The sequence below is a fragment of the Massilia consociata genome, assembly GCF_042432755.1.
Taxonomy (GTDB): Bacteria; Pseudomonadota; Gammaproteobacteria; order Burkholderiales; family Burkholderiaceae_D; genus Telluria; species Telluria consociata.
In genome coordinates this window covers 278,678-336,348 of sequence record NZ_JBHLWP010000003.1, presented here as the reverse complement: position 1 = coordinate 336,348, position 57,671 = coordinate 278,678, and the positions used below count along the sequence as shown (strand labels likewise).

Genomic DNA, 57,671 nt, shown 5'->3' with positions numbered 1-57,671 from the left:
TTCGGTATAGGTGCGGGTCGCGCCGCTTGGACGGTATTCCTCGACGGTGCCGGTCACGCGCACCAGGTCGCCCGGCTGCACGTTGCTGGCCGGCGGATTGAACACGTAGATGCCGTCCGAGGTCGTCGGGTCGCCGTCGCCGTCCGGATCCTGCAGGAAGAAGCTGTTGCCGAGCTTGTGGGTGACCACGCCTTGCGTGGTCTGGACCGTGCCGACGTACGGGCTGGTCGGGCCGCTGCCCTGGATCTGCGGAATGCCGACCTGGCCGGCCAGGCCGACGTTGACGGTGCAACTGGCTTCCTGGCCGTCGCCGTTGGTGAAGCGGACGCGGACCGGATAGTTGCCGCTAGGGACACCGGCATCGACCTGCAGCGTGACCTGCGCCGCGCCGCCGACGGTGGTCGCCGGCGCCAGGCCGACCAGGCTGATGCCTGCGACGGCGCCGCTGACAATGCTGGCGCCGTTGACGATGCTGTCCTTGTCGCTGGCCGACAGCGCCGCCGTCGCCATGGCGCCCTGGCGCGCCTGCAGGGTGGCCGGGCAGCTGGTCACGATCGGCGCGGCCACCGGGCCGGTGTCCATGTCGCAGGTCGTGCGCGGCGAATCGAGGCGGCGCGGCGAGGTCGCCGGGCCGGTGCCGAAATCTTGCGCATTATTGTCGGTGTCGATGCAGCCCGCACCCTTGCGCTGGACGCTGGTGGTGCTCGACGCCGCCGGCGCCGGCAAGCCCTCGGACACGTTGGCGTTGCCGTAACCGACCATCTCGACGATCGACGCGTGCCGCGAACCGGCCGGGATCGAGGTTCCCTGGGTCGAGAGCGAGACGCGGCCGGCGGTGCCGGACATGTTGATGTTGGTGGCGACATGGTCGCCGTCGGCGAGGTCGGCGCCGTTGCTGCCGCCGGCCGCCGTCACCAGGAAATACTGGCCCGGCTCAAGGATGACGTCCGGCAGCGCGGTCAGGCTGCTGGCGCCGGTGCCGGTCGCCGAATGGTAGTGCAGGTACAGGCCTTTCAGGCTGGCCGGCGCGGCGCTGCGGTTGAACAACTCGATGTAGTCCTTCTTCAGGACAGCGCCGGAATTGCCGCCGGCGCCATAGACCTGGCTGATGACGATATTGTTCGGGGCAGCGAAGGCCGAGGCCGCGAAGCCTGCCAGCAGCGTGGCCAGCAGGGTACGGCGAGGAATGATCGATACGACGGTGTTTTTCATGGATTTCCCGAGGGGTGGTCGCTATTGTTGGCAAAACTACATTGCAAAATGGATAGTAAATGCGCAAATTGACAACATGATGACCAGGGATTGATCCGTTCGGATTAATCCATGCGGGATGGGTAAAGGGGGCCGCGGGACGACGGATTCCGGCGCTGCCGGCAGCGGCTGCGCTCAGCGGCTGTGCTCAGCGGGGACGATAAGGCGCGGCGAGCGGTTCGCCGATGAACAGTCCCTGGGCGGGCCAGGCGACGCTTTTCCAGTAGGCTTCGATGGCGCTGTCGCCGGAGAGGTAACGGCGCAGCAGGACGGAGGGATTCGGAAATTTCTGCCAGTGATTGCACGGTTCGCTGACCGTGCCGTAGCTGGCGGTCGCGCCGGCCTCCAGCCAGCGCAGGCTGCTCATCTGGGCCGTGCCGAGCAGGTCGCCGCCGAGCGAGGTCAGGTGGTCGGCCAGGGCGCCGGGGACGAACTTGAGGGTGTCCAGCTTGGCGACATGGGCCATGCCGGTCTGGTAGATCAGCACGTCCTGCGCGCCTTCCAGCACGTCGGCCTGCATGACGCGGGTGGTCAGGCGGCGCCCGGGCACCCGGCCTGGCTGCGGGAAGAAACCGGCGCGCGAATTGCGTGCCTTTTCCGAGGTCGCCAGGTAGTAGGCGCTGGCGGGTACCGTGCGAAAACCCGCGGCGATACCGCGGTCGACCAGGTCCTTCGCGCCCTGCACGGACTCGACCGGCAGCAACATCGAAGGTCGCAGCTTGTGGTCGGTGAAGGGCTGGGCCGACTTGCTGTTGAAGTAAGGGCTCGGCTCCCCGGCCCGGCAGGTCACGGCGCACTGGCTGCCGTCGAAGCCGAGGGTGTACGCGCCGGTGATGGAATTGCAGTCCACCGCATAGGGTGCGGTCCAGATCATGAGCACGGCCTGCACCTGCGGGCCGAGCTTGCTGTCGATGTCTTCCTTCAGCAGGCGGAACTGCGCAGGGCTGATCTGGCGCGGCTTGCCCGGGATACGCACGTGCACGACGTTGGCGGCCGGGATGGCGCGGCGCTTGCGGTAATACTCGCCCACCGCGACGCTGTTCGGGTCCTCGTCGTTGATGACGATCGCCAGTTGCTCCGGCTTGAGCGCGGCGGCCGCATCGGGAGCGTTGATCGCGCCGGCAGCGCACAGCAGGGCCAGGCACGGCACATGAACACGTTGGAAAAAACGTCGCAGGAAAGCACGCAGGCTTGGTCGCATGGATCGATCGATGGGTGGACGGTAGGCCGTGCCATGATGCCACAAGCGGCCGCGCAGGCCGCTCACGGCTGGGCAGGACTTCCCTCTCGACCTTCCTGCCCGTCAGTGCCGGCGGCCCTGCCCTGCCCGGCGCCTTGCCGCCCAGCCGACCATGCCGAGGCCGGCGACGAGCATCACCGTGGTGGCCGGCTCGGGCACCAGCGATATCGAATAGGTTTCGAGCGCATCGACCCGGAACAGCTGGCCGCCGGTGCTGCCGTCGATGATGCTGATGCCTTCGGCGTCGCCGCCGTAGCTCACCTGCCAGCTCAAGGCCGCGTTGAGCCGGTCGTTGACGAACAGGTCGGGGCCGGCGCCGAAGGTCGGGCCGTGGTTGGGCTCGTTGAAGGTCTGGCGCACCCCGCGGCTCGGCAGGATGTTGCCGGTGCCGACCTGGCGCCAGAGCTGCGCGTCGGTGTAATTGAAGATGAAGGCGGTGCGCTGCCAGTCGTAGGGCGTTTCGTGCCAGCCGCCGGTGGACGACCAGCTCCGGGGATTGTACCCGCCGACGACCCAGCTGTTGCCGAGGTCGTCGCTGACCTGGAGCAGCGTGAAGGTCATGCCGGCGCCGTCGGCCGCAGCGTGGAAATCGCGCGAATTGTGCCCCAGCTGCCGCGTGTAGATGTTGCGCAGGTCCAGCGGACCGGCGCCGAGCCAGCGTTCGAGCTGGCCGTAGAGGGTGAGGTCCAACAATGGCGCGTTTGCCTGCGCCTGGACGGGCGGCGCCGAGGCCGCAAGGATGACTGCCAGGGTGCCTGCCGCAATGATTGGTTTCATGCTGTTCTCCCTCGGTTTTTCTCGTCAGTCCATTCTAAGCCGCGTCAAATCATGACGGCCGCACGGTTCTGCGACGCAAACAAAACAAAGGGCCTGCCCCGTCATGGCGGCAGGCCCTCCCGGCGCTATCCTTGCGGACTCAGGCGCGCTGGTAGATGTCCTCGAAGCGGACGATGTCGTCCTCGCCGAGGTAGCTGCCGGACTGCACTTCGATGATGTGCAGCGGCAGTTTGCCCGGATTTTCCAGGCGGTGGTTCATGCCGATCGGAATGTAGGTCGACTCGTTCTCGGACAGCAGGCTCACCTTCTCGCCGCAGGTCACGCGCGCCGTGCCCGATACCACGACCCAGTGCTCGGCGCGGTGGTGGTGCATCTGCAGCGACAGCTTCTCGCCCGGCTTGACGGTGATGCGCTTGACCTGGAAGCGCTCGCCCGCATCGATGCCCTCGTAGTGGCCCCACGGGCGATAGACCCGGGTGTGGTGCAGGTGCTCGGTGCGCGCCTTGGACTTGAGGTGGTCGACCACCTGCTTGACGCGCTGCACCTGGTCCTTGTGGGTGACCAGCACCGCGTCCTGGGTCTCGACCACGACCAGGTCCTCCACGCCGACCACGGCCACGATGCGCGATTCCGCGCGCACCAGCGAGTTCTTCACGCCGTCCAGGTAGACGTCGCCACGCTGGGCGTTGCCATGGGCGTCCTTCGGCTGCACTTCCCACAGCGCCGACCACGAGCCGACGTCGTTCCAGCCGATATCGGCCGGGACCACGGCGGCGTCGCGGGTCTTTTCCATGACCGCATAGTCGATCGAATCGGACGGGCTGTCCGTGAAAGCCTTCTCTTCCAGGCGGCAGAAGTCGAGGTCGCGGTAGCCGGTCGTCACGGCTTTCTCGGCGGCGGCGGCGATGCCCGGGGCATGCTCCTGCAGCTCGTCGAGGAAGCGCTGGGCGTGGAACATGAACATGCCGCTGTTCCAGTAGTAGCCGCCTTCGTCCAGGAAGCCCTGGGCGGTGGCGGCGTCCGGCTTCTCGACGAAGCGCGCCACCCGGTAGCAGTCGCCGCAGTTGGCCACCTGCTCGCCGCGGCGGATGTAGCCGTAGCCCGTTTCCGGGCTCTTCGGCACGATGCCGAAGGTGGCCAGGGCGCCCTGCGACACCAGGGTCACGGCGCGCTCGACCGCATCGCGGAAGGCGGCGCCGTTCTCGATGACGTGGTCGGCCGGCAGCACCAGCATCAGCGCTTCCGGATCGATCGCTTTCAGGTAGTGCGCGGCCGCCGCGACCGCCGGAGCGGTGTTGCGGCCGACCGGCTCGAGCAGGATGCCGAGCGGGGTGATGCCGATCTCACGCAGTTGTTCGGCCACCATGAAACGGTGGTCGTTGCCGCACACGACCAGCGGCGCCATCACTCCCGGCCACCCGGCCACCCGTTGCGCAGTTTCCTGCAGCATGGTCTTGTCGGCAACCAGCGGCAGCAGCTGCTTGGGCAGCACGGCGCGCGACAAGGGCCACAGACGGGTACCGGCACCGCCGGAGAGGATGACTGGATAAATTTTCATGCGCTTACTTTCTCTTTGATTTTCTCTATTGCGTGGTCGACCGCGTTGTCGATTTCCTTGCGGCGGGAGCGTCGGCGGTCGCGCGCGTTCAGCCACTCTTCCGAGGAATACTCGGAGGCATGCTTCATCTCGCCCTTGCGGTCGACACTGTAATCTTTGAAAACTATCATTTCATGCAATGTTACATCATGCAACACGCGTGTGTATTCGAACAACACGCTGCGCACGATCTCGGCGCCTTCGCAGATGTGGCTGCCGTGACCGATCCAGGTCGGGCCGACGATGCGGGCGCCGGCCTCGATCTTGACGTTGGAACCGATGTAGACCGGGCCTTCGATGACCGTGCCGTTCCAGTCGATGCTGGTGTTCAGGCCGGTCCAGACGCCCGGCTCGATCTGGATGCCCGGCACGTCCATGTGGTTGACTTCGCCGGTGAGGACGGTCTGCAGCACTTCCCAGTAGTCGCTCATGGTGCCGATGTCGAGCCAGTTGAACGGACGGCCCTGGGCGTAGAAAGGCAGGCCGCGCTCGGCCAGCAGCGGGAACAGTTCGGAACCGATGTCGAACGGCACGCCCGACGGGATCAGGTCGATGACTTCCGGCTCGAAGATGTAGATGCCGGTGGAGATGAAGTTCGACTTCGCCTCGGCTTCGCTCGGCTTTTCCTGGAACTCGGTAATGCGTCCCTCGGCGTCGGTGACGACCACGCCATACGACGAAACCTTGTCCCACGGCACTTCCTTGGTGATGACCGTGGCCATCGCGCCCTTGCGGCGGTGCTCGAGCAGGGCCGCCTTCAGGTCGAGGTCGATCAGCGCGTCGCCGCACAGCACAATGGTGGTGTCATCGAAGAAGCCGCCGAATTCCTGGATCTTCTTCATGCCGCCGGCCGACCCGATTGGCTCGGGCACGACTTCGCCGTTGTCCTTGATGTAGCCCTCGAACGAGTAGCCGATCTGGACACCGAACTGTTCGCCTTCGCCGAAGTACTCCTCGATCTTCTCGTGGAGCCAGCTGACGTTGACCATGATTTCGGTCACGCCGTGCTTCTTCAGATGTTCGACGAGGTAAGCCATCACGGGCTTGCCCAGCAGGGGAATCATGGGTTTTGGCAGGTCATAGGTCAGCGGGCGTACACGCGTGCCCTTGCCTGCAGCGAGAATCATGGCTTTCATCAGACCGTCCTTTACGTAACTAAGTTTATTTGGCTGTGGTTTGATAGCGCCATACATCGGCGCACATTTGAGCGACATCACGCTCCGCAGTCCAGCCCAATTCTTCGCGGGCCTTGGCCGGGTCGGCGTAGCATTTGGCGACGTCACCGGGACGCCGGTCGACGATCTGGTAGGGAATCGGGCGGCCGCAGGCCGCTTCGAAGGCACGCACCATCTCGAGCACGCTGTTGCCGCGGCCGGTGCCGAGGTTGTAGGTCACGAGGCCCGGCCCCTTGGCCAGGCGGTCGAGGGTTTTCACATGGCCGATCGCCAGGTCGACCACGTGGATGTAGTCGCGCAGGCCGGTGCCGTCCGGGGTCGGGTAATCGCCGCCGAAGACGGACAGTTTCTCGCGCTGACCGTTGGCGACCTGGGCGATGTAGGGGACGAGGTTGTTTGGAATGCCGTTCGGTTCCTCGCCGATCAGTCCGCTTTCATGGGCGCCGACCGGGTTGAAGTAGCGCAACAGCGCGATGCGCCAGTCGGGCTCGGCCTTGGACAGGTCGCGCAGGATGTCCTCGATCATGAGCTTGCTGCGGCCGTAGGGATTGGTCGCCTGCAGGGGGAAGTCTTCGCGGATCGGCACCGAGGCCGGATCGCCATAGACCGTCGCCGAGGACGAGAACACGAGCGACTTGACGCCGAACTTGGCCATCGTCTCGAACAGGATGACACTGCCGTTGACGTTGTTGTCGTAGTAGCGCAGCGGCTGGGCCACCGATTCTCCCACCGCCTTCAGGCCGGCGAAGTGGATCACGGCATCGACCTTGTGGGCGCCGAAGATGCGCTCCATGGCGCCGCGGTCGCGGATATCGGCCTCTTCGAACTGGAAAGCCTTGCGGGTGATGCGCTGCACGCGTTCCTGCACCGACGCCACGGCGTTGGACAGGTTGTCGACCACGACCACGTCATGGCCTGCGTTCTGCAGTTCGACGACGGTGTGCGAGCCGATGTAACCCATTCCGCCAGTAACCAGAATCTTCATGTCGTTTCGCTCTCTGTGATATGTAATATGTATTAATGATGGCGCAAGCTCTGCTTGAATGAATCACTGCTGGAATTACCGGAGCAGAGCGGCAATGCACGGCCATGCGGCGGCCACGCCAAGGCGGGCAGTCGCGGGGGGGCATGCGTTTTTGTACAGGCGGCTTCTACGGCCGCCCTTATCCCTGTTTGACCTGCTTGCCCCTGGAGGCAAAGGCTTCCTTGATGAACAGCCCAATGAAAGCCATGTCCTCGATGAAGTAGCGCCGGAACATACGGCGCGGCTCCTGCAGGAAGCGGTAGAACCACTCGAGGCCCGATTTCTGCATCCAGACCGGCGCCCGCTTGACCTTGCCGATGGCAACATCGAAGGTCCCGCCCACGCCCATCGCGAACGGAATGCGCATGTGGGCCTGGTATTTACCGAGGAACTGTTCCTTCTTCGGCGAGCTGATCGCAACGAACAGCAGGTCGGCACGGCTGGCGCGGATCTGCTCGGCAACCTGCTGCTCTTCTTCCTCGCCCTTCCAGTAGCCGTTGCGGTAGCCGGCCAGTACCAGGCGCGGGTACTTGCGCTGGTAGGTCTCGGCGACCTTGCTGACGACTTCCTCGCGCGCCCCGAGCAGGAACACGCGCCAGCCCTTCTCGCCGGCGCGCCGCATCAGCGCTTCGAACAGGTCGACGCCGGCGACCCGTTCCTTCAGCGGCTTGCCGAGCAGGCGCGAAGCCCACACCACCGGCATGCCGTCCACGTTGACGAGCGCGCAGTCGTTGATGATCTGGCGCAGCTCGGGGTCACGGCTGGCCTTGACCAGCTTGTCCACATTGACCACCACGTGCTGATGGGGCAAGCCGGTCTGGATGAATCCCTCGACTTTTCCCAGCGTCTCTTCCATTGTCAGGTTATCGACCTGGCAACCCATCAACGTGATGCGATCATTCATGCGGATGTCCTTTAGCGTGATTGCGCCTCGTGATGCGCCTGCTTGGCGAGCTCGGTCGCCAGCACGGCCACGATGCGTTCGGCCGCCTTGCCGTCCCACAGGTGCGGGCGGCGGCCCTGTTTGCCCTCGCCGCGCAGCACCTTGCGGGCTTCGCGGACGATGACTTCCGGATCGGTGCCGGCCAGGACATTGGAGCCCTCCTCGACCGTCACCGGACGTTCGGTGTTTTCGCGGATCGTTACGCACGGCACGCCCAGCGCCGTGGTTTCCTCCTGCAGCCCGCCGCTGTCGGTCAGCACCACGGCCGCGTCCTTCCACAGGTTGAGGAAGGCCATGTAGGCCTGCGGGCCGGCCAGCGTGATGTTCGGGCCGAGGTCGATGCCGAATTTCTCGATGTTGGCGCGGGTACGCGGGTGCACCGGGAAGATCAGCGGCAGCTCGCCGGCGATGTCCTTGAGCGCGCCGGCGATACGGGCAAACGTCACCGGATCGTCGACGTTGCTCGGGCGGTGCAGCGTGACCACGCCGTAGCGCTTGCCGGATGCCTGCTGCCCGGCCTTGAAGCCGCTGGTCTCGAAGGCGGAGGTATCGGCGCGGCCCAGCTTGTCGGCCTGGTACAGCACGTTGTCGACCATCACGTGGCCGACGTAATGCACGGCCGTATCCGGCTTGCCTTCGCGGCGCAGGTGCTCGACGGCGGCCGGCTCGGTGGCGAAGAACCAGTCCGAGATGCTGTCGGTGACGAGGCGGTTGATTTCCTCCGGCATGCTGATATCGCCGCTGCGCAGGCCGGCCTCGACGTGGGCGACCGGGATCACCAGTTTCTTGGCCACGATCGAGCAGGCCAGCGTGGAATTGACGTCGCCCACCACCAGCACCGCGGCTGGGCGCTCGGCCTGGCACAGCTCCTCGAACGCGACCATGATCTTGGCGGTCTGCTGCGCGTGGCTGCCGCCGCCGGCGGCCATGAACACGTCGGGCTGGGGAATGCCCAGTTCTTCGAAGAACACATCGTTCATCTCGCGGTCGTAGTGCTGCCCGGTGTGGATGATCTTGAACGACAACGCGTCCTGCGCCTGCAGCGCACGCACGATCGGCGCGATCTTCATGAAGTTGGGACGGGCACCGGCGACGAGGTAAATCAGCATAAGGACATTTCCCTTTATTAATTAAAAACTAATAATTATTTTTTAATGCAAAAACGTTATTGTAAACCTGCATTCGACTGGAACGGCGGACGATACGGTGGTGATACGCAGCACCTCGCACGGGCGCTTCGATTCGTAGGTGCGCGAGCACCAGCCGAGCGGCGGGTTTTCGGCCCCGCGCACCAGCTCCAGCTGCAGGTCGGCGCCGCTGGCGGCAAGTTGCAGCACGAAGCGCTTGCCCCGTACCGACAGGCCATGGCTGGTCAGGCGCACGTCGAGTTCGGGCGCGAAGTGCCAGAACAGCTCGACCTTGTGCTGCTTGCGCGCCGAGACCTCGTCGCGCACCACCAGGGTGTTGCTGGCGCCGTCGAAGCGCACGCTGCGCATGTGGCGCACCGGGTCCGACAGGCGGGTGTAGCCGTCGTGCGAACCGCGGAAATCGAATTCATGCGGCGAGCTCGGCATGCGGTCGATGTGGGCCTGCGCCTTGCGCAGCCACATGAAGCGCCCGCCGCTCACCGATTGGTCGAGCCCGTCGATGCGCACGGTGTTGTGGGCCGAGGTCCCGCGGAAGTAGTCGCGCCACTTCTGGTCCTGCCAGTACGAGTAGGTGCCGGGATCGATCAGGCATTCCTCGCCGGCCACCGACAAGGTCATCGCCAGCGCGTCGGCATGGCCATGGGCGGCGATGCCCAGGTAGCCGAGCGGGCCGCAATCGAGCATGCCCTTGATCTCGCTCGCTTCGCCGAAGTGGTTGCCGAACAACAGGTAGCCGCCGTCCGGGAAGGCCCAGCCGGTATCGACCTCGTGCGGGTCGCAGTCCGGGCGGCGGCCGGGCAGCGCGTGCAGCAGCCAGCGCACGCCCGGGTGGCTGTCGGCGCCCTTGCCCGCCGCGCCCCCGAGCACGGTGTCGCCCAGCGCCAGCAATTGCGCGGCGCGGTCGCCGCCAAGCGCATCGAGGCGGAACACGCAGCCGTCGTCGGCGTCGCCGACCGCCGGCACGTTGCCGCCGACATCGCGCACCGAACGCAGGAAACGCAGCGCGCGCTGCAGCGAGGCCCAGTAGTTGCGCGAGAACGGCTGGCCGCAGGCCTGGCCGACCAGGCCGGCGACGAACAGGAACTCGCTCGAGAAGATGTGATAGGCAAAGGCCTGCTCGCGGTTGACGCCGTCGCGCGAGAACTGGGCGACGGCTTCATGTTCGAGTTCGCGGCGCGCCTGCGCCAGCCAGTCGCCCGACTCCTTCCAGCACGGCCAGGTGCTGGCGGCCACGTACAGGCCGGCCAGTTCGCCGATCAGGTGGTTGTTGGCAGAGGAGTGGCGCGACAGGTGGCGCGCGATGCTGCGGCAGTGGGCGTGGATGCTGTCGAACCAGTCGGCGCGCAGCTTCTGGCCGGTTTCGCCGGCGAACAGGCTGCTGGACTCGCCGCCGACGAGCTGCCACACCAGGCTCCAGTTGATCAGGCGGATGCCCAGTTCGAGCGAGCTGGTCCAGTTGGGGCCGGTGAGCGGCGGGCACTGGTCGAGCCAGCTGCGCAATTGCTGTTCGAGCGCGTGCAGCCAGCGCACGTCGCGGCTGAGGGCCCAGGCCTGCGCCAGGCGCACCAGGTGCAGGTGGCGGTTCAGCTCCCACACGTGCTTGATGTCGCCGACCTGGTCGCGGTTGGTGATGGCGATGTCGCCGGCATAGACGGCGGGACCGGTGACGCCGGTTTCCGGGTCGCGGTTCCAGACGGTGGGCACGCCGACGTCGAAGCGGCGCTCGGCAAACAGGACCACGTGGCCGGCACAGATGCGGTCGGCGTCGAGCAACAGGGCCTCGATCTCGGCAGCGTCGAGCCGGGGCGCGCCGTCGACGGCCAGCGTCAGGGCGCGCGGCAAGGGCGCGGGAGCAGTGCGGCCGGCCATGCGCCGCGCCATCCTGGTGGCCGCGGCCTGGCGCATACGGTACCCCACTTCCGCAACCGACATGCAGCGCAGTCGATTGACCAGCCATCCGATCCTCACTGTTGCGTTCATTGCCCCCCCAGTTCACGAAGTTGTCGCGCGCTCCTGCACGCTTGTTTCACACTTGTTTCACGTCGATTGCACCGCTTCTAGTCCGCTTTGTTCCTGTCGCCTGATTCCTGGTCCTGCTTCCTGATTCCTGTTTCTCTCCCGCTTTTTCCGACCTGCCACGCCGCTCAGCGGGCTGTTCCACCCTCGCCGCGCAATTGCGCGTACACCGCCGATATCTGTCCGATCACCACGCCGGACTCGAAGCGCTGCTCGATGGTCGCACGGGCGCGGGCGCCCAGGCGCTGGCGCTCGCCGTCGTCGCGCAGCAGCTTGCCGAGCGCCGCCGCCAGCGCACTCGCATCGCCCGGTTCGATCATCAATCCGTTGTCGCCGTCCATGACCGCGTCCGGAATGCCCCCAACGCCGCTCACCACGACCGCCTTGCCGGCAGCCATGGCCTCAAGCATCGCCATCGGCAATCCCTCCGCATGCGACGGCAGGCAGAAGATGGCGGCACGTGCCAGTTCCTCCTGCTTCTGCTCGGCCTTCACCCAGCCCAGCATCACGATGCGGTCGGCCACGCCCAGTTCGGCGGCGCGGCGGCGCACCTGTTCCAGCTCGCCCTGCCCGCCGATGGCCAGCTCGGCGTGCGGGAATTCGTCCTTCAGTTGCGCCAGCGCTTCCACCAGCTCGTAGATGCCTTTGCGCGGCTCGACCTGTCCCAGGAACAGGATGCGGCCCGGCTGGACGGCGACGCCGCTTGCCGGCGGCAGCGGCACCGAATTCGGGATCACGACCACGTGCGCGCCGGGCGCGAATCCGCGCAGGAAGCCGGCCCAGCGGCTCGACAGGGCGATCACCACCGAACTCGCCTCCAGGGTGTGGCGGATCCAGCGCCGCATCCACGGGCCGGATTTGTCGATGAAACTGTCGAAGCAGGCGCCGTGCAGGTGGAACACCGTCTTGCAGCCCGCGGCCCGCGCCAGCGCCAGCAGCAGCGACTTGCGCACGAAACTGCCGTTCGAGGCGGCGTGCGCATGCACCAGCTGCGGACGGCGCATCAGGCAGGCCAGCGTGCCGAACAGGCCTTTGGCGGCAGCGCGCAGCTTGTCCGCGCGGCTGCCCTCGGTATGGGTCGGCACGTAGCACACGCCCTCGCGCTCGAACAGGCCGTCCTGCTGGAGCAGGGACACCACGGTCGCGACACCGCCGCGCCCGGCCGGCGCGGTACCGAGCATCAGCACCCGGGGTGCGTGTGCTGCAGGACTCGATGTCTGGTTCATGCCGCCCTGTTCTCCCACAGGAGTTTGCAAGAAAGAAATTGTTTAAAATAATATAACAATGTTTCTCCCGAGATGCGCACGATTCAGTGCTCGACTGTAATAAATTCAAATTTGCCGTTCGGACCGCGGGCGATCGCCGCCACCCGCTCGACCTGCACGTCCACGCCGGGCACCCGCAACAGGAACTTCCGGACCAGTGCGGCTTCGTCCACCGGACCGAAGCGCGCGGTCGCCACCACCCGCAGGATGAAGCGGGCGCCGCCCCGGTACAGCACCTGGCCTTCCACCAGCTTGCCCTCGTGCCCCTGGAAAATGCGGTCGAGGCGCGTGATCATGCGGCCGTCCGGCAGCGTGATGCATTGCTCCTGCCGGCCGAGCACCCGCTTGACGGTCGGGAACACCCGGCCGCAGGGGCACGGGTCGCCGTCGCCGAGCACGACCAGGTCGCCGGTCCGGTAGCGCACCAGCGGCATCGCGGCGTTGTTCAGGCTGGTGCCGACGATCTCGGCCGTCCTGTTTTCGCGCGCCAGCAGCTCGACGCCGCCGTAGTCGGTCAGCACATGGTATTGGCCATGCTCGCAGGTGCCGATCGCCGCCACCCGCTCCGCCTGGCCGTACCAGTCGAACACGCCCACGCCGAAGGCGCGGGTGATGGCGGCGCGCACATCGGGCTCGAGCGTTTCGGAGGAGGTCATCACGCCGCGCAGGGCCTTGCCCCGGTACGTGCGGCCGGCCGCGTTCAGCCAGTTCGCCAGCACGGCGATCGAGGACGGATAGGCCTGGATCACGACCGGATCGAAGCGCTCGAGCGCGTCGATGTAGGCGCCGATGGTGGCGTTCGACAGGTGGTAGGACGACATCATGAGGGCGTTGCCGACCCAGTCGCGGCACCAGTAGCGCCCATCCCGGGGGGTGTCGCCGCATACGATGTCGCCGCGGATCCAGGCGCGGCGCTGGCCGTGGCGGTAGCCGATCCAGCGCAGCTGGCGGTAGACGAAGGCTTCCTCGCGGATGGCGGCGCCGAGCGTCTGCACCAGCGCCAGCGGCGAGCCGGAGGTGCCGCTGGTGCGGATCGTGTTGCGCACCAGGGAACCTGGCCGGCGCGGGCGGACGAAGCGTTCCGGATGCTGCCTGAGCTCGGCCTTGTCCAGCAGCGGCTGCGCCGGGTCGGCACGGCGCAGCGTGGCGCCGTCGGGGCTGACCGGCACGGCGAGGCGGCGCGCGCGGCGCGCCACATGGTCGTTCAGCACCGGGGCCGCGTATTCGTTGGCGGCCAGTGCCGGATAGACCAGCAGGCGGCCCCACAGGTTGCGGACCAGCTCACGCGCCAGCGAACGCAGCGATAATTTCAGCGAGTAGGTCCACATCGGTATCGGAAGAAAGACAGGATCGGTACAAGCGCTCGAAACAAGAGATCAGTACAGGGATCGGTACAGGGATCAGGTCCGCTCCGGCAGGCGTTCAGGCAGCCGCTCAGGCAGGATTCTTGTGTACGTTTCTGCAACTATCCGACCCAGAATAGCATAGGTCCTGTGGCTTCTTACGTACGCTGGACCACGTTTCGCGAACTCTGCGGCAAGCGCCGGATCGTCCAGCAGGCGGCGCACGGCGGCGGCAAACGGCGCCGGCTCCATCGGTGCGCACAGGCCCGAACCGCTCTGCTCGATGACGAGCCGCTGGTCCGGGATATCGTTGGCCACGCTGGGAATACCCAGCGCCAGGTACTCGACCAGCTTAGTCGGCGACGATACGTCGAACAGGGTACCGCGTGGAATCGGTGACAGGCCGACCTCGGCGCGCACCGCATAGCCGAGCGCCGTGCGCTGGGGCAGCCAGCCGGTCAGCAACACGTGCGCGTCCAGGCCGCGGCGGGCGATCTCGGCGCGCATCCAGTCCATCTCGTCGTTCGAGGCGGCGTCCCCCGCGATCACCATCAGCACGTCGGGCACGTCCTTGCGCAGCGCTTCGGTCACGTCGAGCAGGAAGTCGGAGCGGCGCGACTGCGCGATCCGGCCCAGGTAGAGCACGACGCGGCGCCCGTCCAGGCGCGGATCGTGGACGGGTTCCACGGTGCCGCGGTCGAACAGCGCGGCATCCACGCCCATCGGCACCGCCGTCATGCGCGCGCGGTCGAAGCCCTGGCGTGCAAGCCAGTCGGCCATCGCGTCGCTCTGGACGAAGATGTGGCGCGCGCCGGGCAGCACCAGTTTATAGATGACGAAGCGCGAAGCGGCGGCCCGAAGCGCATGGGCGAACCAAGTCAGTCCCGCTTTCGCCCCCCTCCTCCTGCGCTTGAATTCGTCGCGCCGCACCTCGAAGCCTTCGACGATGGGAAAGGACATCCAATAGAGGAAAGGCACGCCCAGCACGGCGGCGGCCATGCGGCCGACCAGGCCGGATGCGATCTTGTCGCGCACCTGGATGCAGTCCGGGCGCACGCGGCGGCGCGCGCGCAGCAGGCCGCGCAGGTCCCAGAACGGCGACAGGATGCTGGCGAAACGGCTGCGCAGGCTGCCCACCGCATGCATGCCGCCGGCAGGCCAGGGCGCCGGGGCTTCGCTGCCGGACTGGCCGACCAGGTCGGCATGGATGCCGTAGCGCGGCATCTCGGCGCCGAACAGGGTCAGCACGTCGGCGCGCAGCGGCGGGAGCGGATCACGGACGATGAAAGCAATGGACAGGGTTTTGCGCATGCGGCTCGTATCGTTGGGTCAGGCCAGCCGATTCTAGCGCAGCGCATCGAGCGCACGTTTCAGCAATAACAGGCTTGTGTGCGGTGCAGCACACAAGGCGCCATCCAACACGGCAAACAAGGCGGCAAATGCGCGCCGCTTTTACGGTCGGTCCGGCCGCTCAGGCGGCGGCGCGGCTTTCCTTCCACTGCACCAGTTGCGGCAGCAGGCCGGCGCTGGCCTGGCTGTCGAGCTTGCGGCAGAAGTGCGCATTCGAGGCGCGGATGCGTTCGAAATCGGCGGCGTCGAGCACCTTGGGATTGCGCGCGCCGTGCTCGGGCCATTGGACGTAGCGGTAGTTATCGTTCAGCACACGGTCGGCGAAACGCGAATGCATGACGAGGGTCTGGAACACCATTTCATCCGGACACTGAACCGTATGGAAGAAGCGCACCAGGCGCGGATGGGCGTCGAGCAGGCGCAGCACCTCGCGCAGGCAATCGCGCGACAGCGCCCACCACGAGGAGCCGCCGTGCGGCACGAAGCCATCCGGCATGCGGCGCGTGCGCCTGACCAGGCGCAGCACGCGGTTGGCCGCGCCGCAGGCAAGACGCTCGACGCGGCTGCCGCTCTCCCGGTAAAAATACTGGTAGCGGAAGGCGACGTTCCAGCCGCCGGGACGGATCGGCGCCGTCTCGAGCAGTTCACGGTTCCTTACCCGCTCCAGCTCGCGCTTGAGCAGCGCATTGGGCAGCAGCGGGAAGTCCTGGGCCGACAGGAAGATCACCTTGTCGAAGGCCGGCTGCTCGGCCAGGATCTGGCGCACCGAGCCCAGCGTGGCCTGCACCTGGGACCAGCCGCCCCAGCGCACGTCGACGCGCGGCGTCACCACGCGGGCGGCGGGATGGAGCGCGGCGGGATCGATCGTGCTCTTGCGGTCGAGGTGGACGTAGACGAGGAAGTCGGGGTCGTGCAACTGGGCGACCAGTGCGTTGAGCTGGTCGACATCCTTGTGTGCATGGATCAGGAACACCTGTTTCATCGCTCTCCCCGCCGCCGGTCGCGCAAACGGCCTCCAAAAGAAAAATCCCCCGCAGCGCGAGCCGCGGGGGACTGTCGTTGCGCGCCGAGTCTAGCACGGCGCGCGGCAGGGATAGCGCCCGGTTCAGCGCATGGTCCGGGCTTAGTTCAGGGTCACCGACTGGCCGCCGACGGTGACGGTACGGACCGTGCCCGACGTGGTGATGTTCACCGCCGGACGCCGGCAGCCGACGTCGAGCAGCACCAGGTATTCCGCGGTCGTGTTGGCATTGGCCTTCAGGTAGAAGGCGCCGTGGTCTTCCACCACGCCGGCCTTCGGCGCCGGACCGGTCCACTTGGCGAAGGTCGCCGACGTGTTGAGCGAGCGCACGCACACCGACTGGTTGCCCGCGGCGACCTTGACGTTCAGCGCATTCTCGACCGTCATGATGACCGGGGTGTGCATGTTCCACTCGTAGGTGCGGGCCACGGTGCTGGACAAGCGGTCGCGCACCAGGATCGCGTTGTTGGCGTTGCGCAGGTGCCAGACCTGGCGCTTGGCCATCGACAGCTGGCCGCCGTACGACGGGGTGGCGTCGCCTTCCGCGTAGTCGTAGGTCGGCTGGGCGGTGAAGGCCGTGATCTTGCCGTTGCGCAGCAGCTGTTCGCGGTAGCCGTCCACCAGCTGGCCCTTGCCGCCGTCGAAGGTGATCGCGTTCTGCGAACGCGTCTGGTGGTACCAGTCGCTCCAGTATGGCGAGCCGTACCAGTCGTACCAGCCGGCCTTGACCAGCAGCGGCTGGCCCGCCACCGACAGCAGCAGGCCGTTCTGGTCGCCGTGGCTGTGGTTGAAGGAACCGTAGGGGCTGGACTTGAAGAACAGCGAGGTGCGCAGGTTCGACGCCAGGTCGCTGTGCATCGCGACCCAGCCGATGCTCGGGTAGTAGGCGGAGTTCGACGGCGCCGCCAGGAAGGTGGTGTGCTTCACCGGCAGCGGATACTCGGCCGACAGCAGCGACATGGCATCTTCCATGCCGGTGGTGTTCTTCACGTACCAGGCGGCGCGCGGCGACCACATGCGCGAAGCGAAGGCGCGGAACACGCGCGGGTCGGGCTTGGTTTCGCCCGCGTCGCCGAAGGCGTGGGTACGCGCACCCGGCGGCGTGAAGTTCATCGCAAAATCGAGGAAGCCCAGGGTCCACGGCTTGCCGAAGAAGTTCACGCCGCTGGCATGGTGCAGCGGATCCCACAGGGCCAGCAGGTAGCCGGCCGCGTATTCCGCGTAGGCGGTGCCGTTGGCGTAGCCGCCTTCCGGGCCGCTCCACGGGTTCGGGCTCAGGGCATAGGCACGGAAGGAGAAATCGAACCACTTCTCGGCCTCGGGGATGTCGCCCAGGTTCAGGGTCGAGATCAGCACCAGGAACACCAGGCTGGTGTTGCCGTGCGAGTCGAACGGATACTGGTCGAGGCGGCCGTTGTCGCCCGCCAGGTTGTTGTAGATCTCGGTGGTACGGGTCTTGATCGAGGCCAGCCAGCGGGCCTTGCGGGTGCTGTCGAGCGCACCGGGCAGGAGGTCGATTGCCTTGGACAGGCCCCAGGCAATCTGACGCGTGGCCTGGTCCTGGTTGGCGTAGCTGGTCGGGCCGGCCGGATTCAGGGCTGCCAGCTGGTCGCCGCGCAGCAGCGCTTCGTTCAGGTAGATCTGCTCGCCCCTCAGGCGGTACATCAGCGCGGCGGCCTCGAGCTGGCGGGTCGCTTCGTTGATGCGCTGGCGCACGTCGGTCTGCTGGGCAGCCATGGCGGCGGTCAGCGGCGAGCTGATGACGACGGTCCAGCGCGAATCCGTCAGCGCCGGCACCGCGGTGATCTGGGCCTTGACTTCATTGCCCAGGCGGCTGAGGTAGGATTCCAGGTCCACCTTCTTGGCGTAGTTCCAGGTCGAGAACGGCGTCACCGACGCCGGCAGCGAACGCGGACGCGCCTTGGACAGGATGCGGTTGCGCAGCGTTTGATTGTCCGGCACTTCGAACTTGTTCGACAGGCTGGTGACCGAGAAGGTACGCGGGTTCGACCACTCGCTCGAACCGACCGGGCGCACCCGCCAGGTGTAGTTACCCAGGGCCATGGCCTTGGTCGGCAGGTACCAGTTCCGCTCCACCACGACCTTGGTTGGCGTGCCGCCAACCGGCGTGATCTCGAGCTCGTAGCTGGCAGGGCCGGTAGGATGGCGCGCCCAGGTAAAGCCCGGCGGGTTCTGCGCCTGCACCTGATTCATTTCAGGCTTTGCCTTGACGATCAGGGGGTCGTTGGACTGGACCCAGTCGGCGCGGGCGGAAACGCTCGCGAACAGCGCGGCGAATGCAGCGGCCCAGACCAGGGCTTTCCGTTGAAATTGCATGTGGGTGCTCCGAGAAAAAAATCTTGACTACGATGCGCCGCACCGGGTCGCGGCGGGCTCGAGATGTCTTGCCTGCGCTGGCGGCGACTTACTTGTTTACGGGGTTTATGCTACCCCAAAGTAAGTTGAGCACAGGCAAATTCCCCAAAGAAATCAAAGATTTTTCTATTGCTTCGCAGAAAACCCACGACAAAATTTCAACTTTTACCGAACAATATTTGCAGCCTTGTAATGGTCATAAATGGCCTGGAAAGACAAAAAAGCAAAGCTGTCGGATTGCTATCGGCCTTCCCCTCATGCCGGCACCGCGCGCGCCTCGGCCTGCAGTTCGCGCACCCGCTTCATGTAACGCAAACAATAAATGCCGAAGGCGAGCGGGGCCTTGTCCATGTGGCGCCGGCGCACGGTGAATTCTTCCTGGCGCGCCTTGAGCTTGTTGGCCGAGGACACGCTGCCGGCGTGGTCACGGAACACCGTCAGGGGCTGGTCGATCATCACCGGGGCCGACACGGCGCCGAGGCGCAGCCACAGGTCGATGTCCATGGCGTACTTGAGCTTTTCGTCGAACATGCCCACCCGTTCGAAGGCCGACTTGCGCACGAAGACGGCCGGATGGGGCACCGAGGCGCGGCCCGCCACGAACGAACGGTAGGACCAGGCCGGCATGGCGTAGGGCGGCACCATGCGGCCGTCCTTGAGCACCTGGATGTTCCCGTACACCCAGTCGACCTGCCTGCCGGCGCCCTTCCCCTGCTGCCCTTCCTCGAAGCAGCGCTTGACGGTCGCCAGCACGTCGGGACCGTTGTAGTAGTCGTCCGAATGCAGGTGCGCGATGTACTCGCCCTGGGCCGCTTCGATACCCTGGTTCATGGCGCGGCTGATGCCGCCGCCGACATCGCGCAGCACCCGCTTGTTGCCGGGCCTGTCACGCAAGTACGCGGCAATCATCTCCAGGGTGCCGTCGGTCGAGCCGCCGTCAACGAAGATGTGTTCGAAGTCCTGGCAGGTCTGCGACTGCACCGATGCCAGGGTGTCAGCCAGCGTGGCGGCGCTGTTCCACGTGCACGTAACGATCGAGAAGGTTGGTTTGTTCGGCATACAACTCCAGTAAGCGAGGTAGGAGGCGCCCGGCATCGGCGCCGAAGGAAGGCGGCGGCACGATCTGGCGCGGTGGTTCGGCAAGCTGGCGGCGCACGCGCTCGACCAGTTCGTCCATGGTGGCGGCCAGCTGCAACTGGCCGTCGTATTGCTGGTAGGCCGCCAGTTCGGGCGTGCCACCGCGCGCCAGCGCGACGCACTGCCTGCCCAGCGCCAGCGCTTCGAGCACGGTCGTGCTGCAGGCCTCCTCGCACACCGACGGCACCACGCACAGGTGGGCGCGCGCGCTCAAGGCCAGCGTCGAGGCGTAATCCTGCCAACCGAGGAAACGCACGCCGCCGCCCCCGTAGCGCGCCTCGAGCGCGGCCCGCTGCGGCCCGTCGCCGGCGATTGTCAGGCGCGTGCCCGGCGGCAGCCGCCCTTGGCTGGCGGCCAGGAATTCGCCGAAGCCCTTGCCGGCATCGACCCGCCCGACCAGCACCACGTCGCCGTGCTCGGGCGCCGGTGCGGCACGGCTTGTCGCCAGCAGTCGCGGATAATCCACGAAGTTGTGGATCACCCGGCAGCGCGACAGGTCGGCATCGGGCACCGCGCGCAGGAACTGGCGGCGCAGGAAGTCGGAGACGAACACCGTCTTGTGGCGCGCAAAGGCGCGCGCGGTCTGGCTGCGGTAGCCGTTGACGGCGAGCGCCGTGACCGTGCGGCGCATCGGGCCGACCGACTTGTCGTTCCGGGCGATGCAGGCCGAGCAGTCGCCGGGCACCAGGTTGTCGCACACGGCGTCGTCGCGAAAGCGCAGGTGGGTCAGGCATTCGCTGCCCTGGTCGTGGCGGGTCTGGACGTAGTTGATCGACTCGTCCACGTGCAGGCCGACCATCGGCACGTGGCCGTGGTAATGCACGACGTCGAAGCCGTGGGCGTGCTCGTTGATGGCAGTGGCGATCTTGCGTGCAAAGAACGGGCGCTTGAGCGGGTTGAACACGCCCATCTGCAGTTCTTTCCAGCCATTGCGTGCATAGTCGAAGCCTGGCCGGAAATGGCCGCGGAAACCGATCTGCGCGGCACAGCCGTCCAGGCCACGGTCGTTGCGGCCCAGGATCTCGACGTCGTGCCCCTCGGCCAGCAGCCGGTTGGCCAAGGTCACCACGTGCTTGCCCAGTCCACCGATCTGATCACCCGGCAAATCTTCGGACACCATCAGGATACGCACATTGTCCTCCGCAAATCATTCCCCTACATACTGTTGTTGTTCGTCTTGCCCGTCGACTCCCGGTTCAGCTTCCCGCCGGTTGCCAGCGCGCCTTCACGCGCGACCACGCCAGCAGCCGGTCGTCGCGCTCGATGACGAACAGCGCGCCATGCACGCCCAGCAACAGCACGGTCACACCCAGGATGAACAGGAAATCCCAGGCCCCGCGGTCGAACAGCTGCTCGGCCGTGGAGGCGGCCACCGCCACCAGCGCCACGCCGAACAGGCCCGGCGCATACCCCTGCCCCAGCAGGCGCCCGAGACTGGTGGGCACGGTGCGGCCGTGCACATATACAAGGAAGGCCCCCGTGAAGAGCAGCGAACCGATCAGGTGGCCCCAGGCGGCGCCGTCGATGCCCCACCCCGCCACCCCGGTGTACACGATCGCCAGGCCGGCCACGGCGCGGGTGACGGCGAACAGGCCGGACACGCGCGGATGGCCCATGCCGTCGTTGACCAGGGAAGGCAGGCTGGTGAGCGAATCGATGAACTGCGACAGCGCCATCACGGCCAGCACCGTGGCGCCGTTGCGCGCGAACTCGTCGTTCATCCAGTAACCGAGGATCTGGTGGGCGAACACCGCCACCAGGGTCAGGATGGCCGCGTTCAGGAAGACCACGTAGCGCGTCGCCTTCACGTACACGCGGTCGAGGCGCACCAGTTCGCCCGCGGCGGCCAGCGCGCTGGCGGCCGGGAAGAACACGCTCGACAGGCGGAAGGTCAGGCTCAGGACCCGGTTGGCCAGGGTCGCCGCCACCGTGAAGTAGGCCAGCCCGGTCACCCCGACCAGGGCGCCGATGATCAGCTTGTCGGCATAGGTGTACGACAGCATGGCGAAGCGCGACAGGAAGGAATAGGCCGAAAAACCGAGCAGCTGGCTGCGAAAGCGCGCGCCCGGCCAGCGCCAGCGCGCGTTCGGCAGCAGGCGGCGGATCGCGCGCCACAGGATGGCGCAGTGGATGCTACTGGCGACCACGCGCAGCAGGATCACTTCGAACAGGCCGTGGCCGAGCAGCAGGACGCCGACGGTCGCCAGCGGCACCAGGGTGCCGAACACCATCTCGACACGGGCCGAGATGTCGTAGCGCATCAGCGACTGCGGGACGCTGTTCAGGTAATTCTGGACCTGGCCCAGCAGGAAGCCGAGGGCCGCCAGCCGCAGCGTGTCGATGGCTTCCGGCACCAGCTGGCCCGGCACCGAGAACACGTCGGTCACGAACCAGCGCGCCCCCAGGAACAGCCCGATGGCGCCCAGCAACCCGATGATCGCGTAAGTCGCCAGGCCGAAGGACATGGTCTCGAAGATCTTGTCTTCGTCCTTGCGGGCGTTGTGCTCGGCGATGTACTTGACCGAACCGGCGGTCACGTTGATGTCGATGACGGCAAAATAGCCGACGATGGCCGTGACCAGCGAATACACGCCGTAGCCGGCATCGCCCAGGCCCTTCACGACGAGCGGCACGGTGCCGAGCATGACCAGCGCGGGGATGGCCGCGCCGAGCAGGTTCGACCAGGCGTTACGGGCGAGGCGCAGGTTCATCAGGCCGTCACCAGGTGCGGACGCGGTGGCACGAAGGATTTCACCGCCGGCTTCGCCGCCGGGGCCGTCTTGGCAACCGCCATGGCCAGGTAAGGCAGGGCCAGGCAGAAGGCCAGCATCTGGGTGGTGCGCACCTGCGGGAACGGCGTGCCGATCAGGAGGTCGGGAATCATGAAGGCGACCCCGGCCACGCCGGCCGTTGCGATTCCGAGCAGTTCGGGCGGCAATTGCTTGAGCGCGCGCCGGGCGAACAGGACAAAGGCGATGATGGTGCCGAACAGCAGGACCGTACCCAGCAGCCCGCTCTTGAGCGCGATGTGCAGGATGCCGCTGTGCAGGAACAGGCCGCCATCCGGGTTGTTCTGCCACGAGATGTACTGGTAGCCGTTATACCGTCCCCAGGAACCGATGCCCGTGATCGGCTTGGACAGGAAGTCGGCCATGGCGAACTTCAGTTCCAGCACCCGCTCGCTCTCCGGGCCGAAGCGCCGCGATTGCATGTCGTAGACCAGGCTCGACAGCCCACCGGTCGCGCCCTTGGTCTGGGCCAGCCGCTGCACCGCCACGTAGGCCAGCGCGGCCCCGACCACCGGCAGGCCGCCGGTCATCAGCTGCATGCGGCGCTTGAGCGGGAAGCGCATCATGATGACCAGGAACGCCAGCACGAAGCCGATCCAGGCGCTGCGGCGATAGGACAGCACGATGCACAGGCCGGTCGCGATCAGGGTCATCCACTCGATGCCACGCCAGAACTTCGGGCGGTCGGTCTTGACGGTCTGGAACAGGTGGACGGCGGCGATCGCGAAGGCGACGGTGCACACGAGGCTGTCGTTGATGTCGAAGAACGTGAGACGGATCTTGATCGCGTTCATGTTCGCGTACACGTTGTTCGGGTCGCCGCCGAAGGCCGCCCAGCGCACCAGTCCGAACAGGGCGCGGCCCAGGCCGACCAGCAGGATGAAATGGGTCAGCTCGAGCACGTGCTCGCGGGTGCGGAAGGACAGCAGCATCAGCGAGATGAGCGGCGCCATCCAGACGATGTTCGAGAAGCCCTGCGGCGAGAGCGAATCGGCCAGCGGAACGTCGAGCATCGTGGCCACTGCCACATGGCCCACCAGCAGCGCGAACCAGGCCCAGAACCAGGGCCGCAGGTTGCAGCTCGGCGTCGGGTAGCGCTGGAACGTGGCGGCCACGCGCGCGCAGGCCCAGGCGCCCAGCACGTACCACAGCACCAGGCCGAAGAACAGCAGGCCGGAGCCGCGGCTGTAGATGCTGCGCGTGGCGAACACGGCCAGGTTGCCGTAGCTGGTCGAGTTCATGCAGAAGTAGACCGCCAGGTACGCGTAGACCAGGAAGCGCGGCCACACGAGGCCGATGCCGATCCCCGCGACGGCGGCTATCGAGAGCCCGATGATGAAGGCCCACGGTAGCGAGTAGTAAATATAGGGGAGGATCTCGTTCATCGGCTGCTACCTGCTTCCTATCCTTGCTTCGGGGCGGGGCCCTGTGCCTGCGCCGCTTCTTCCGCCGGGGCGTCCGGCGGCGCCAGTTCGGCGCCGAGCAGGCGCGTGCGGTCGCGCGGCGCCATCATGGCCAGCATGTCGGTGACGAAGCGGTCCTGCACCTGGTAGGCCTGCTGGTCGTTGCGCTGGATGGTCGAGACGCGCACCAGCATGCCGTCCGGGATCTCGCCCGACAGGCCGTAGGCGAGCCGGCGCAGCTTCTGCTGGATGCCGGTCTTGGTGGCATGCTCGCCGATCGTGATCCAGTAGGTGATCGGCTCGTTGCGCTCGTTCAGGCGCGCCACCAGGCGCTTGACCGGCAGTTCGCCGAAGCGGGTCGGCAGCGCGCCGTCGTCGGCCTTGACCATCTGGAAGCCCTGGGCCACGTAGCAGACTTCCGGCAGGTGCAGCTGCAGCGCCTTGCTCTGGTCGCCGCCATAGGCGATCGACAGCATCACGCGCTGCCCCTCCCGGTTGACGTAGGTGCGCGACAGGGTCTGGTCGTAGATCTTCTCGAGCACGCTCTGCTGTTCGGGGTCGGGGGTGAGCGGCACCACCGACGGATCGATTACCCACTCGCCGAAGCGCTGCGGGATCATCTCTTCCAGGCTGAACTGCTCATGGGCTTCGAGCACGCGCGGCTTCGGCGTCAGGGCGCCGGTCAGGGCCGAGGTGCCGGCCATGGCCACGCCGAGCACCAGGCTGATGGCGAAACGACGGTTCATGTTGCCTCCTTCAATACGGGTGCTCCGTCACTACGGCCGCGGCCGGAGCTGCCGGAACCCGGCCCGCCGCCGCCATTGCCCTCGCGGCGCTTGATCCACCATTGCAGGCCTGAGTCGACCGCCAGGATCAGCACCAGCGCGGTCATGAACAGCACCATCCCGGCGAAGCCGTGCAGGAAGCCCTGGCCGGCGGCGTCGCCGTAGTAATAGGTGATCAGGGTCAGGGTGATGACGCGGATGACGTTGGCCGCGAACGAGATCGGGATGATCAGGATCGCCAGCGTGATGTTGCGGAAGGCCGACGGGTGGCGCATCAGGTTCAGGTAGAACAGGCCGAGTGCTTCCAGCGTCAGCAGGGTCTGCAGGCCGGCGCAGGCATCGGCCACCAGCAGCTGGTACTGCCCCATCTGCAGCACCACCCCCGAGCGCGAGATCGGATAACCGGCCGCGAACAGCAGATGCTCGGTCACCCAGGACACCGCCATCTTCATCGGCATCGTCACCGCGGCCACGAGCTCGCTCGGCAGCGGCACCATGAACAGCATGAAGAAGAACGGGAACCACAGCACGCGCAGGGCTTTGGTGCCGAACTTGAGCAGCACGATGGCGGCCATGACGGCCAGGATCGAGCCGACTTCGAACATCAGGATCTTCTGCGAGCGGCCCAGCAGGTGGATCGCCAGGCCGAAGGCCAGCACCGGCCAGCCGATCCAGCTCGCGACGGGGCGCGCCGGAGGATAATCGATGGCGGCCATCATCTCGGGCCACTTGCGCCAGATCAGCCAGATCGCGAGGAAGAAGATGATCGGGCCGTGGCCCTGCTCTTCGCCGATCCAGGCGCCGGTGAACAGGTCGTAGAAAGTGGGGCCGAACAGGATCGCCAGGCCGGCGATGATGGGCCACCATTCGGGAAGGGCGCCGCGCAGGGCGCCTGCCAGGTCGGTCGACGCGCTGCGCGCCGCCGCATCGTTGCGGGCCGCCGTCGCCATGTCAGAACTCCACCACCACCGAGCCGACCACTTCGGCCCCGGATTCCGCCATCTGCTCGGCCATGCGGCTGACGTTGGCGATGCGGGTGCGGTGCTTGCAGGCCACCAGCAGCACGCCGCCGGCGCGCCCGGCCACCGCCAGCGCGTCGGCGCCGGCAGCGAACGGCGGCAGGTCGTACAGGACCACGTCGTAGCGGCTCTCGAGCTGGGCATTGAGGTTGCGGAAACCTTCGCGCGCCAGCAGTTCCTGCGGGTTCGGCGGCAAGGTGCCCGCCGGCATCAGGGACAGGTCGACGAAAGCCGGCACGCGCGAGATGACGTCGAGGTCGGCGCGGCCGGCCAGCAGGTCGGACAGGCCCTGGCGCGGCTTGATGCCGAACATCTCCTGCTGGCGCGGGCTGCGCAGGTTGGCGTCCACCAGCAGGGTCTGCTCGCCCAGCTGCGAGAACACCACGGCCAGGTTGGCCGCGAACAGGCTGGAGCCGTCCTCGGGCGTCACGCCGGCGATCGCCAGCGCGCGCCGGCCGCGGGCGAACCAGCGCAGCATCAGCTGGCTGCGGATCGCGCGCAAGGCCTCGACCTGGGGCGAGAACGGATCGTAGGCGGCCACCAGCTTGGGCGACAGGTTGGCCTGCCCTTTCTGCAGATAGGGATAGGAGAACTGGCGCGCCAGCACCTGCTGGATGTCCTCCTCGCTGACCAGCCCCAGGCGCACGGCGGCTTCGCCGAAGCGGATCCCGAGGTCCTTCTGCATGCGCAGGACACGCTCGGCGCTTTCGGGAGTGAGCTTGCCGGAATCGAGCAGCAGCGCTCCCATGCTCGATTCTGCGGCATGAGCGGGCCCATGGTCGACGCGCGAGGCATCGGAAGGCAATGCGGATAGCACGGGTGAATTCATAATCGTGTCCTGTAGTGTTTTCAAGCCCATTCGGTTCGGCGCGTCATTCAATGCCCGGGTTCAGCGCCCTCAGTTCAGCCTCAGCAGCCGGCGCGGCGTCATCAGGGCGCGGATGCCGCTGCCGCGCGGGCGCTTCACGCGCCATTCGATGGTGCCGAGCACCGGGATGCCCAGCGAGTCCTTGATGTCGCCGGTCGAGCGCACCGGGCGGTTGATCAGTTCGAGCAGCAGGGCCAGGCCGACGCCCAGGATGGTGCCCAGCAGGATCGATACCAGGGTGTTGAGCAGCACGCGCGGGCCGGACGGCGCCGTTGGCGGCACCGCCGGGTTCAGGATCGAGATGTCGGACTGTTCGGACTGGGCTTCGATGCGGGTCTGCGAGAAACGCTGGCTGGCCGCGTCGAAGGCGCGCTGGGCGCTGTCGAGGTCTTTCAGCAGCACGCCGAGCTCGTCGCGGGTACGGTTCAGCTCGAGCACGCGGGTCTTCTGGGCGGCCAGTTCGGCGCGCAGCTGGGCTTCGCGCTGGCGGAACACCTGGGCGTTGGAGCCGACGCTCTTCGAGACGCTGCCCACGGCGGCGTTCAGTTCGGCGCGCATCTTGCTGACCTCGGCCGCGGCGGCCTGGTAGATCGGGTGGTTGCGGCCGTAGCGCGAGGCCGCCTCGGCCAGCTTGGCTTCGCCGCTGGCCAGGCTCACGCGCAGGTTCTGGACCAGGGCGTTGTTGGCCACGTCGGCCGAACCCAGGCCGGTGGCCATGTTTTCGCGCGAGCTCGCTTCCATCGCCTGGGTCTGGGCCGCCACCAGCTGGGCCGACAGGTCGTTCAGGCGCGACAGCTCGACGTCCACCCGGTTGTTGTCGAGGCTGACGATGCCCTTCTCCTGCTGGTACTTCGACAGGCGCGCCTGGGCCGCCTCGACGTTGTCGCGCAGCTGCTTGGTCTGCTCGTTGAAATAGGACGAGGCTTTCTTGGCCGGCTCGGTCTTGAGCTGGACCGTGATCTTCTGGTATTCGTCGGCAAAGGCGTTGGCAACGGCGGCCGCGAAGGTCGGGTCGGCGCCCGAGAAGCTGATCTCGACCACGCTCGATTCGCGCGACGGCCGGATCTCGAGCTTCTTGAGCAGCAGGTCGGCCAGCCAGTCGCGCGGCGTGCCCTTGCCTTCGTTCGCTTCGCGCCACTGGGCCTGCACGGCCGGGCTCTGCGCCAGTCGCAGCGAGTCGACCACGCGCAGCGCCACGTTCTTGCTGCTGATGATGTCGATCTGGGTCGCCATGTAGCCCGGCATCAGGTTGCCGGGCATGGTCAGGCCACTGACCGGATCCACGCCCTTGTAGTTGAGCAGCACGGATGCGGTGGCCTTGTAGGTCTTCTGCTGGATCAGGCTCCAGCCCAGGGCGAGCAGGACCGTGACCAGCAGTGTCCCGAGGATGATCTTCTTCCTGGCAAGAAGAATCAGCAGGAATTGATGAACGTTCATGACCTTAACCTTTGCATCTGTGCTTTACAGCGGGGATGGACAAAACTCAAACTTGCTTACTAGTTAGCTCATGGATGTCGAGAGACCGTAGCGAGCGGCAGAGCAACGCGCAGTAGGTCTATCGACATTCATTAGAACCAGCTTTCTCGGACGACAATGACATCGTCGACCTGGACCGGATCGCTGGCCTTGACATTGATCGTCACCGGGTTGCCGCTGGCATCCTTGCGGGTGATCTTCATGCCGTTATTGCTGCCGCGCACGCTCAGGCCGCCGCCGGCCGACACCGCCTGCTGGACCGTCATGCCGCGCTCGAGGCGGAACGGGCCCGGACGCTGGACTTCGCCGGTGACATAGGCGCGCGGTGCGCGCTCGACATAGATGATGTCGCCGCCGGCCACTTCGTAATCCTTGTTCAGCTCGCCCTTGCGCACCATGTCGACGACGTCGATGGTTTCACGCGTGGTGTTGCCGTCGCGGGTGCGCACCAGGTTGATGATGTCGCCGCCCTCGCCATGGATGCCGCCGGCCATCGCCAGCAGGTCGAGCACCTTGCGGCGCCCTTCCACGGCATAGCGGCCCGGGCGGTTCACATAGCCCAGCACCGAGACCTGCTGGCTCGCGAGCGTGGTCACCAGCATGTTGACCTGGGCCTTCTTGAGGTAGCCGCCCTTCTCGAGCAGGTCGCCGATCTTCTTCTCGGCAGCCGCCACCGACAGGCCGCCGACGCCGACCTGGCCCAGCAGCGGGAAGGTGATGTTGCCGCTCTCGCTGACGCGGGTTTCCAGCGACAGGTCCGGGCTGCCGTAGACGGACAGCTTGACCACGTCGCCCGGTCCGAGCAGCACTTCGGCGGCGCCGGCGATACCCACCGTCAGCGCAAGCGCGGCGGCCATCATCCACTTGACGAATCGTTTCATGATTGCTCCTTCAAATTCTGGTTATTGTTGAGGTTCGATTTACTTCAGGCCGGCCACGCCGCGGTCGAGTGCAGCCTTGTCGTCCGCGCCGTCGGCATCGGACGGCCCCATCGAGCCCTGGGCCGGCGCGCCCGCCACCGCGGTGGCGCCCGCTGCTGGCGAACCTGCCGGCGCCCCACCCGCCGGGGTGTTGGCGTCCGGTGCGAAATCCTTGTTCAGGTACTCGATCTTGGCGGTACTGCGCAGGCGCTGGATCTCGGCTGCGGCCATTTCCTTGTTCTTCTGGTTCATCAGGTACTGGGCGATCTGCGGACCGGCGACGGCCAGCGTCACCGGCGCGTCGCGCACCTCGGCAATCGAGATCAGCATGGCGCGGTCGCCTTCATTGACGACGAACATCTGGCCTTTCTGCATCGCCAGCAGCTTGGACGACATCTGCGGGTTCAGGTCGGCGGTGCTGCGCGTGACCTGCGCACGGCCGTACTTGATGTTCTTCGAGTCGAGGAACACGGCGACTTCCTCGAGCGACTTGGCGCTGTCGGCGGCGGCGCGCACTTCCGGCGTCAGGTCGGCGGCGGGGATGATCAACTGGTTCATCGCGAACTGCTTGCGGTTCGAGAAGAACTGCGGGTTCTTGTTGAAGTAGTCTTCCACTTCGGCAGGCGTCGGGCGCTGCGGCTCGCCGATGCGCTTTTGCATGTAGGCCTGGGCAATGATCAGCGAGCGCGCACGCTCGATGGCCTGCATCACCTTCGGGTCGCGGTCGAGCTTTTCCTTGGCCGCCTCGCCTTCGAGCAGTTCACGGTCGATCAGCGCCTGCAGGATTTGCTTGCCGGCCGGCCCTTGCTGTGCGGCCGGCACGCCGGCGCGCTGCATTTCCTCGTTGAGCTGCAGCACCGTGACTTCTTCGCCATTGACGCTGGCCAAAGCCTGGCCCGGCTTCGATTCCTTCGGCTCGTCCTTGCTGCAACCGGCGAGGGTCGCTGCGGCGAGCGCCAGCGCTGCAACGGACAGCAGGCGCTTCGGGGTACGCATACGGGTGGACTGGGTGGTGTGGTTGGCTGCCAAATGGAAGGTTTTCAAGATAATTTCCTCGACGTTGGTTAGCGGGGCCGAACACGGAGCACCCGCCTCTTGTTATTCGTGACCCGCTCCAGGATCAGGACTCATCCATTCTGAGTTCCGCACGATTCGATATCTGTTCGTCAATTAACACTCTGCTGTTACGCCGCTGCCGCACGCTGTCCGTGTGCTGCGCCGGCCTGTGGCGGCGGCGCCCATGGCGTCGCGCCCGCTTCCCCCTCCTCGTCCTGCAACTCGAGGAAGGCCTCGTAAGCCCGGCGCAAGCCTTCCGCCAGCGGCATACTGGCGCGCCAGCCGAGCGCATTGAGCTTGGAGACGTCGAGCAGCTTGCGCGGCGTGCCGTCCGGCTTGCTGGCATCGAAGGCGATGCGTCCGTGGTAGCCGACCGTTTCGCCGACCAGGCGCGCCAGGTCGGCGATCGTGACGTCTTCGCCGGTACCGACATTGATGTGCGAATGCATCGGATCGGTGTTCGCCGCGTAGACCTCGTGCGGCAGGTTCATCACGTACACGCTGGCGGCCGCCATGTCGTCGACGTAGAGGAATTCGCGCATCGGCTTGCCGCTGCCCCAGATCACCACTTCCGGCGCCCCGCTCATCTTGGCTTCGTGGAAGCGGCGCAGCAGCGCCGGGATCACGTGGCTGTTTTCGGGGTGGTAGTTGTCGCCCGGGCCGTACAGGTTGGTCGGCATCACGCTGCGGTAGTCGGTGCCGTACTGGCGGTTGTAGCTTTCGCACAGCTTGATGCCGGCGATCTTGGCCATCGCGTACGGCTCATTGGTCGGCTCGAGGATGCCGTTCATCAGGTATTCCTCGCGGATCGGCTGGGCCGCCAGGCGCGGGTAGATGCACGATGAGCCGAGGAACAGCAGCTTCTGCACGCCGGCCCGCCATGCTTCATGCACGACATTGGCCTGAACCATCATGTTGTCGTAGATGAACTCCGCCGGATAGGTATTGTTGGCATGGATGCCGCCCACCTTGGCCGCGGCCAGGTAGACCTGGTCGATGTGTTCGGTGCGGAAGAACTCCCGCACTTGGGCCTGGTCGGTCAGTTCCAGTTCGGCGTGGGTACGGGTGATGATGTTGGTGTGGCCTTGGGCGCGCAGGGTGCGCACGATGGCCGAGCCGACCAGGCCACGGTGGCCGGCGACGTAGATACGGGGCTGCGGATTGTTCAACACGTTTACTCCAGTGAAAGTGCAACGTTGTAGCCATGCGATGTGAGCAGCTTGTGGCGGCGCGCCGTGTCGAGGTCATGCGCCACCATCTCCTGCACCATTGCTTCGAAACTGGTGGTCGGTTCCCAGCCGAGGCGCTCGCGCGCACGGCTCGGGTCGCCCAGCAGGGTCTCGACCTCGGTCGGACGGAAGTACTGCGGATCGACGGCGACGATCGGCTGCCCGATCACGACGCCCGGCGCCTTGTCGCCATGTACGGCGACCACCAGCCCGCGCTCCTCGACGCCCTGCCCCTGCCATGCGATCTCGATGCCGAGCTCGCGGGCGGCGATCTCGACGAACTGGCGCACCGAGTACTGGCGGCCGGTGGCGATGACGAAATCCTCGGGCTTGTCCTGCTGCAGCATCAGCCATTGCATGTGAACGTAGTCGCGCGCGTGGCCCCAGTCGCGCAGCGCATCGAGGTTGCCGAGGAACAGCTGCGGCTCCAGGCCCTGGGAGATGTTGGCCAGGGCCCGGGTGATCTTGCGGGTGACGAAGGTTTCGCCGCGGCGCGGCGATTCGTGGTTGAACAGGATACCGTTGCAGGCATACATGCCGTAGGCCTCGCGGTAGTTCACCGTGATCCAGTACGCGTACAGCTTGGCGACGGCGTACGGGCTGCGCGGGTAGAACGGCGTGGTCTCGCGCTGCGGGGTTTCCTGCACCAGGCCGTACAGCTCCGAGGTCGAGGCCTGGTAGAAGCGGGTCTTCTTTTCCAGCCCCAGGAAACGGATCGCTTCCAGCAGGCGCAGGGTGCCGATGCCATCGACATCGGCCGTGTATTCGGGCGACTCGAAGGACACGGCGACGTGGCTCATGGCGCCAAGGTTATAGACCTCGTCCGGCTGCACCTGCTGCAGGATGCGGGTCAGGTTCGAGGTGTCGGTGAGGTCGCCATAGTGGAGGAAGAAACGCGGATTGTCGGCATGCGGGTCCTGGTAGATGTGGTCGATGCGTTCCGTGTTGAACAGGGAAGCACGGCGCTTGATGCCGTGCACCTCGTAGCCCTTCTGGAGCAGGAGCTCCGCGAGGTAGGAACCATCCTGGCCGGTAACGCCGGTAATCAAGGCTTTCTTCATCTTGTTTTTCCTGAATTGGGACCGACATAGTCGGGCCTGGTAAGTTGCAAACTCATCAACGATTCTACGCAGCCAGGGTGGTCATGCAAGCAAGTATCCAATCGTGCGCACCTTTTTTAAGGTGACTTTAAGCGATTTGTTGCCTTTCCGAACTTAAAGTGTTTTCGATAGTAAATGTCTGCTTGTTGCGCACAGTTGAGCCAATTTGACCAATGCATGGTTTTCCACGCACGCTATTCGATACCGCTCATGCGCATCAGTTCAATGCGCGTCCAGTAGTTCCGCCCAGTGTCCCGCCCAGGGTCCCGCTCAGTGGGCGTTCTCGCGGCTGAGCACCACTTTCACGGTCTTCAGGATGATCCACAGATCGAGCCACAGCGACCAGTTGCGCAGGTAATCGAGGTCGTACTGGATGCGTGCTTCCATCTTGTCGAGCGTGGCGGTCTCGCCACGCAGGCCGTTGACCTGGGCCCAGCCGGTGATCCCCGGGCGCACCTTGTGGCGCAGCATGTAGCCCTTGATCAGCTTGCGGTACTGCTCGTTGTGGGCCACGGCATGCGGGCGCGGGCCCACCAGGCTCATGCGCCCTTGCAGCACGTTGATAAACTGCGGCAACTCGTCGAGCGAGGTGCGGCGCAGGAAGCCGCCGATCTTCGTCACGCGCTGGTCATTTTTCTGTGCCTGCACCACGTTCGGGCCGTCCTCGGTCACAGTCATGGAGCGGAACTTGTAGACGAAGATTTCTTCTCCATACAGGCCGTAGCGGCGCTGCTTGAAGATGACCGGCCCGGGCGAACTGAGCTTGACGGCGACGGCGATCACCAGCATCAGCGGGGCCAGCAGCAGCAGGATGATGCTGCCGATCAGGATGTCGGTGCCGCGCTTGATCACGCTGTTGAAGCCCATGAACGGGGTTTCGCTGATCGCAATGACCGGCATGCCGCCGACCGTGTCGAAGCGGGCCTGCATCAGGTCGAACACGTACACGTCCGGCAGGAAATACACCGAGGCCGTGGTGTCCTTCAGCTCGTCGATCAGCTTGCGGATGCGCGGCTGGGCCGAGATCGGCTGGCTGATGAAGATCATCTTGATGTTGTGCTGGCGCACGTAGTGGCAGACATCGGCCATGCCGCCCAGCACCGGATGCTTCAGGCTGGCCGGGCGGCGCTCGTCGGCGCGATCCTCGAAGAAGCCCTTCACGTCCATGAACAGGTTCGGATGGCGCTCGCACACCGCGGCGAACTTCATGCCGACGTCGTTGGCACCGACGACCACGATCGAACGCACTTCGCGCGAACGGTCGCGGCTGCCCGTGGCCTTGCGCACGGCGATATGGCTGACCAGGATCGTGACCGGGGTCGCAATGAACCAGGCCAGCAGCACGCGTTCGTCGTAGAAGTACTTCAGGCCGCTGGCCGTGCCCAGGAAGTACAGCACGGCGATCGTCAGGCACCAGCCGAACACGGTATCGCGCGCATAGGCCAGCATGCGGCCGCTGCGCCAGGTGCGGTAGGGATCCACATGCTGGTACACGGCCGACGAAATGAAGAACGCCAGGATCATCAGCACCAGCGAATAGCCCGAGAACGGCTCCTGGTAGTACAGCGTGGCCAGGTACAGGGTCCCCATGATGATGAGGGGGTCGAGCACGCGCTGGAAGAACGAGATGATCGGGATGTCGTTGACCGTCATGAATTAAATCGCGTCATGTTTCACTTCTCGGGTACGGCAGCTTGGCACGACATCAGAACAGCACGTTCGCGTTCAGCATGACGGTGTTGGCATCGAACTTGCCCAGTCCCAGGTTATCCGAGCCGCTGCGGGCCTGGTGCTGCCAGCCTGCCGAGACCGCGACCTTGCGCTTGACCTGCCAGGTGGCGCGCAGGCTGGCGCTGCGCAGCGAGTCGCGCAGCTCGCCGCCATTGGCGAACACCGGATTGGACAGGGAGCGCGGGTTGTAGTCGCGCTGTTCGTAGGCGGCGCTGGCTTCGACCTTGACCTTGCCGGTGGCGGCCCAGGTGGCCCCGACGCTGGCCCCGCGGTTCAGGGTATAGCTGACGATCGTGCTCTCGATCGGCGCGAATTCGCGCCACAGCGAGGCGTTGTAGCTGATCTTGCCTTTCGGGGTGTAGATGGCGTTCAGGCGGCCGTTGAAGCCGCTGGTGGTGCCTTCGCCGAACGAAGGCTGCTCGCGCCGCACATAGCCGGCAAGCGCCTGCAGGGTGGTCGAGCCGGTGGCGTACCAGTTGACGCGCACCTTCAGTTCGTCCTGGGTGAAGTCGTCGACCAGCACGCCCGTCACGGCCGGGCGGCGGAACGGGTAGGTGCCCTTGACGCGGCGCGCCACCAGGCCGACCGAACTGCCGCTTTTCGGCGTATACAGGAGCTCCGCCTCGGATGCCTTCTCGGTACGGTTGTTCCAGCGCTGGCGCAACAGTTCGTACTCATACCGGTCGCGCGTGAAGCCGGTGCGGATCTTCCAGCTCGGGTGCATCTTGTAGCCGGCGTCGAACCACTGGCGGCGCTGCTCGCGCACGTTGCGCTCGTCGCTGAAGAAATCGGTGTACGGGGCCAGCGTGCGGTTGTACAAGGTGCCGGCCTGGCCTTCGAGCTTGTTGCCCACTTCCCAGAACCAGGTAGCCTGCAGGTCGCGGCCGTCGTAGTCGAGCTGCTGGAAGTGGTCGAACTGCACCTTCGAGGCCTTGGCCACCACCGCCACCCGCTGGCGGCTGATGCGCTTGTTGTACACCACGCCGGCATCAAGCTGGCGCCAGCGGTCGCTGCGCTGGCCGCCGAAGGCCGGCCGGTTGTCCGGCACGCGCAGCAGGTTGTCGTCGTAGCCCCAGCCGATGCCGCCGTACAGCTTCAGCCCTTCTTCGGGCTGCGCGGCGAGGGCGTGCTGGGCCGGCACGAAGTAGGCACCGAGAACGGTGGCGGCGAGGAAGGCCAAGGGGCGCAGGCGGAAATGCATCATGTTGTTTGTCTTTTCTGAGGTCATTGCGCTGAACGGGAATTACCAGAAGGTCCAACTGCCGGTCGATACCACCCACACGCCGAGCAGGCCGTTGGTGACAGCGTGGGCGAGCACCGCCGACCAGAGGTTGCGATGGCGCATATACAGGAGGCTATAGGCAACACCGGCGACGATGCCGGCCAGCCACAGGCTGTGCTCGAAGCCGAACAGGACCACCGAGATCAGGAAGCCCTTGAGGCCGACACGGATGGGCTCGAGGGCTTCGAAGTCGGCGGATTCGATCCAGCGCATCAGGAACGAGCGCCAGAACAGCTCTTCCATGACGGGAACGACGAGGGCGGCGCCGGCGATGCGGATCGCCACCAGCAGCCAGTCGATCTCGCCGTTCGTGCGCGGGTCGTAGCCTTCACCGCCGCCGCCGACCGTCATCCACGGGGCATCGAGGTTAACCCAGAGCACGAGGACGAGCACGCCGACGCCGAGCGCGGTCAGGAGCTGCGGCAGGCGCGGCAGCGGCGCCCGGAGTTCGTGGTACTGGCGCCAGAACACGGCGAGCAAGGCCGCGACCACGCCGACCTGGACCGGATACAGCCAGCGCAGGTCGGCCCTTGCCAGGCCGGCCCGCTCGAGCATGTCGCCGAGGATGATGAAGAAGATATAGGCCCCGAAGGGCAGGATGCGCGCCCAGGCGGCGCGACTCAGAAGAGGCGTATCAGCGGAGATATCGGCAGGAGCATTGACCGGGGCATTGGCTGAAACTGCCGTGCTGGCTGGCCTTGCGCGGCCCGGTGGAGCGGTACGGGTGTCGTTGTGCTCGGTCATGTCCTTGTTGGCAGGCGCCTGGCCTGCTTGCCTGGTTCGTTAAGCTACTCTCCCCGGGCGCGAGCTTCGATGCGCTCCCAGCGCTCCAGGGCGTCGAGCAGCAGGTCCTCGATCTCGGCGTAGCGCGCGTTGATGCGGCGCGCGTCGCCGGGATTCTGCTTGTAGAAATCGGGCGAGGCCAGCTGGGCCGAAATTGCCGACTGCTCATCTTCAAGAGTGGCGATCAGCTTGGGAAGTTCCTCCAGCTCGCGCTGTTCCTTGTAGCTCAACTTTACCTTTTTGCCAGACGTACTCTGTGCGGTAGATGACATATCCCCGCTTTTGGCTGAGTTGGCCGGACTGACCGCGTCGGCCTTGGGCGCCGCGGCAGCCTGGGCCAGGGACGAGGACGTGGTCGATGCTACAGGAGTGCTGGCCCGCACACGCTCCCAGTCGCTATAGCCGCCGACGTATTCGCGCCACACTCCGTTCCCTTCGGCAACGATCACCTGGGTGACGACGTTGTCGAGGAAGGTACGGTCGTGGCTGACGAGGAACACCGTACCGGTGAACTCTTCCAGCAGTTCCTCCAGCAGTTCCAGCGTCTCGATGTCGAGGTCGTTGGTCGGTTCGTCCAGCACCAGGCAGTTGGCCGGCTTGGCGAACAGGCGGGCCAGCAGCAGGCGGTTGCGTTCGCCGCCCGAGAGCGACTTCACGGGCGAGCGCGCGCGTTCCGGTGCGAACAGGAAGTCGTTGAGATAGGTCATCACGTGCTTTTTCTGGCCATTGATCTCGACCCAGTCGCTGCCCGGCGAAATCGTGTCGGCCAGGCTCGCCTCTTCGTTGAGCTGGGCGCGCATCTGGTCGAAGTAGGCCACGTTCAACTTCGTGCCGAGCTTGACGCTGCCGCTGTCGGCCGTCTCGTCACCCAGGATGATCTTGAGCAAGGTGGTCTTGCCGGCGCCGTTCGGGCCGATCAGGCCGACCTTGTCGCCACGCAGGATGGTGCCGGTGAAGTTGCGCACGATCAGCTTGTCGCCGTACGACTTCGAGATGTTTTCCATGTCGGCCACGATCTTGCCCGAGCGCTCGCCGGCGGCGACTTCGAGTTTGATGTTGCCCTGCTGCTCGCGGCGCGCGGCGCGCTGCAGGCGCAGTGCTTCCAGGCGGCGCACGCGCCCCTCGTCGCGGGTGCGGCGCGCCTGCACGCCCTTGCGGATCCAGACTTCTTCCTGCGCCAGGAACTTGTCGAACTTGGCGTTCTCGACTTCCTCGTTGGCCAGCAGCTCGCGCTTGCGTTCCTGGTAGGTGGTGAAGTTGCCGGGGAAGGACAGCAGGCGGCCGCGGTCGAGCTCGATGATGCGGGTGGCGACGTTGTCCAGGAAGCTGCGGTCGTGGGTGATGAACAGCACCGAGCCGGTATAGGCGCGCAGCAGTCCTTCCAGCCACTTGATCGAGGTGAAGTCCAGGTGGTTGGTCGGTTCGTCCAGCAGCAGCACGTCCGGCGCCGAGACCAGGGCGACGGCCAGCGCCACGCGCTTCTGCATCCCGCCCGACAGCGTGCCCATCTTCGCCTCGCGCATCAAACCCAGGCGATCGAGCGTGGTGTCGACCTTGTGCGCCAGGTTCCAGCCATCGACGGCGTCGAGCTTGAGCTGCAACTCGTGCATGCGCTCCATCAGCGCCTCGTCGTTGCCGCCGCCAAACTGGCCGGTGAGCGATTCGTACTCGGCCAGCATCGCCTGCTGGTCGCCCATGCCGGCTGCCACCGCATCGAACACGGTGGCTTCGGGGTCGAACACCGGCTCCTGTTCGACGTAGGCGATCTTGAGGCCCTGCTGCATGACCAGCAGGCCATCGTCGAGCTTCGAGCGGCCCGAGATGATCTTCAGGAGCGAGGACTTGCCGGTGCCGTTGCGGCCGATCAGGCCGACGCGCTCGCCGGTCTCGAGGGAAAAATCAGCGTGGTCGAGCAGCGCGACGTGGCCGAAGGCCAGTTGCGCTTGAGAGAGGGAAATGACTGCCATGATCCGTGAACCCGCCCGCGGCCGGTCACGGCATTGGGCACAAAATGTTGAAAGAAGCGTGCATTGTACCGACTGCGCGCGTGACGCCCGCAGTTTTGTCCTGCTTCAGGCCGCCGGCCTTCATTTGCACAATGGGAAGAAAACATTGCCCGGGCGGGCTGGAAGGAGAGAAGCAAGTGGTGTCGCCAGCAGGAATCGAACCTGCATCTAAGTCTTAGGAGGACCTTGTACTATCCATTGTACTATGGCGACACATGGGCAGCCACGGCTGCCCTGGCCCGCTATTGTACCAGCCGTCTTGCCAAAGCAGAACAGCTGTCGCGCAAGTAGCATCATTCGATGCAGTTCCCGGGTCAGCCCTGGCGGCCGTCGTCCACCCTGAGCCGGCGCTTCATCGACGACAGCAGCGTGATCAGGCTGGCCTTGTCCTCGGCGGGGATATCGGCCAGCATCTCGTCGATCCAGCGCTCGTGCACGCTCGCCATGCCGGCGAATGCCTCGCGTCCCGCCGGCGTCAGGCGCACCGCCCAGGCGCGCCGGTCGTGCGGATCGGGCACGCGTACGACCAGCCCTTCGCGTTCGAGCTGGTCGGTGATGCCGGTGACGTTGCCGCCGGTGACCATCATGCGCTTGGATAGCTCTCCCATGCGCAGGCCTTCCGGATGGCGTTCCAGCTGGGCCATCAGGTCGAAGCGCGGCAGCGTGATGCCGAAACCGGCGCGCAGGCGGCTGCGAATCTCGTTCTCGATCCGCACGGTACACGACAGCATGCGCAGCCACAGCTTGAGCGACTGGTGGTGCTCGTGCGTGAGCCGGCTCGCCAGGTCCAGTTCGGGCGCCGCTTCTCCCTCTCCCTTCCCGTCCTCGTGGTCCTGCCTCTCGACATCCGCCATGTTTTCCTCAGACCGCATCCGTGCGTAATTTAAACCGTTGCAGTTTACCGGTTTCGGTACGCGGCAGCTGTTCGCGAAAGCGCACCAGGCGCGGATACTTGTAGGGGGCGATCTGCGCCTTGACGAATTCCTGCAGGGCCAGCGCGGTCTCGGCGGTGGGAGGCACGCCGGGCTTGAGCACCACATGGGCCTCGACCACCTGCCCGCGCTCCGGGTCCTGCCGGCCCACCACGCCGCATTCGGCCACGGCGGGATGGCGCAGCAGCGCCTCCTCGACCTCGGCCCCGGCGATGTTGTAGCCGGCCGAGATGATCATGTCGTCCAGGCGCGAGCGGTAGTAGAAATAGCCGTCGGCATCCATCTCGTAGGCGTCGCCGGTGAGGTTCCAGCCATCAACCACGTAGTCGCGCTGGCGCGGGTCGCTCAGGTAACGGCAGCCGGTCGGCCCCTTCACCGCGAGCCGCCCCACCACGCCCGGCCCCACCGGCCGGCCGTCTTCGCCCAGGATGCAGGCCAGGTAGCCCGGCACCGGCTTGCCGGTGGCGCCGGGCCGCACCTGGTCGCCCGCGGCCGAGATGAAGATGTGCAGCATCTCGGTGGCGCCGATCCCGTCGATCATCGCCAGGCCGGTCGCGGCCTGCCAGGCTTCGCGCGTGGCCACGGGCAGCGCTTCGCCGGCCGACACGGTGCGCGTCAGGCTGCGCAGGTCGAAGCGGCCTGCCTGCTGCTGCACCAGCTGCGCCATCTGGCGGTAGAAGGTCGGCGCGGTGAAGCACACCGTGGCGCGGTGTTCGTGGATCGCGGCGAGCAGGGTTTCCGGCGCCGGCTTCTCGAGCAGCACCGCGCTGGCCCCCACCCGCAGCGGGAACAGCAGCAGCCCGCCCAGCCCGAAGGTGAAGGCCAGCGGCGGCGTGCCGATGAAGACGTCGTCGGCGCGCGCGCGCAGCGTGTGGCGCGGGAAGCAGTCGCAGATCGCCAGCAGGTCGCGGTGGAAGTGCATCGTCCCCTTCGGCACGCCGGTGGTGCCGGACGTGAAACTGATCAGGCAGACGTCGTCGGCCGCCGTATCCGGCGCCGCGAACGGGGCATCGTGGCCTGCCATGCGCGCTTCCAGCGACGCCGGGACATCCGGCGCAGCAGGATCAGCGGAGGCGCCGAACAGCAGCAGCGGCAGGCCGGGCCGCCCCATGGCGTCGACCTCTGCCCGCAGCGACGCCGCGCACAGCACCGCGTCGACGCGCGCGCGCTCGGCGATGACGCCGAGTTCGCGGGCGCGCAGCAGCGGCATGGTCGGCACCGCGATGCAGCCGGCCTTGATCACGGCCAGGATGCAGGCCGCCATCATCGGGCAGTTGGCGCCGCGCAGCAGCACGCGGTTGCCGGTGGCCAGGTTCAGGTCGCGCCGCAGCACGTGGGCGATGCGGTCGACCCGTTCGGCCAGCTGGGCATAGCTGAGGCGTTCGCGCGCGCCGACCAGCGCGGTGCGCCCGTTCCAGCCGCGCAGCGCGGCCACCTCGAACAGCTCGGCCACGCAGTTCAGGCGCGGCGGATACTGCAACTCCGGCAGGTCGAAGCGGAATTCGGGCCATTCCTCCCGCGGCGGCAGGTTGGCGCGGGCAAAGCCGTCGGCGTAGCCGGAAGCCTGGAGCGTGGCGGGAACAACTGTAGCTGAAGCACCTGCGGGGGAAGCAACTGCGGCGGTGGAATCGGTCATGTCAGGTCCCTGTAGATATTCGGGCAACATCCGCGAATACTTTAAATCTAAAGCAATCGGCCGGCAAGGAGAATCACGGCCCGCCTTGCGCACGCTGCTCCTGGCGCCGGGCGGCTTCCAGCGCATGTTCGAGGGCGGCCGCGGCGGCCGCAGGCTCCCCATCGCCGGCCGCCGCGCGCAGCCCGGCCGCGCTGGCCGCCAGACCGAGCGTGGCGCAGCCTTCGGCCAGCCGCAGCAACCCCGCCCTGGCCTCGTCACCGGCATCGCCGCCGGCCTGCGACGACATGGCTTGCGCCAGCTGGCGCTGCAGGCCCGCCAGGTAGAGCAACAGCCGCTCGGGCGGGATGCCCAGGCGCTGCGCCACCGATGCCGGGGCTTCGTCCGCGCCGACCAGCCGCGCCAACTGGGCGCGCACCTGGCCGGCCGCGAAGGGCTTGACGATGTAGCCGCTCGCCTCGAGACGGGCCGCCTCCTCCAGGGTGGCGGCATCGGAAGCCGCCGACACCAGCACGAAGGGCAAGGCGGACAGCCGCGCGTCGGCGCGCACGCGCGCGAGCAGCTCCATGCCGCCCAGGTTCGGCATGCGCAGGTCGCAAAACACGATGGCGGGGGCGGGGCCCGCCGCCAGCTGGCGCCACGCGTCCTCGCCGTCCTCCGCTTCCGCGATCTCGTATTGTCCGCAGCCGTCGACCAGATGCATCAGCATCATGCGCGACACCACGTCGTCGTCCACCACCAGCACCTTCATTGCATCACCATCGCCATGTTCACGCCCCCCATTATATGTACGGGCGTCAGGACACTCCGGACGGCTGGAACGCGGCCAGCTGGACGCGCAGGCGCATCATGCCGGCCATGAGGCGCTCACGCCGGTTTGCGTCGGCGGCGGCCTCGAGGTCGGCGCACAGGGCTTCGAGCGCCGTCTCGCCCAGGGTGGCGGCGCTGCCGCGCAGGCCGTGCAGCACCCTGCCCGCGGCTTCCATGTCGCCGGCATCGAGCGCCGCGTCGAGTTCGGCGCGGCGGCGCGGCAGGTCCGCCACGAACGCGGCGCGCAGGCGCGCCTTCAGGTCGTCCGACCGGCGGCCCGGATTGACCGGCGCCGCCGGGGTGTCCGGCGCCGGGGCGGCGCCGGCCGGGGCCAACCCGAACATCGCGTCCAGCGCGGCCATCGGGGACGGCTGCGCCGACGCCGGGTCGACCCGCGCCGGCATCGGCACCAGCGGCACACCGCGGGCCAGCTGGCGCTCGATGGCGCGCCCGATCTGCTGCGACAGCGCGCACTCGTCGATCGGCTTGGTCAGGAAAGCGTCCATGCCGCAGGCCAGGTAGCGCGCGCGGTCTTCGTCGCTGGCATTGGCGGTCAGGGCGACGATCATCAGGTGCTGGTCGAGCACGCGCGCCTCCGGCGTGCCGCCGGCCCGGATGAGGCGGGTGGCCGTGGCGCCGTCCATCTCGGGCATGCGCCCGTCCATCAGGATCAGGTCGTAGCGCGCGCGGGCGCAGGCCGCGATCGCCTGCACGCCGTTCTCGGCGATGTCGACCTGGTGTCCCATCTCCTCGACCATGGTGCGCACGATGATCTGGTTGGTCGGGAAATCCTCGGCGCACAGGATGCGCAGGCGGTGCGTGTGCGATGCCGGCTCCGCGTGCTCGAGATGCGGCGGCTCGACGCCGGCGGCCAGCGGCAGCAGCACGCTGAACGTGCTGCCCTTGCCTTCAAGGCTGTTGACGCCGATGTGGCCGCCCATCAGCGCCACCAGCTGGCGGCAGATCGCCAGGCCCAGGCCGGTGCCGCCGTAGCGGCGCGTGGTGGTGGCGTCGGCCTGCTCGAACTTCTGGAACAGGCGCGGCAGCGCATCGGCCGGAATGCCGATCCCCGTGTCGCGCACCGTGAAGCGCACCATGTTCCAGCCGTCGCCCCGGATCTGGTCTTCCTCGCGCAGTTCGATCTCCACCGCGACGCTGCCGGCCTGCGTGAACTTGAAGGCGTTGCCCACCAGGTTGACCAGGACCTGGCGCAGGCGCGTCGGGTCGCCCACCACGAAGCGCGGCACGTCGGGGGCCAGGCTGACGTCGAAGGCGAGGCGCTTGGCAGCCGCCTGCTCCTCGAACAGGCTGGCCACGCTGCGGATCGCGCCGTGCAGGTCGAAATCGATGTTCTCGATGCTCAGCTTGCCCGCTTCGATCTTCGAGAAATCGAGCAGGTCGTTGATGATCGTCAGCAGCGCCTGGGCGTTGGCCTGGCCGCGCAGGATCTGGTCGCGCGTGGCCTCCCTCAGCCCGGCGTCGCGCAACGCGAAGCCCAGCATGCCGATGACGCCGGCGAGCGGCGTGCGCATCTCGTGGCTCATGTTGGCCAGGAACTCGGACTTCTGGCGCGTCGCGTCCTCGGCGCGCTGCTTGGCATGGCGCAGGAATTCCTCGTTCTCCTGCAGCGCGCGGTAGGCGCGCGCCAGTTCGTTGGACTGCTGGCGTACGCGCTGCTCCTGGTCGCGCAGCTCCTGCGTCTGGCGTTCGAGCATGCGGTTCTGCTGCTCGACTTGCTCGGTGCGGGCGCTCACCTGGCGTGCCAGCTGCTCCTTCTGGCGGCGCAGGCTGGAGAGCCGCATGCGCACCGTGGCGTAGGCGAGCGTTGCCAGCAGCAGCACGGCGGCCGCACGGAACCAGGGCGTGCCCCAGGTCGGCGGGGAGATCGTGATCGCCAGCGCAGCGACCTGGTCGTTCCACACGCCATCCTTGTTGGCGGCGCGCACCCGGAACACGTAGGTGCCCGGATCGAGGTTGGTATAGGTGGCGAAACGCTTGGACGCATCGACCTTGATCCAGTCCTTGTCGAACCCGTCGAGACGGTAGGCAAAGCGGTTGAGCTCCGGGGCGGCGAAATGCAGCGCCGAGAATTCGAGCGAAAACACCGTGGCGCCGGCCGGCAGGGTCACCGCTTCCGCATGCTCGACCGGCCCCTTGAGCAGGCCGGGCAGCGCCTGCTCGACCGGCTGGTTGAAGATCTGCAGGCCGGTGATGACGGGGCGCGGCGGCACCCGATTGTCGCGGATCGCGCGCGGATCGAAGGCCGTGATGCCGTTGAAACCGCCGAAATACAGCGTGCCGTCGGCGCCGCGCAATGCCGCCGAGTCGAAGAAGGCGCCCTCGGTGATGCCGTCGGCGGCCGTGTAGCTGCGCCAGCGGTTGCTGGCCGGATCGAAACACGAGATGCCGCCGTTGGTGCTGATCCACAGGCGGCCGTCGCCGTCCTCCAGGATCGCCGCCACGGCATCGTTGACCAGCCCGTCGCGCGTGGTGTAGCGGACAAAGCTGACCGAGCCGTCGGCCGCCGTGACCATCCGGTTCAGGCCCACCGCCGTGCCGACCCAGACGTCGCCGCGGCTGTCCTCGAACAGGGCGTGCACTTCGTCATTGCTCAGGCTGTCGGCATCGTAGGGGTTGTGGCGGAAATGGCGGAAGCGCCCGCTCGCCCTGTCCATCAGGTCGAGGCCGTCGAAAGTGCCGATCCACATGCGGCCACGCCGGTCCTGCAGCATCGGGCGAATGACGTCGTCGGCCAGGCTGGCCGATTTCGCGGGGGCATGGCGGTAGCTCTCGACCTTGCGCGTGTCCGGGTCGAGCCGGTGCAGGCCGCCGCGGGTGGCGATCCAGATGCCGCCGTCGCTGCCGGCCATCAACGCGCGCACGTTGTTGGCGTCGGCGTCGCCGGGCAGGGTCTGGCGCACGAAACGCCGCGCGCGCGGGTCGAACGAGGTGATGCCGGTGCGGCTGCCGATCCACAGCCTGCCCTGGCGGTCGCGCGCCAGCGCGCCGACCAGCGTGTCGATGAGGCTGTTCGGGTCATGCGGATCGTGGCGGTAGACCGTCGTTGCGCCGGTGGCAGGATCGATGTGGTTCAGCGCGGTGGCGGTGCCGACCCACAGCTTGCTGCCGTCGGCGAGCAGCGCGCGCGCCTTGTTGTCGGCCAGGGTATCCGGGCTGAAGTCGCGCCGCACGATGCGTGTGAAGCCGCCGCTGCCCAGGTCCACGCGCGATACCCCGGCATGCCAGGTGCCGGCCCAGAAGGTGCCGAGGCGGTCGCGGTACAGCGCCGAGACCTGGTTGTCGCCGAGGCTATGGCGGTCGGTGACGGCATGGCGGTGGCTCTCGAAGCGGTCCGCGGCGCCGCGCCAGCGGTACAGGCCATTGTCGTGGGTGCCGACCCAGATCTCGTTGGCGGCGTCCCGGTACAGCGTGGTGATCCACGATGGGACGATGCCGTCGGCGGTGCTGAAGCGCCGTACCTGCCCGGCCTGGGCGCCGCGCAGCGTATGCCGCTCCAGCCCGCCCAGGCGCCCGACCCACAGGCGACCCTCGCCATCCGCCGTCAGCGCATGCACCGGGTTGTGGCGCGCACTGAGCCCGGACGGATGGTGCACGATGCGCGACCGGTCCGGCGTCAGGCTGTCGAGACCGCCGGCGGTCCCGATCCACAGGCGGCCATCCGCCTCCAGCGCCAGCGCAGCGACGTTGTCGTCGCTCAGCGAGCGCTCGTTGCCCTTTTCGTGGTGCCAGGTGGTGAAGCGGCGCAGCGCCGTGTCGAAATGCTGCAGGCCGTCGCTGGTGCCGATCCACAAGCCGTCGCGGCCGTCGCCGACGATGGCATTGATGCGGCGGTTGCCGTTGCCGCGCCGCCCTGCCTCGTTCGGCACGAATGCCGTAAAGGACTGGGTGGCCGGATCGTACAGGTTCAGCCCCCCGTCGGTGCCGATCCACAGGCGGCCATGGCGGTCCAGGTGCAGCACGCGCACCCAGTTGTTCGACAGCGTGCGCGGCTTGCCGGGCGTGCTGCGGTAGTTGACGACACGGTAGCCGTCGAAGCGCGACAGGCCGTCCTGGGTGCCGAACCACATGAAGCCGTCGCGGTCCTGCACCACCGCGAGCACCGATTCCTGCGCCAGGCCTTCGCGCACCGACAGGTGCTCGAAGCGCAGCGTCGCCGGCGCGGTGGCGGCCGAGGCGCGAATCGAGATGCCCAGCGAAGCAAGCACCAGGGCAGCCATGCACAGGGCCGGCAACAGGTGTCGCCACGGCGAGCCGGCAAGAAGACGTAGCAGCGCGGTCATTCCAGGTTCATTCCACACATCCGGCGCATTCGGGAAGGAAGGCGAGCACGTCGTCGCGCCGCGCCAGCGTGTCGCGTTCGCCCAGGCGGATCAGCTCGCGCGTGTAGCTGCCCTCGAACAGCAGGTAGGACGCCAGCGCCGCGCCGCGCGCCTCGGTGGCGCCGATCCCGCCCAGCAGCGTGCGCACCGGCGCCGGCAGGTTGTGGACGTGGCGGGCGGCGATGTCGTCGAGCCGCTCGGACGGGGCGATGACCAGCAGTTCCACGTGGCGCAGCGGCAACGCGGCGCGGGCTTCCCGCGGCACGCGTCCGAGCGTCTGGAGGGTCTGGTTGATGCGCTGCAGGCGCTCGATGTCGGCCGCCAGGCTGTCGAGGAAGATCGAGGACAGCGCATGGCCGGCGATCTGCGCCAGGCTCGGGTAGCCGGTGTTCGGCGCCGGGTCGCGCGCGGGCTCGGACAGGCGCCCTGCCCCCACCACCAGCACGCGGGTAGCGCCGAGGTGGATGGCCGGCGCGATCGGCGCCAGCTGGCGCATCGAGCCATCGCCGCAGTATTCGCGGCGCCCGCCCAGGTACAGGGGCACGGCCGGGAAGATGAAGGGGATGGCGCTGGAGGCCAGCAGGTGTTCGACGCTGATCTGGGTCGACAGCGCCAGCCGTTGGTGGCGCACCCAGGGTGCGATCTCGCGCGCCGCCTGGTAGAAGGTGATGTGGTGGCCGCTGCTGTAGGAAGACGCGGTGACCGCCAGCGCATGCAGCACGCCGTCGGCCAGGGCGGCGTCCAGGCGCGGCAGGTCCAGCACCCGGTGCAGCAGGCCCGCCAGCGGCGTGTTATCGAGCAGAGACTGGGGCGGCGAGGCGTGCCACTTGCGCAGCAGCCAGCCGAACGAGAGCAGCGACAGCCAGCGCGCGCCGGAGCGCAGCACGGCCAGCGAATCGGCACGGTAGACCTGGTGCGCAGCCACCCCTTCCCAGACGTTCAGCAGGCCGCGCACGGCCCCGGTGAAGTCGTCGGCGCGGCAGGCCAGCGCGGTCGCATTCAGCGCGCCGGCCGAGGTGCCGCAGATGATGTCGAAAGGAGAACGCAGGGCCGGACGGCCGGCGTCGTGGAGGATGCGCGCGATCGCATGCATCACGCCGGCCTGGTAGGCGGCGCGTGCTCCACCGCCCGTTAGCACCAGGCCTGTTTTCTCTTTACGGTCCACCCGCCAAGGTTAGCAAAGATTACCTATCCATTGGGAAATATCGGGCAAAAAACCGACCTTTAGTTGCATTTACGCCGACTATCGGTCCGGGCCGGTGCCTTGCCGAAACCGACTGGTCGAGCGAAAATCCGGAGCGCTTTCCGGATCCTTTGCCAAAGCGTCCCAACAAGCTGCGGTTTATCCGAACTGGCCTGCATGTGCAGCGCCGAGTCATACCGCTGCCCGTGCCTTCACGCAATCTGCGCTATGCTTACGTGTTCGACAGTTCGGACACAAGGCACAATGGGTATTTTCCTCTTATTATCTGCGGGCGCCACCACACCGCCGCACGGCAATTCTGCCGGCTCCAGCCGCAACTGGAAGCGAATGGAGCGCACCTGATGTTCCATCTGATGTTCAGTTTGCCCTGCGTGGTCGTGCTGGTACGCTGGTTATTGCCGCTGCCCTTATCCGGGCGCACAAAGCTGGCTGGCGCCGTCGTGTTGGTGCTGGCTTCGCAATATCACCTGTGGTCGCGTTTTTCTTCCGGCAGCGTGTTTTCGCCGGAATTTCCGAAATCCCTTATCATCCTGTTCAACTGGGCGTTTGGCGCCATGCTGCTGCTGGCTGTGTTCCAGCTGTTGCTCGATGTTGGCGCCCTGGTTATCGCATTGGTCCAACGTCGCCGCGTGCCGATCGCTGCGCGCCTGCGCGGTGCGATCGGCGTCACAGCCATGCTGCTGGCCGCGCTCGGCGTCATGCAGGCGATCAAGCCGCCGCCGCTGAACGACATACAGATTACAGTTAAGGACTTGCCGCACGAATTCGACGGCTACCGGGTGCTGCATCTCACCGACCTGCACATCAGTCGCCTGTTCGACGCAGCATGGACGCGCAAGGTCGTCGATGATGCCAATGCGCTCCAGCCGGACCTGATCGTCATCACCGGTGACCTCATCGATGGCAACGTCGCGCAGCGCGAAGCCGACGTGGCCGCGCTGCGTGACTTGCGCGCTCCGGACGGAGTCTGGGTCATTCCCGGTAATCACGAGTACTTTTTTGGCCACCGCGCATGGATGGCGTATTTTGCGGGGCTCAACATGAGGCCTCTGGACAATAGCCATACCATCATCCGTCGAGGTACCGGGCAATTGGTGCTCGCTGGCGTGAACGACGTGACCGCCCCGCGCACCGGCGCTCCCGCGCCCGACCTCGATGCGGCGCTGCGCGGCGCGCCGGCCGGCGTGCCGGTCGTGCTGCTCGATCACCAGCCCAGGAATGCCCGCTTCTCAGCCAGCCGTGGCGTCGCGCTGCAATTGTCCGGCCACACGCATGGCGGCATGATCATCGGGCTCGATCGCGTGGTGGCACGGGCGAACGATGGCTTCGTTTCGGGCCGCTACGACGTCGACGGCATGACGCTGTACCTGAACAATGGCACGGCTCTGTGGCCGGGCTTCGCGCTTCGGCTTGGCGTGCCTGCCGAGCTGACGCGCATCACGCTGCGGCGTCGGACGCCTTGAGCGCGCGCTGCAACAGCAAAAGCGCAATGCGCAACCTCAGCGTCGACTGGTTTCCCGCATCGGTAGCAGTGTATCGAAGCGGGCACCGCGAACGGCTTCGTGGCTGAGCGCAGGCCCGGGGGTTGTCGAGCGCTGCTTGCTTGGTCGAAGGCGCTTACCGCTACGTTGAACTACACAAGCCGGTCACCTTCGCACATCATCCTCAAACGTCGGAATCCCAATAACGAAACGGACGAAACGGGCCCCAAAAAGGGGCCCGTACCTTTATTCTTTGGAGGCAAGGACGGTAGTCGACCGCGTCTAGACGGCTTTGCGGGCCGTGATGAGCGCTGCGAATCAACAACATAACTTAGATCCACACTTTAGCACCACATCAGATCGTCTACGTGCACCTGCGAACCTCATCGGGTGAAAGCTCCTCTCTCTTACTGCAGAGACCGCTTTCGACCCGAAGCGGACGGTCAGCCTGATCATTCAGTTCTACTGAGGAGGTCTCGAAGAAACTGGAGCTTATGCGGTTCGGGCTGCTTGCCAATAAAGCCCCAGTCCTCAGCGACCTGTGACTTAGGTCCATACCCGCCGATTACGAATTCCCGCTGTGTCTCGGCTGCTGTCCGGGACAAAAATGATATCAACTGGTCGAACTCGGTCGGTGAGAGTTGTTCTGCTTCGAAGTTCAAGCCGAGGTTCCACTCTGGCAGGTCGTCATCGCGCAACTCTGCCGTACGGGGGAACTTATCGTTCACTAGTTGAGCAGACGATACGCCCCAAGTGTTTAGAAAATTGGTGAAGGCTTCGACCAACTGGCAACTGACCTCATCAAGATCACTGCCATCAACGTATGCGAACACTTTAAGCATGGGCTTGCACTCTTGCTCATCAGATTACGAAACTTACTGGACTTCGGAACGTCCGCTCTTGGCCCCTGAGCGGACCTTCAACCGGCCCGAACCCCGGCCCAAGCACTATCAAAAAGCTCCTTCGAAATATCCTTGAGTGTCCCGTACTTTGGCTTTGCTGCTTCTAACGCATCCCACGGCCCTTCTGGTAACGCGCCGAACTCATCCGCTGGCTTTTCCACGGTGTACTTCAGCGCGCATCCCACAGGCCGAATTTCTAGGTAGCGAGAGCAGTGTCCATCATTGGCAATCTCGAAGAAGGCTATGTACTCATCCAATCCCTCTGTGTTTCCCGCTGAGCAGTACAGGTAATGCTTCACGTAGTGATGTCCTGATGAGCTGTTGAAGATCGTCTGGTACGTCCGCTCTTGGGCCGATTGCTACCCTTCCACGCACCAGGAGCACCCATAGCAGTATGGCAGGCCTGGGGCAGAGCGCTCAAGCCCATCGGAAAGCATTCAGTGCGAATCAGGCTGCCATCGATTTCATGCTGGTTGCGGCGACTGCGGAAAGTGCGGAATCGCTTGGTCGAGGCACACCCAGGGTTGGGCACTCGCGGTATGAATGTCCAGCATCGGCTTGAAGCCCGATGTAACGTCCAGGGTCGGAAACCGGATCGAGGTGAATTGCGGATTGGCTTCGCCTTGCGTGAACAAGGGTGTCCCGCAATCCGGGCAGAAACTGCGAATCGCAAGGGCACCGCTGCCGGCGCGTACCGCATGGGTCTTCGGCGCACCGCTGACCTCGAGATCGGCAGTCATGACGACGATGCCCGACGCGAACGGCGCGCCGCTCGACAGCTGGCAGTCCCTGCAATGGCAGTTGAGCATGGCAATGGGCTCGCGCGCAGCGGTGTAACGGATCGCGCCGCACGCGCATCCGCCCGAGAAAGGAATGTTCATACGATGCTCTCCTGTTGACGCAAAATGATCTGTCTCAAACAAGGTTTCGGATGAGGACTTTGGACCATCATCCGCCGCCCTGCCCTGCGCACGCCTCAGTCGCCCTTCGCCACGCCTTCCCGGCGCGGGTCGGCCCCGCCGTACCACAGCGGCACGCCGTGGATCTGGATGCGCTGGATGCCGTGCAGGCCCGAGGTCTGTTCGCCCAGGCGCACCTTGTGGCCGCGCGCGTTGAGCGCCTCGATGGTGGTGGACGGGAAGCGTCCCACTTCCAGCTCGGTCGGGCCGTTGCGGCTGCCGAAGTTGGGCAGCGAGATCGCCTGCTGCACGTTCAGGCCCCAGTCGAGCGTGCCGACCAGCACCTTGGCCACGTAGTTGATGATGGCCGGGCCGCCGGGCGAGCCCACCGCCAGCACCAGCCTGCCGGTCTTCTTGTCGAACACGACGGTGGGCGACATCGCGCTGCGCGGGCGCTTGCCCGCCTCGACACGGTTGGCCACCGGGCCGTCGGCATCGCGCGAGGCGAAGGAGAAATCGGTCAGCTGGTTGTTGAGGAGGAAGCCGCCGACCATCTGGCGCGATCCGAACGCGTCCTCGATGGTGGTGGTCATGGCCAGGCCCATGCCGTAGCGGTCCACCACCGACACGTGCGAGGTCGACGGGGTCTCGATGGCGTTGTCGCGGCCCCAGTGCCAGGCCATTTCCATGCCGGGCGGCTTGCCGGCCGGCGCCTCGCCCATCGAGCGCGCGCCCACCAGCTGCGCGCGCTGCGCCAGGTAGGCCTTGTCGATCAGGCTCGGCACGCCGCGTCCCGGCAGCGGCACGAAGTCGGTGTCGGCGGCGTAGCGGTTGCGGTCGGCGTAGGCCAGGCGTGCCACTTCGCTGAACACGTGCAGCGCGTCCGGGCCCGGCACGCCGTTCTTCGGCGCGAGCGCCTTCATGTCCATGGTCTCGAACATGCCCAGCATCTGGGCCACGGCGATGCCGCCGGAGGACGGCGGCGGCATGCCGCACACCGTGTACGCGCGGTAGTCGCTGCACACGGGCGTGCGCACCTTGGGCCGGTAGCCGGCGATGTCGGCGGCCGTCAACAGGCCCGGGTTGGTCGGGTGGGCCTGCACCTTGGCCGCGATGTCGCGCGCGATGCGGCCGGTGTAGAAGGCGTCGGCGCCGCCTTCGGCGATCTCGCGCAGGGTCGCCGCCAGCGCCGGGTTCTTCAGGATGTGCCCGACCGGCCAGGGCTTGCCGCCGTTGCCGTAGAAGTAGCGCGCCGCTTCCGGGTCCTTGCGCAGGTGGGCGTCGCCCGACAGGAGGGCGTGCAGGCGCGGGCTCACCGCGAAGCCCTCTTCCGACAGGCGGATGGCCGGGGCGAACAGCGCCTTCCACGGCAGCTTGCCGTGCTCGCGGTGCGCCAGCTCGAGCATGCGCAGCACGCCCGGCGCGCCGACCGAGCGGCCGCCGACGATGCCTTCGGTGCGCGAGAGTGGCGTGCCGTCGGGCCTCTGGAACAGCCGCTCGTCGGCTTTCGAGGGGGCGGTCTCGCGTCCGTCGAAGGCCTGGGTGCGCTTGCCGTCGTAGTGGACCAGGAAGGCGCCGCCGCCGATGCCCGAGGACTGCGGCTCGACCAGGGTCAGCACCAGCTGGGTGGCGATGGCGGCGTCGATGGCGCTGCCGCCCTGCTGCAGGATCCGGTAGCCGGCCTCCACCGCCAGCGGGTTGGCCGCGGCCACCATGTAGTTCTTCGCCGGCCAGCCTGCTTTTTCCCGGTAGCCGGTAGCGGCTTCGGGGGCGGCCTGCCGTGCATCCTGTGCCAGCAGCGACGGGGTGGCGGCGAGGCCCAGGGCCAGGCCCAGGACGGCCTCACGGACGCCATGCAACTTCAAGTTCTTCAAATCGGCTCTCCAAAGCAAAACGGGCGCGCGGCTTGCGCCACGCGCCCGACATCCGGCTATCCTACAGTAATTGCCGGTGGCTTTCAGTCAAGCTTGTTCACGCAGCTTACTTCGGCTGCATGCGGATCGCGCCGTCCAGGCGGATCGTTTCGCCGTTGAGCATCACGTTTTCGATGATGGCCTTGGCCAGGTGCGCATATTCCTTCGGCATGCCGAGGCGCGGCGGGAACGGGACCATCTTGCCCAGCGAATCGCGCACTTCCTGCGGCATCCCCATCAGCATCGGGGTCTCGAAGATGCCCGGGGCGATGGTCATCACGCGGATGCCGCTACGCGCCAGGTCACGCGCCATCGGCAGGGTCATGCCGGCCACGGCTGCTTTCGACGAGCCGTAGGCGGCCTGGCCGATCTGGCCGTCGAACGCCGCGACCGAGGCGGTGTTGATGATGATGCCGCGCTCGCCGTATTCTGCTGCCTCGAGCTTGCCCATGGCGTCTGCCGCCAGGCGGCACATGTTGAAGGTACCGACCAGGTTGATGTTCACGGCGCGCTGGAAGGCGTCCAGCGGGTGCGGGCCGTCCTTGCCGACGGTCTTGACGGCCGGCGCCACGCCGGCGCAGTTGACCAGGCCGCGGAGCTGGCCCAGCTTGCTGGCGGCGTCGACCACCGCCAGGCCATCGGCCTCGGAGGTCACGTCGCACTTGACGAATTCACCACCCAGCTCGGCCGCCAGGGCGGCGCCGGCCTCAGCCTGCACGTCGGCGATGACGACCTTGCCGCCGGCCTCGGTGATCATGCGTGCCGTGGCCGCTCCAAGCCCCGACGCGCCACCGGTCACGATGAACACATTGTTCTGAATTTGCATGGTTTTCCCTTTTAAAAGTTCTAGTGCTGCTGCGAAGACGGATACGCTTGATTGCTGTCGGATTGGTTACGTTTACGTAAACGTCAAACAGCCGCATTGTAGCGAACTTTTGGCAAGAAAAACCATGCCCGGCCTTGCGCCGCTTACAAGCATTGCATGGTGGCGCCGCTGCGGGTGCACAGGCGGCCATTGCTGCTGACGCCGGTGTTGCTCGTGGTCGGAATGTTATAGGTGGTCCCGGCGGTGTCCGTGCAGCTGCTGCCGGCGCAGCCCACCAGCTGGGTGGACGACGGAGCGACCGGCGGCGTTGCCACCGGCGCAGCGGCGCGGTCCGGCGCTTGCGGCGCTGGCGCGGCAATGCGCGGCGTGCCTTCGATGCGCTGCTCGACAGCGCGGCGCTGGGCCTGCTTGTCCTTCTTCGCCGGCTGCCGCTGCTGCCGTTCCGGGCGCGCTTCCGGCTGCTGTTGCTGCTGCTGCGGCGGCTGCGCCACCGGCGCCGGGCGGGCCGAAGGATCGACCTCGTTGTGCCTGTTCGGCGTCGTCGGCGGCTGGCCGGCGCGCTCCTCCTGCGCCTGCGGACGCGCTTCGCCGGTTGCCTGCGTGGTGGCGGGCGACGGCTGCTGGGTGGTGACGGGCGGCTGGGTGCCCGACTGCGGGTTCAGGACCGGGCCGAAGGTGGCGCTGTCGACCGGCTTGCTCGGCACCGGCGTCGGCGACGCCGGGCTCTGGGCCAGCGCGCTTGCCGACCCCAGCGCGAACAGCAGGGCAATGACCGATTTGCGGGGACTCATCAGGGGACTCATGGCGCACCTCATGCGTTCGTTTGTCAGGCTGTCCATTATCGGCCTGTGCCACAGCACACGGCGCACACGAAACAATTGTTCACATGATGATGACAGGTAACGGGCGGCAGACGCACGGGAAGCCGTGCGAAGATCGAAGCATCAACCACCATGGGAGCAAACATGAGCCAGTTGCAGATCGTGGAAGGCGACCACGTACGCGGCAGCCCGGATGCCGACATTGTCATTGTCGAGTACGCCGATTTCCAGTGCCCTTACTGTGCGCGTGCACGCCCGACCCTGGACGAGCTGAAGCATCGCTACGGCGAACGCATCACGCTGGTGTACCGGCACCTGCCGCTGGAGATGCATCCGTATGCGGAGGCGGCCGCCGAGGCGGCGGAAGCGGCCGCGGCGCAGGGCAAGTTCTGGGAAATGCACGACGCGCTGTTCGAGCACCAGGCGCAGATGGCGCCGGCGCAGTTGCCGCTGCTGGCGCAGCAGCTGGGCCTGGATGCGGCGCGCTTCGACGAGGACATGTCCACGCGCCGCCACCGCGAGCGCATCCGGGCGCAGGCGGAGGAAGGCAAGTCGCTGGGGGCCAGGGGGACGCCGAGCTTCTTCATCAACGGCGAGCGCTATCACGGGGATTCGGACCGGGAATCGCTCACTGCGGCGGTTGAGCGGTACCTGTAATCGCTCCTACGAAAACAAAACGGCCCCGCGGGGCCGTTTCGATCGACTTCTTGCTTGTTTATTCGGACAGCGCCGCGAAGGCTGCGTCACGCACCTGCTCGACCGGGCCGACGCCCGAGATCTTGCGGTATTTCGGCGCGCCCGGCAGGCCCGACTGGGCCCACTTGTTGTAGTAGCCGAGCAACACTTCGGTCTGGTTGTGGTACACGGCCAGGCGCTTCAGGACGGTCTCTTCCTTGTCGTCGTCGCGCTGCACCAGCGGCTCGCCGGTGACGTCGTCGATGCCCTCGACCTTCGGCGGGTTGAACTTGATGTGGTACACGCGGCCCGATGCCGGGTGCGAGCGACGGCCCGACATGCGCTCGACGATCATGTCGTCCGGGACGTCGATTTCCAGCACGTAGTCGACCATGACGCCGCTGTCCTTCATGGCGTCGGCCTGCGCAATGGTGCGCGGGAAGCCGTCGAACAGGTAGCCGTTGGCGCAATCGGCTTCTTTCAGGCGCTCCTTCACCAGGCCGATGATGATGTCGTCCGAGACCAGCTGGCCTGCGTCCATCACCTTCTTGGCAGCCAGGCCCAGCTCGGTACCTGCCTTGATTGCCGCGCGCAGCATGTCACCGGTGGAAATCTGCGGAATGTTGAACTTTTCCTTGATGAAGTTGGCCTGGGTGCCCTTACCGGCTCCCGGTGCTCCTAGCAGAATGAGACGCATGAGATTCCTAGATTCCTAGAGGATGTTGATAATTATTATGTTGGCGAACAAGCGCGCCGGATGCCGCGTTTGATATATATCTGGCTACCTTGACACGAAAGTTACCACAAAAGTCAGCTTTAACGCCAATCCCGGGGCCTTCCGCCAGCAACTTTTGATATGGCGCAGAAGTCGGAATGTGGCATCTTGACTGGCTCAAACGATGTAATGCCGGCGCACGCGCTCCAGGTCGTCCGGGGTATCGACGCCGGCGGGCGGCGCGCTGTCGGTGATGTGCACGGCGATCGGGTAGCCATGCCAGAGTACGCGCAGCTGTTCCAGCGCCTCGATGGTTTCGAGCGGCGAACTTTCCAGCGCCGGGTAGCCCTGGAGGAAGGCGTTGCTGTAGGCGTACAGGCCAATGTGGCGCAGCGGGGTGTAGCCGGCCGGCAGGGAATCCTGTGTAGCAGCGAAGGCATCCCGGTGCCAGGGAATCGTGGCGCGCGAGAAATACAGTGCACGGCCCGCCTTGTCGAGCACGACCTTGACCACGTTCGGATTGAACACGTCGGCGACGTCATGGATCGGGTGGGCGCAGGTAGCCATCGGCACGCCGTCGCGAATGCGCGCGGCGCAGGCGGCCAGCAGGGCCGGGTCGATCAGCGGCTCGTCGCCCTGCAGGTTGACCACGACCTCTTCCGGCGCCAGGCCCAGCGTGCGCGCGACTTCGGCGATGCGGTCGGTGCCCGACGGGTGGTCGGCGCGCGTCATGCAGGCTTCGATGCCGTGCGCGGCGCAGGCGGCCAGGATGTCGGCATGGTCGGTGGCGACGATGATGCGGCTGGCACCGGAGTCGAGCGCGCGCTCGGCGACGCGCACGATCATCGGCTTGCCGCCGAGGTCGGCCAGCGGCTTGTTCGGCAGGCGGGTCGAGGCCAGCCGCGCCGGGATGATGACGGTAAAGCTCATGCGGATCCGCCTGCAGCGCTCAGACGGGTTCGATCTTGCGCGCCTGGTCGGCCCACATGATCGGGATCCCGTCGCGGATCGGGTAGGCCAGGCGGTCCGGGCGGCAGGTCAGTTCCTGCGCCTTCTTATCGTACTCAAGCGGGCCCTTGCACAACGGGCAGACCAGGATATCAAGCAGTCGAGCGTCCACGACATTTCTCCACGATTTGTTCGGCCAGCGCGGAATCGATCCGCGCCGTCACTGGCACGACCCACAAGCGCGGATCGTCCTTCAGGTTATCAAGTTGCCGACATTTTACTGCATCCTTCTCCGTGATCAGGATGACATCGGCATCCACCCGGTCGAACGGACGGTCGAGGAAGTCGTGGTGGTCGGGCAAGGGCAGCTCGTCGATCGCCAGGCCGGCCCCGCGCAGCATGGCGAAAAAGCGGCCCGGATTGCCGATGCCGGCGGCGGCGGCGATGCGCTTGCCCTGCAGGCCTGCCAGCGGGACGCGCGCGCCGCCGGCCAGGGGCTCGGCGAAGTCGCCGGCCAATTGCATCCGAAACGGCCGTCCGCCCACCGACTGCGCCAGCGCGGGCGTGATCTCGGGCGCATTCACCACGGTGAAGTCGCGCCGGCGCGACGGCGGCTCGCGCAGCGGACCGGCCGGCAGCAGCCAGCCGTTGCCCACCCCGCGGCCGTCGAACAGGACGATCTCGACGTCGCGCGCCAGCGCATAGTGCTGCAGGCCGTCGTCGGTGATCAAGACGTCCACCTCCGGATGGGCCGCCAGCAGCGCCCTGCCCGCATCGACGCGCTTGCGCCCGACCACGACCGGGCAGCCGGTGCGGGCGGCGATCAGGAGCGGCTCGTCGCCGACCTCGCGCGGGTCCGACCGGGGCGTGACGTCACGCGTGCCGGATTGCGCACCGCCGTGGCCGCGCGAGATCACGCCGGGCCGCATCCCGGCCGCACGCAATGCCTCGGCCAGCCAGATCGTCAACGGCGTCTTGCCGGTTCCGCCAATAAAGATATTGCCGACCACAATCACCGGCACCGGCAGCCGCCCGCCCTTTTTCAGTCCAAGACGGTACAGCAGCATGCGGAAGCCTGCCAGCAGGCGGAACAGCAGCGCCACCGGCAGCAGTGCCAGCGCCAGCGGGCCGCGGCGCAGCCAGGCGCGCGTCAGGGTCGATTCGAGGGAGGGAGATGCCATGCAGGGGTGGACAATGCGCGGGCCAGCGACATGGCCGGCCCGCGCGTCGATTCGGATAGTCGGTTCTTATTTCTTCGTGCCGGTCTGGGCGGCGAAGGTCAGCTTGTCGTAGCCGGCCACGCGCGCCGCTTCCAGCACGTTGATGACCATCTGGTGCATCGCGAACTGGTCGGCATTGACGATGACGACCGGGTCGGCCACCGGCTGGCCGTTCGCGCCCTTGCCGGCGGCGGCACGCAGGTCTTCGGCCAGGCCGGCCACGCTGTGGAAGGACACCGGCA

The 57,671-nt window shown here is 66.5% G+C and carries 48 protein-coding genes and 1 tRNA gene (2 of these 49 running past the window's edge); 2 read left to right on the top strand and 47 right to left on the bottom strand.

Annotated elements, in window-relative coordinates; genetic code table 11:
• The 36 genes from ACFFJK_RS03105 to ACFFJK_RS02930 all read right to left on the bottom strand — a co-directional run.
• Nucleotides 1-1,212: the beginning of an ExeM/NucH family extracellular endonuclease gene (locus ACFFJK_RS03105; RefSeq protein WP_379677626.1), read on the bottom strand. It extends 1,773 nt beyond the left edge of the window; 1,212 of the gene's 2,985 nt are visible here — the first part of the coding sequence; it begins with the start codon at nt 1,210-1,212; its stop codon lies off the left edge, out of view.
• 187 nt (nt 1,213-1,399) lie between these two features.
• The gene (locus ACFFJK_RS03100; RefSeq protein ID WP_379677625.1) at nt 1,400-2,401 is read right to left on the bottom strand and encodes a TIGR03790 family protein; all 1,002 of its coding nucleotides are present in this window, start codon (nt 2,399-2,401) and stop codon (nt 1,400-1,402) included.
• 153 nt (nt 2,402-2,554) lie between these two features.
• On the bottom strand, nt 2,555-3,268 hold the full coding sequence (locus tag ACFFJK_RS03095) for a PEP_CTERM-anchored TLD domain-containing protein (RefSeq protein ID WP_379677624.1): 714 nt from the start codon (nt 3,266-3,268) through the stop codon (nt 2,555-2,557).
• A 139-nt stretch (nt 3,269-3,407) separates the two neighbouring features.
• Nucleotides 3,408-4,826, bottom strand: a complete 1,419-nt coding sequence (locus ACFFJK_RS03090) for a mannose-1-phosphate guanylyltransferase/mannose-6-phosphate isomerase (RefSeq protein ID WP_379677623.1) — start codon at nt 4,824-4,826, stop codon at nt 3,408-3,410.
• Nucleotides 4,823-6,001, bottom strand: a complete 1,179-nt coding sequence (locus tag ACFFJK_RS03085) for a nucleotidyltransferase family protein (protein WP_379677622.1) — start codon at nt 5,999-6,001, stop codon at nt 4,823-4,825. The genes ACFFJK_RS03090 and ACFFJK_RS03085 overlap by 4 nt, the downstream gene beginning before the upstream one ends.
• Nucleotides 6,002-6,026: 25 nt before the next feature.
• Entirely contained in the window at nt 6,027-7,025 is a 999-nt protein-coding gene (gene galE, locus ACFFJK_RS03080; protein ID WP_379677621.1) for a UDP-glucose 4-epimerase GalE, read from the bottom strand.
• 178 nt (nt 7,026-7,203) lie between these two features.
• The gene (locus tag ACFFJK_RS03075) at nt 7,204-7,968 is read right to left on the bottom strand and encodes a WecB/TagA/CpsF family glycosyltransferase (protein WP_379677620.1); all 765 of its coding nucleotides are present in this window, start codon (nt 7,966-7,968) and stop codon (nt 7,204-7,206) included.
• An 11-nt stretch (nt 7,969-7,979) separates the two neighbouring features.
• Nucleotides 7,980-9,116 (bottom strand): non-hydrolyzing UDP-N-acetylglucosamine 2-epimerase, encoded by a 1,137-nt coding sequence (wecB, locus tag ACFFJK_RS03070; protein ID WP_379677619.1) that lies wholly within the window; start codon nt 9,114-9,116, stop codon nt 7,980-7,982.
• A 42-nt stretch (nt 9,117-9,158) separates the two neighbouring features.
• On the bottom strand, nt 9,159-11,135 hold the full coding sequence (locus tag ACFFJK_RS03065; RefSeq protein ID WP_379677618.1) for a heparinase II/III family protein: 1,977 nt from the start codon (nt 11,133-11,135) through the stop codon (nt 9,159-9,161).
• Between the two features lie 164 nt (nt 11,136-11,299).
• On the bottom strand, nt 11,300-12,397 hold the full coding sequence (locus ACFFJK_RS03060; RefSeq protein WP_379677617.1) for a glycosyltransferase family 4 protein: 1,098 nt from the start codon (nt 12,395-12,397) through the stop codon (nt 11,300-11,302).
• A gap of 83 nt (nt 12,398-12,480) precedes the next feature.
• Nucleotides 12,481-13,764: a phenylacetate--CoA ligase family protein gene (locus tag ACFFJK_RS03055; protein WP_379677616.1), complete on the bottom strand. Its 1,284-nt coding sequence runs from the start codon at nt 13,762-13,764 to the stop codon at nt 12,481-12,483.
• Between the two features lie 72 nt (nt 13,765-13,836).
• On the bottom strand, nt 13,837-15,090 hold the full coding sequence (locus tag ACFFJK_RS03050) for a glycosyltransferase (RefSeq protein ID WP_379677615.1): 1,254 nt from the start codon (nt 15,088-15,090) through the stop codon (nt 13,837-13,839).
• Nucleotides 15,091-15,250: 160 nt separating this feature from the next.
• Nucleotides 15,251-16,111 (bottom strand): beta-1,6-N-acetylglucosaminyltransferase, encoded by an 861-nt coding sequence (locus tag ACFFJK_RS03045; RefSeq protein WP_379677614.1) that lies wholly within the window; start codon nt 16,109-16,111, stop codon nt 15,251-15,253.
• A 141-nt stretch (nt 16,112-16,252) separates the two neighbouring features.
• On the bottom strand, nt 16,253-18,487 hold the full coding sequence (locus ACFFJK_RS03040) for a DUF4962 domain-containing protein (RefSeq protein WP_379677613.1): 2,235 nt from the start codon (nt 18,485-18,487) through the stop codon (nt 16,253-16,255).
• A gap of 294 nt (nt 18,488-18,781) precedes the next feature.
• Nucleotides 18,782-19,585, bottom strand: a complete 804-nt coding sequence (locus tag ACFFJK_RS03035; RefSeq protein WP_379677612.1) for a glycosyltransferase family 2 protein — start codon at nt 19,583-19,585, stop codon at nt 18,782-18,784.
• Nucleotides 19,521-20,795: a glycosyltransferase family 4 protein gene (locus ACFFJK_RS03030; protein WP_379677611.1), complete on the bottom strand. Its 1,275-nt coding sequence runs from the start codon at nt 20,793-20,795 to the stop codon at nt 19,521-19,523. Before ACFFJK_RS03030 ends, ACFFJK_RS03035 begins: the two co-directional genes overlap by 65 nt.
• A gap of 64 nt (nt 20,796-20,859) precedes the next feature.
• Complete coding sequence (locus tag ACFFJK_RS03025) at nt 20,860-22,374, bottom strand: oligosaccharide flippase family protein (protein ID WP_379677610.1); 1,515 nt, start codon at nt 22,372-22,374, stop codon at nt 20,860-20,862.
• Nucleotides 22,374-23,837 carry an O-antigen ligase family protein gene (locus tag ACFFJK_RS03020; protein WP_379677609.1) on the bottom strand — a complete coding sequence of 488 codons (1,464 nt, stop codon included), beginning with the start codon at nt 23,835-23,837 and terminating at the stop codon, nt 22,374-22,376. The genes ACFFJK_RS03025 and ACFFJK_RS03020 overlap by 1 nt, the downstream gene beginning before the upstream one ends.
• Nucleotides 23,838-23,854: 17 nt before the next feature.
• A complete protein-coding gene (gene epsI, locus ACFFJK_RS03015; protein WP_379677608.1) occupies nt 23,855-24,601 on the bottom strand; it encodes an exosortase-associated protein EpsI, B-type in 747 nt (248 codons plus the stop codon).
• Nucleotides 24,598-25,590 (bottom strand): exosortase B, encoded by a 993-nt coding sequence (xrtB, locus tag ACFFJK_RS03010; RefSeq protein ID WP_379677607.1) that lies wholly within the window; start codon nt 25,588-25,590, stop codon nt 24,598-24,600. Before xrtB ends, epsI begins: the two co-directional genes overlap by 4 nt.
• Before the next feature lies 1 nt (nt 25,591).
• Entirely contained in the window at nt 25,592-26,488 is an 897-nt protein-coding gene (epsG, locus tag ACFFJK_RS03005; RefSeq protein ID WP_379677606.1) for a chain length determinant protein tyrosine kinase EpsG, read from the bottom strand.
• Nucleotides 26,489-26,557: 69 nt separating this feature from the next.
• Entirely contained in the window at nt 26,558-27,964 is a 1,407-nt protein-coding gene (epsF, locus tag ACFFJK_RS03000) for a chain length determinant protein EpsF (protein WP_379677605.1), read from the bottom strand.
• 131 nt (nt 27,965-28,095) lie between these two features.
• The gene (gene epsE / locus ACFFJK_RS02995; protein ID WP_379677604.1) at nt 28,096-28,884 is read right to left on the bottom strand and encodes a polysaccharide export protein EpsE; all 789 of its coding nucleotides are present in this window, start codon (nt 28,882-28,884) and stop codon (nt 28,096-28,098) included.
• A 39-nt stretch (nt 28,885-28,923) separates the two neighbouring features.
• The gene (locus ACFFJK_RS02990; protein ID WP_379677603.1) at nt 28,924-29,967 is read right to left on the bottom strand and encodes an EpsD family peptidyl-prolyl cis-trans isomerase; all 1,044 of its coding nucleotides are present in this window, start codon (nt 29,965-29,967) and stop codon (nt 28,924-28,926) included.
• Between the two features lie 140 nt (nt 29,968-30,107).
• Nucleotides 30,108-31,151, bottom strand: coding sequence for a GDP-L-fucose synthase (gene fcl, locus ACFFJK_RS02985; protein ID WP_379677602.1), 1,044 nt, complete (start codon nt 31,149-31,151; stop codon nt 30,108-30,110).
• A gap of 2 nt (nt 31,152-31,153) precedes the next feature.
• Nucleotides 31,154-32,269, bottom strand: a complete 1,116-nt coding sequence (gene gmd, locus ACFFJK_RS02980) for a GDP-mannose 4,6-dehydratase (protein WP_379677601.1) — start codon at nt 32,267-32,269, stop codon at nt 31,154-31,156.
• 309 nt (nt 32,270-32,578) lie between these two features.
• On the bottom strand, nt 32,579-33,961 hold the full coding sequence (locus ACFFJK_RS02975) for an undecaprenyl-phosphate glucose phosphotransferase (RefSeq protein WP_379677600.1): 1,383 nt from the start codon (nt 33,959-33,961) through the stop codon (nt 32,579-32,581).
• Nucleotides 33,962-34,013: 52 nt separating this feature from the next.
• Nucleotides 34,014-35,243 (bottom strand): XrtB/PEP-CTERM-associated polysaccharide biosynthesis outer membrane protein EpsL, encoded by a 1,230-nt coding sequence (epsL, locus tag ACFFJK_RS02970; protein ID WP_379677599.1) that lies wholly within the window; start codon nt 35,241-35,243, stop codon nt 34,014-34,016.
• A 39-nt stretch (nt 35,244-35,282) separates the two neighbouring features.
• The gene (locus tag ACFFJK_RS02965) at nt 35,283-36,065 is read right to left on the bottom strand and encodes a CAAX prenyl protease-related protein (protein ID WP_379677598.1); all 783 of its coding nucleotides are present in this window, start codon (nt 36,063-36,065) and stop codon (nt 35,283-35,285) included.
• Nucleotides 36,066-36,109: 44 nt separating this feature from the next.
• Nucleotides 36,110-38,071, bottom strand: coding sequence for an ATP-binding cassette domain-containing protein (locus ACFFJK_RS02960; RefSeq protein WP_379677597.1), 1,962 nt, complete (start codon nt 38,069-38,071; stop codon nt 36,110-36,112).
• A 177-nt stretch (nt 38,072-38,248) separates the two neighbouring features.
• Nucleotides 38,249-38,323: transfer RNA gene (locus ACFFJK_RS02955), tRNA-Arg, on the bottom strand.
• A gap of 101 nt (nt 38,324-38,424) precedes the next feature.
• A complete protein-coding gene (locus ACFFJK_RS02950) occupies nt 38,425-38,964 on the bottom strand; it encodes a MarR family winged helix-turn-helix transcriptional regulator (protein WP_379677596.1) in 540 nt (179 codons plus the stop codon).
• Between the two features lie 7 nt (nt 38,965-38,971).
• On the bottom strand, nt 38,972-40,678 hold the full coding sequence (locus ACFFJK_RS02945; RefSeq protein ID WP_379677595.1) for an AMP-binding protein: 1,707 nt from the start codon (nt 40,676-40,678) through the stop codon (nt 38,972-38,974).
• A gap of 73 nt (nt 40,679-40,751) precedes the next feature.
• Complete coding sequence (locus tag ACFFJK_RS02940) at nt 40,752-41,426, bottom strand: response regulator (protein WP_379677594.1); 675 nt, start codon at nt 41,424-41,426, stop codon at nt 40,752-40,754.
• Nucleotides 41,427-41,472: 46 nt separating this feature from the next.
• Entirely contained in the window at nt 41,473-45,786 is a 4,314-nt protein-coding gene (locus ACFFJK_RS02935; RefSeq protein ID WP_379677593.1) for a hybrid sensor histidine kinase/response regulator, read from the bottom strand.
• Nucleotides 45,787-45,793: 7 nt separating this feature from the next.
• Nucleotides 45,794-46,990 carry a patatin-like phospholipase family protein gene (locus ACFFJK_RS02930; protein ID WP_379677592.1) on the bottom strand — a complete coding sequence of 399 codons (1,197 nt, stop codon included), beginning with the start codon at nt 46,988-46,990 and terminating at the stop codon, nt 45,794-45,796.
• Nucleotides 46,991-47,370: 380 nt separating this feature from the next.
• On the opposite strand from ACFFJK_RS02930, the gene ACFFJK_RS02925 reads away from it, so the two are divergent.
• Complete coding sequence (locus ACFFJK_RS02925) at nt 47,371-48,492, top strand: metallophosphoesterase (protein WP_379677591.1); 1,122 nt, start codon at nt 47,371-47,373, stop codon at nt 48,490-48,492.
• A 470-nt stretch (nt 48,493-48,962) separates the two neighbouring features.
• On the opposite strand, the gene ACFFJK_RS02920 is transcribed toward ACFFJK_RS02925, so the two are convergent.
• The 6 genes from ACFFJK_RS02920 to ACFFJK_RS02895 all read right to left on the bottom strand — a co-directional run bounded on the left by ACFFJK_RS02920 (nt 48,963) and on the right by ACFFJK_RS02895 (nt 53,841).
• Entirely contained in the window at nt 48,963-49,352 is a 390-nt protein-coding gene (locus ACFFJK_RS02920; protein WP_379677590.1) for a hypothetical protein, read from the bottom strand.
• 77 nt (nt 49,353-49,429) lie between these two features.
• Nucleotides 49,430-49,711 carry a hypothetical protein gene (locus ACFFJK_RS02915; RefSeq protein ID WP_379677589.1) on the bottom strand — a complete coding sequence of 94 codons (282 nt, stop codon included), beginning with the start codon at nt 49,709-49,711 and terminating at the stop codon, nt 49,430-49,432.
• A 165-nt stretch (nt 49,712-49,876) separates the two neighbouring features.
• Nucleotides 49,877-50,293 carry a GFA family protein gene (locus tag ACFFJK_RS02910; RefSeq protein ID WP_379677588.1) on the bottom strand — a complete coding sequence of 139 codons (417 nt, stop codon included), beginning with the start codon at nt 50,291-50,293 and terminating at the stop codon, nt 49,877-49,879.
• 95 nt (nt 50,294-50,388) lie between these two features.
• Nucleotides 50,389-52,176 carry a gamma-glutamyltransferase gene (gene ggt, locus ACFFJK_RS02905; protein WP_379677660.1) on the bottom strand — a complete coding sequence of 596 codons (1,788 nt, stop codon included), beginning with the start codon at nt 52,174-52,176 and terminating at the stop codon, nt 50,389-50,391.
• 115 nt (nt 52,177-52,291) lie between these two features.
• Nucleotides 52,292-53,050: a 3-hydroxyacyl-CoA dehydrogenase gene (locus ACFFJK_RS02900; RefSeq protein ID WP_379677586.1), complete on the bottom strand. Its 759-nt coding sequence runs from the start codon at nt 53,048-53,050 to the stop codon at nt 52,292-52,294.
• A gap of 143 nt (nt 53,051-53,193) precedes the next feature.
• Complete coding sequence (locus ACFFJK_RS02895; protein WP_379677585.1) at nt 53,194-53,841, bottom strand: hypothetical protein; 648 nt, start codon at nt 53,839-53,841, stop codon at nt 53,194-53,196.
• A 174-nt stretch (nt 53,842-54,015) separates the two neighbouring features.
• On the opposite strand from ACFFJK_RS02895, the gene ACFFJK_RS02890 reads away from it, so the two are divergent.
• Nucleotides 54,016-54,528, top strand: coding sequence for a DsbA family protein (locus ACFFJK_RS02890; protein ID WP_379677584.1), 513 nt, complete (start codon nt 54,016-54,018; stop codon nt 54,526-54,528).
• 58 nt (nt 54,529-54,586) lie between these two features.
• Here the strand turns inward: ACFFJK_RS02890 and adk are convergent, their stop codons facing one another.
• The 5 genes from adk to ACFFJK_RS02865 all read right to left on the bottom strand — a co-directional run.
• Entirely contained in the window at nt 54,587-55,243 is a 657-nt protein-coding gene (gene adk / locus ACFFJK_RS02885) for an adenylate kinase (protein ID WP_379677583.1), read from the bottom strand.
• 195 nt (nt 55,244-55,438) lie between these two features.
• Nucleotides 55,439-56,191, bottom strand: coding sequence for a 3-deoxy-manno-octulosonate cytidylyltransferase (kdsB, locus tag ACFFJK_RS02880; RefSeq protein ID WP_379677582.1), 753 nt, complete (start codon nt 56,189-56,191; stop codon nt 55,439-55,441).
• Nucleotides 56,192-56,210: 19 nt separating this feature from the next.
• Nucleotides 56,211-56,381 (bottom strand): Trm112 family protein, encoded by a 171-nt coding sequence (locus ACFFJK_RS02875; RefSeq protein WP_081926130.1) that lies wholly within the window; start codon nt 56,379-56,381, stop codon nt 56,211-56,213.
• A complete protein-coding gene (lpxK, locus tag ACFFJK_RS02870; RefSeq protein WP_379677581.1) occupies nt 56,362-57,390 on the bottom strand; it encodes a tetraacyldisaccharide 4'-kinase in 1,029 nt (342 codons plus the stop codon). The genes ACFFJK_RS02875 and lpxK overlap by 20 nt, the downstream gene beginning before the upstream one ends.
• 66 nt (nt 57,391-57,456) lie before the next feature.
• Nucleotides 57,457-57,671, bottom strand: the final stretch of a protein-coding gene (locus ACFFJK_RS02865) for an ExbD/TolR family protein (RefSeq protein ID WP_379677659.1). The gene runs 226 nt beyond the window's last position; 215 of the gene's 441 nt are visible here — the last part of the coding sequence; its start codon lies beyond the right edge, outside the window; the stop codon is at nt 57,457-57,459.

What these genes read in the sequence shown, in the direction of transcription:
- ACFFJK_RS03095 (WP_379677624.1), bottom strand. Translation starts at nt 3,268, where the DNA reads ATGAAACCAATCATTGCGGCAGGCACCCTGGCAGTCATCCTTGCGGCC.
- ACFFJK_RS03090 (WP_379677623.1), bottom strand. Translation starts at nt 4,826, where the DNA reads ATGAAAATTTATCCAGTCATCCTCTCCGGCGGTGCCGGTACCCGTCTG.
- ACFFJK_RS03085 (WP_379677622.1), bottom strand. Translation starts at nt 6,001, where the DNA reads ATGAAAGCCATGATTCTCGCTGCAGGCAAGGGCACGCGTGTACGCCCG.
- galE (WP_379677621.1), bottom strand. Translation starts at nt 7,025, where the DNA reads ATGAAGATTCTGGTTACTGGCGGAATGGGTTACATCGGCTCGCACACC.
- ACFFJK_RS03075 (WP_379677620.1), bottom strand. Translation starts at nt 7,968, where the DNA reads ATGAATGATCGCATCACGTTGATGGGTTGCCAGGTCGATAACCTGACA.
- wecB (WP_379677619.1), bottom strand. Translation starts at nt 9,116, where the DNA reads ATGCTGATTTACCTCGTCGCCGGTGCCCGTCCCAACTTCATGAAGATC.
- ACFFJK_RS03065 (WP_379677618.1), bottom strand. Translation starts at nt 11,135, where the DNA reads ATGAACGCAACAGTGAGGATCGGATGGCTGGTCAATCGACTGCGCTGC.
- ACFFJK_RS03060 (WP_379677617.1), bottom strand. Translation starts at nt 12,397, where the DNA reads ATGAACCAGACATCGAGTCCTGCAGCACACGCACCCCGGGTGCTGATG.
- ACFFJK_RS03055 (WP_379677616.1), bottom strand. Translation starts at nt 13,764, where the DNA reads ATGTGGACCTACTCGCTGAAATTATCGCTGCGTTCGCTGGCGCGTGAG.
- ACFFJK_RS03050 (WP_379677615.1), bottom strand. Translation starts at nt 15,090, where the DNA reads ATGCGCAAAACCCTGTCCATTGCTTTCATCGTCCGTGATCCGCTCCCG.
- ACFFJK_RS03045 (WP_379677614.1), bottom strand. Translation starts at nt 16,111, where the DNA reads ATGAAACAGGTGTTCCTGATCCATGCACACAAGGATGTCGACCAGCTC.
- ACFFJK_RS03040 (WP_379677613.1), bottom strand. Translation starts at nt 18,487, where the DNA reads ATGCAATTTCAACGGAAAGCCCTGGTCTGGGCCGCTGCATTCGCCGCG.
- ACFFJK_RS03035 (WP_379677612.1), bottom strand. Translation starts at nt 19,585, where the DNA reads ATGCCGAACAAACCAACCTTCTCGATCGTTACGTGCACGTGGAACAGC.
- ACFFJK_RS03025 (WP_379677610.1), bottom strand. Translation starts at nt 22,374, where the DNA reads ATGAACCTGCGCCTCGCCCGTAACGCCTGGTCGAACCTGCTCGGCGCG.
- ACFFJK_RS03020 (WP_379677609.1), bottom strand. Translation starts at nt 23,837, where the DNA reads ATGAACGAGATCCTCCCCTATATTTACTACTCGCTACCGTGGGCCTTC.
- epsI (WP_379677608.1), bottom strand. Translation starts at nt 24,601, where the DNA reads ATGAACCGTCGTTTCGCCATCAGCCTGGTGCTCGGCGTGGCCATGGCC.
- xrtB (WP_379677607.1), bottom strand. Translation starts at nt 25,590, where the DNA reads ATGGCGACGGCGGCCCGCAACGATGCGGCGGCGCGCAGCGCGTCGACC.
- epsG (WP_379677606.1), bottom strand. Translation starts at nt 26,488, where the DNA reads ATGAATTCACCCGTGCTATCCGCATTGCCTTCCGATGCCTCGCGCGTC.
- epsF (WP_379677605.1), bottom strand. Translation starts at nt 27,964, where the DNA reads ATGAACGTTCATCAATTCCTGCTGATTCTTCTTGCCAGGAAGAAGATC.
- epsE (WP_379677604.1), bottom strand. Translation starts at nt 28,884, where the DNA reads ATGAAACGATTCGTCAAGTGGATGATGGCCGCCGCGCTTGCGCTGACG.
- gmd (WP_379677601.1), bottom strand. Translation starts at nt 32,269, where the DNA reads ATGAAGAAAGCCTTGATTACCGGCGTTACCGGCCAGGATGGTTCCTAC.
- ACFFJK_RS02975 (WP_379677600.1), bottom strand. Translation starts at nt 33,961, where the DNA reads ATGACGGTCAACGACATCCCGATCATCTCGTTCTTCCAGCGCGTGCTC.
- epsL (WP_379677599.1), bottom strand. Translation starts at nt 35,243, where the DNA reads ATGATGCATTTCCGCCTGCGCCCCTTGGCCTTCCTCGCCGCCACCGTT.
- ACFFJK_RS02965 (WP_379677598.1), bottom strand. Translation starts at nt 36,065, where the DNA reads ATGACCGAGCACAACGACACCCGTACCGCTCCACCGGGCCGCGCAAGG.
- ACFFJK_RS02960 (WP_379677597.1), bottom strand. Translation starts at nt 38,071, where the DNA reads ATGGCAGTCATTTCCCTCTCTCAAGCGCAACTGGCCTTCGGCCACGTC.
- ACFFJK_RS02950 (WP_379677596.1), bottom strand. Translation starts at nt 38,964, where the DNA reads ATGGCGGATGTCGAGAGGCAGGACCACGAGGACGGGAAGGGAGAGGGA.
- ACFFJK_RS02945 (WP_379677595.1), bottom strand. Translation starts at nt 40,678, where the DNA reads ATGACCGATTCCACCGCCGCAGTTGCTTCCCCCGCAGGTGCTTCAGCT.
- ACFFJK_RS02940 (WP_379677594.1), bottom strand. Translation starts at nt 41,426, where the DNA reads ATGAAGGTGCTGGTGGTGGACGACGACGTGGTGTCGCGCATGATGCTG.
- ACFFJK_RS02935 (WP_379677593.1), bottom strand. Translation starts at nt 45,786, where the DNA reads ATGACCGCGCTGCTACGTCTTCTTGCCGGCTCGCCGTGGCGACACCTG.
- ACFFJK_RS02925 (WP_379677591.1), top strand. Translation starts at nt 47,371, where the DNA reads ATGTTCCATCTGATGTTCAGTTTGCCCTGCGTGGTCGTGCTGGTACGC.
- ACFFJK_RS02920 (WP_379677590.1), bottom strand. Translation starts at nt 49,352, where the DNA reads ATGCTTAAAGTGTTCGCATACGTTGATGGCAGTGATCTTGATGAGGTC.
- ACFFJK_RS02910 (WP_379677588.1), bottom strand. Translation starts at nt 50,293, where the DNA reads ATGAACATTCCTTTCTCGGGCGGATGCGCGTGCGGCGCGATCCGTTAC.
- ACFFJK_RS02900 (WP_379677586.1), bottom strand. Translation starts at nt 53,050, where the DNA reads ATGCAAATTCAGAACAATGTGTTCATCGTGACCGGTGGCGCGTCGGGG.
- ACFFJK_RS02895 (WP_379677585.1), bottom strand. Translation starts at nt 53,841, where the DNA reads ATGAGTCCCCGCAAATCGGTCATTGCCCTGCTGTTCGCGCTGGGGTCG.
- ACFFJK_RS02890 (WP_379677584.1), top strand. Translation starts at nt 54,016, where the DNA reads ATGAGCCAGTTGCAGATCGTGGAAGGCGACCACGTACGCGGCAGCCCG.
- adk (WP_379677583.1), bottom strand. Translation starts at nt 55,243, where the DNA reads ATGCGTCTCATTCTGCTAGGAGCACCGGGAGCCGGTAAGGGCACCCAG.
- kdsB (WP_379677582.1), bottom strand. Translation starts at nt 56,191, where the DNA reads ATGAGCTTTACCGTCATCATCCCGGCGCGGCTGGCCTCGACCCGCCTG.
- lpxK (WP_379677581.1), bottom strand. Translation starts at nt 57,390, where the DNA reads ATGGCATCTCCCTCCCTCGAATCGACCCTGACGCGCGCCTGGCTGCGC.